This is a genomic window from Neorhizobium huautlense (assembly GCF_030811685.1).
GTDB classification, from domain to species: domain Bacteria; phylum Pseudomonadota; class Alphaproteobacteria; order Rhizobiales; family Rhizobiaceae; genus Neorhizobium; species Neorhizobium huautlense_A.
In genome coordinates, this window is sequence record NZ_JAUSRF010000010.1 from 169,810 (window position 1) to 225,600 (window position 55,791).

Consider the following 55,791-nt stretch of genomic DNA (forward strand, 5'->3'; position numbering starts at 1 on the left):
CCATGGCCATCGGCACGGCCGGTTATACGGCAGCCCTTTGCGTCGATGCTCTGGAAAAATGGGGCACGATCAGGCCGGGTGAAGGCGAGGTGCTTGTCACCGGTGCCGCCGGCGGCGTCGGTTCGGTGGCGATCGCGCTTCTGGCGGCTGCGGGTTACAACGTGACGGCCTCCACCGGCCGGCCTGAGACGCAGGATTACCTGCGTTCATTGGGGGCCCGCAACTTTATCGATCGTGCGGTGCTGCAGGAAAAGGGCGGACCGCTGCAAAAGGAGCGCTGGACGGGCGGCATCGATTCCGTCGGGTCAACGACGCTTGCCAATGCCCTGTCGCAAACGGTGCGGGGCGGTGCGATCGCCGCCTGCGGTCTTGCCGGCGGCGCCGATCTGCCGGGCACCGTCATCCCGCATATCCTGCGCTCGGTGGCGCTGATCGGCGTCGATTCGGTGATGGCGCCGCAGAGCCAGCGTCAATCGGCCTGGGCGCGTCTGGCGCGCGATCTCGACCTTGCCAAGCTCGACAGCATCACGCAGATGCAGCCCATGTCGAAACTGCCGGATCTGGCGGAAGACATTCTGGCCGGAAAGATCCGTGGCCGGGTCGTGATAGACGTCTCGAAGTGATTTTTTCCGATCAGGCGGTTCGGGTGCTCATCGAGGCGGCCGTGCCGTTGCGGCGGGGAAATACCTTGCGGATATAGGTCATGTAATAATTGCCGGGGGATGTGGCGGTCAGAAGGCCGCTGACGGTCTCGGTCGGAACCTCGGCCAGTTCGCGGACCACGCCATCCTGAAACGTCACGTCCAGGTGCTTCAGATCGGGATCATAGGCGATTTCGGCGATCAGGCGGGATGAAACGGCGATCCGGTGCATGGCAGCCTCCTTGTTCTTGGGAGGCAAGATGCCGGCTTGAAGTAAAATCGGTCCTCAGGCAATCATTCGCATTTTAGCGAATGCGTACAAAAACGGCACGGAGCTGCATTTTTAGAAACGTGAGCGGGTGCCGTCGCCGGTGATCATGTGAAATTTCGAGCCGTCGGTCTTGATGTCGGCGCAGTCCGTCTGCTTGTTCTCGAACCGGATGCAGATCTTGCCGGTCGAGATCTTGTAGCCGCGCTTGGAGCCCTTGCGATAGGTGTAGCCGCTGCGGTCGGTCGTGGTTTCCTGCGAGCCCTCGTTCAGATGCGCGCGGATTTCGGCTGCCGTCGCATTGCGGATCCGGCCCTTGGTCTCGGTTGAAAAGGCAGGCGTTGCACAGGCGATGAAGGAGGCGGTCAGGGCCAGGTTCCGCAGGGTTCGGTGCATGGGTCTTCCTCGTTTCGATCGGCGGTCAAGATACGCGGGCGATCCTTCGGGTCAATCCGTTTGCGTGTCAAAGGTCGGTTTTGTTCCAAATCGGGTCCGATCATTCGAGACGCATGATGACCGCTCACGATGTTGCATCACATGAAATATGATCTATCGTCATTTTCGGCATCTTGTCGGCCATGGATTGCGATCCACATAAACCGAACGGCTTTGAAATCTGCACCTTGTTGCGAAGGGGAGCAATGATGACCGCCAGAAACGATCTCGAAAACGGCCTGCGTGACGGAAAGGAAATCCTGCCCGAACCGGTCGATCTGCCGCCGTTGGAACCGCCGGCGCGTCCGCCCGTTCATTCTCACGGCGCGCACAAGACCGAAGCGGATATCGATGAAAGTCTGGAGGAAAGTTTTCCAGCCAGCGACCCACCGGCCTCCGGTTATTCGGACTGAAAACACGTCACAGAAATCTCCCGCAATCTGCAGGACATGATTGCCTGCGGATCAGAACCGAATGGATGAAATATCATGGACAATGCCAAATCCCGCCGTGAAGCGCCGTTGAAAACACCGAGTGGTATTGCGCAGGACGGTGTGCGCGATATTTCCGCCGGCATCACAAAGCTGCTCGCGGATGTTTTTGCCATCTACCTGAAGACCAAGAACTTCCATTGGCACATGTCGGGCGCGAATTTCCGCGATTACCACCTGCTGCTTGACGAACACGGCGACCAGCTGTTTGAAATGACCGACCCGCTGGCCGAACGCGCCCGCAAGATCGGCGGAGCCACGCTGCGCTCGATCGGCGAGATTTCCCGCCTGCAGCGCATCTCCGACAATGATGCCGATTTCGTGCACCCGCATGAAATGCTGGCCGAACTGCGTGATGATAATGCAGCCTTGGTCGCCAGCATGCGCGAACTGCATGATGTCTGCGACGAATACAACGATGTCGGCACCGCCAGCCTTTTGGAAAACTGGATCGATGAAGGCGAACGCCGCGTCTGGTTCCTGTTCGAGATCACCCGCAATACCAATCGCTGATCGCGAAAAAGGCGATCGGGCCGCCCTTTCCGGAGGGCGGCTTTTTGCTGTCCATCCGGTGCACAACACCCGCTTGTGCGACCCGACTGCGCGGGTGCATGATATGACCCGTGTTTCATCATTTCCCTTGGAGAGTTTCCCGTGAGCGCAACCAGACTGTTCTCGCCCGTCACGCTTGGTGAACTGACGCTCGACAACCGCATCGTCATTGCGCCGATGTGTACCTATTCGGCCGTGGACGGCAGCATGACCGACTGGCACATGATGCATCTCGGCATGCTGGCCACGTCCGGCGCCGGCATCCTGACGATCGAGGCGACGGCGGTTTCGCCCGAGGGCCGGATTTCCTATGCGGATGTCGGTCTTTATTCGGACGAAAACGAACAGGCCATGGGCCGCGTGCTGGAAGGTATAAGGCGCATGTCCGACATGCCGATCGCCATCCAGCTGGCCCATGCCGGCCGCAAGGCATCGACCGAGGTTCCGTGGAAGGGAGGCGCGCAGATTGCGCCGGATAGAGAGGGCGGGTGGAAGACGGTGGCCCCCAGCGCCGTGCCGTTCCAGCCGCATTATGATCATCCGATGGCGCTTGATCGCGAGGGTCTGATCCGTATTCGCGACGCCTTCGTTGAGGCGGCCCGCCGCTCGGCGCGGCTTGGTATCGATGCCGTGCAGATCCATGCGGCACATGGTTATCTTCTGCACCAGTTTTTGTCGCCGCTCTCCAACCAGCGTGCCGACGAATATGGCGGTTCTCTCGAAAACCGCATGCGTTTTCCGCTGGAAGTTTTTGATGCCGTGCGCGAAGTTTTTCCGAGCGAGCGACCGGTGACCACTCGCGTTTCGGCAACGGACTGGGCCGATGGCGGCTGGGATGTTGCGCAGACGGTCGCTTTCGCCAAGGAACTGGAAAAGCGCGGTTGCGGCGCCATCCACGTGTCGAGCGGCGGTCTGGCAGCACACCAGAACATCACGCTCGGGCCGAATTATCAGGTACCGTTCGCACGCGCGATCAAGGCCGAAACGACCATGCCGGTTATTGCCGTTGGTCTGATCACCGAATTCGAGCAGGCGGAAGCCATCCTGGTGACCGGTGATGCCGATATGGTGGCGATTGCCCGTGCGGCCCTTTACGATCCGCGCTGGCCCTGGCATGCAGCCGCCCATTTCGGCGAAAGCGTGCGCGCCGCGCCGCAGTATCTGCGTTGCCAGCCGCGTCAGTTCAAGACGCTGTTCAAATAAGCGGATGGGAGAGGGCCGGTGAGAGCCGGCCTTATTCGTCGCTCTTCGACTGGCCGTGCGAGGCCAGAAAGCCCCGATATTTTTCCCGCAGTTCGGCGATCTCGATATCGCCGGCGATCCATTCTTCGATCCAGCTGATGAACAGCGGATCATCCTCGATCGTCTGGCCGTTTTCACGGGCCTTATCAAAGATGCGTTCGACAAGTGCCCGCCGGGCTTCGGGTTTCATGGGGCGGTGGCTCCTTGCGGCATGAGCGGTATTGCGGTCCGGCGCGTTTTGCGAATCGCCGGAAAGAAATTGTGAGGGGTAATCAGAGAGAGATGTGGCAGGCATGGGGCAGAGCCGGCCGACAGGAAGAAACGGCCACGCCCTGCATATGGCGATGACGCATACAACTACCGGTCATGAATTCCCCCAAGGCGAAGCAAGGTCATAAACGACAGGGAGTCGGATTTGGTTCCATGCACGGAAAGAAAAATTTCTGATTTGCGAAATTTTGTCGGCGGTAATGTCAGCTACCGGACAGTATTCTCCGGATGCTTTCATTTGTCCGATGAAAGCTCTATTGCCGGCCCGCACTTCGAACCTATCTTCGTTGCGAGCATGGAGGACCAAGGCCTTGGAATATCGTTTTCTGATCGTCGAAGACAGCTTGCTGGTCGCGATGGATATCGAGGATGCCGTGCAGCGCAGCGGCCATCAGGTTGTCGGTATCGCACCGGACATGAAGGTGGCGTTGAACTATAGTCGGGACGCCGACATCGCCTTTGTCGACGTGCGCCTGGCAGATGGTGAGACCGGGCCGGAGATTGCCCGCATGCTGGCGGATTCCGGCATTGTGGTGATCATGGTCACCGGCAATCCTGGCGTGGTTGTTCAGGGTGTTCCGGGGGTTGTCGGCGTCATGGCTAAGCCGCTGACGGATCAGGCCTCGCGTGACCTGATCCAGTTTGCCGTAGACCGCAAGAGCGGCCGAACCGGCACGCCGCCAGCACGGCTGAAGCTTTTTGCCTGAGCCTGAGAACCGTCAGGCTTTCGACCATTTCAGGTAAATGGTCGAAAGTGGTGGCAGCGTCAGCGTTACAGATTGCGCGCGGCCATGCGATGGCTCCGCATTTGTCCAGGCCTCGACATTGCCGAGGTTGGAGCCGCCATAAACGCCGGCATCGGTGTTCAGCACTTCTTGCCAGCGGCCTTCGTGCGGCACGCCTATCCGGTAGTGGTGGCGCGGCAGCGGCGTCAGGTTCGACACCGCCAGAATAACGGACGATCCATCGCGCGACTTGCGCAGCATGGCGAGAACAGAGCTTTCCGCATCGTCCGACACCGCCCATTCGAACCCCGCCGGATCGAGATCACCGAATTGCAGGGCCGGTTCTGCCGAATAAAGCCGGTTGAGATCGCCGATCAGTTTCTGCATGCCGGCATGGTCGGGCTGGTCGATCAGATCCCAGACGACTGAGCCATCGTGGTTCCATTCGGACCCTTGCGCAATCTCGCCGCCCATGAACAGCAGTTTTTTGCCGGGATGCGCCCACATGAACCCGAAATAGGCGCGCAGGTTGGCGAGCTTCTGCCAATGGTCGCCCGGCATCTTGCCGTAAAGCGAGCCTTTGCCGTGCACCACTTCGTCATGGGAAAGCGGCAGCATGAAACGTTCGGAATAGGCATAGATCATGCCGAAGGTCAGCATGCCGTGATGATACTTTCGGTAGACCGGGTCGTCGGCCATGTAATGCAGCGTGTCGTGCATCCAGCCCATGTTCCATTTGAAATCGAAACCGAGCCCTCCGTCTTCCGGTGCCTTGGTCACTCCCGGCCATGCGGTCGATTCTTCCGCCACCGTGAAGGCGTGCGGGCAGCGGTCATGGATGATGCTGTTGAGGTGCTTGAAGAACTCGACGGCCTCCCAGTTTTCCCGGCCGCCATACTGGTTGGGGATCCATTCGCCTTCATTGCGGCTGTAATCGCGATAGAGCATCGAGGCGACGGCATCGACGCGCAGCGCATCGATATGAAAATGCTCCAGCCATTCCAGCGCCGATGCGATGAGAAAACCCTTCACCTCGTTGCGACCGAGATTGTAGATCAGCGTGTTCCAGTCCTTGTGAAAACCCTCGCGTGGGTCTTCGTGTTCGTAGAGTGCTGTGCCGTCGAACCGGGCCAGCCCCCAGACATCGGTCGGGAAATGCGCCGGAACCCAGTCGAGAATGACGCCGATGCCGCTCGCGTGGCAGCGATCGATGAAATAGGCAAAATCCTCCGGTGTGCCGTAACGCCCGGTCGGGGCGAACAGGCCAAGCGGTTGGTAACCCCAGGAACCGCCGAACGGATGCTCCATGATCGGCAACATCTCGATATGGGTGAAACCGAGGCTTTTGACATAAGGCACCAGCCGCTGGCTGAGTTCCACCCAGTCGAGCGAGCGATTGCCTTCCTCGGCGATCCGCAGCCATGAACCGAGATGCACTTCATAAACCGACACTGCGCCTTCACCCGCACGGGCGTCATGGCGCTGCATCCATTCGTGGTCGGTCCAGGGAAAGGATTTCGAGGATGCGACGACCGATGCGGTGGAAGGGGCGGCTTCCGAGGCGCGGGCGACCGGATCGGCCTTTTGGGGCAGGAGATTACCGTGGGCATCCAGAATTTCGAATTTATAGCGTTCGCCCTGTGTGAGGCGCGGCACAAAGATTTCCCAGATCCCGGCCTGCGGGCGTTGCCGCATCGGGTGGCGACGACCGTCCCATGCGTTGAAATCACCGACGACCGACACACGCCGCGCATTCGGCGCCCAGACGGCGAAACGGACACCGGAAATACCATCGACCTCCATCGGGATGGCGCCGAGCGTGCGGCCAAGATCGTAATGGGTGCCTTGCGCAATCAGGTGCAGGTCGAGATCGCCGAGCAGGGGGGCGAAGCAATAGGGATCTTCGGTTTCCTGCACCGCGTCCGTCCACTGGATGCGAAACAGATAGGGCGTCGTCGAACCCACCACGCCGGCGAACAAGCCGCCCGCGTGGATGTTGTCGAGGGTTGCCAGAATACGGCCGCTGTTACGCTCGACCACCTCCACGGAAACGGCGCCGGGCAGAAGCGCCCGCACCACGGTCAGTTCGCCATATTGGTGGCGGCCGAGAATGGAAAACGGATCGCCGTGCCGGCCGTCGGCCAAGGCGTTCAGCCCTTCCGTGACGGTGCCGATGATCAGGTCGGTGCGCTCGTATCTCATCGGTTCTTCTCCGCTCGGGATGTTTTGAGGAGACGATTGGCTATGGCCGAAAAGCCGGCCAGAGGCAGTGGCAACCAGTGCGGCCGGCTGCGGACTTCATAGGCGATTTCATAGGCCGCCTTTTCCAGAAGGAAGAGGTCGAGAATGTTTTCGCGCTGCGACTGGGGCATGCGCAGCAGTTCGCAGCCATCGGCCACTGTCAGGTAGGCGCGCAGGAAAGCCGGTTCCGCCAGTTTCATGAAACGATCCACCAGTTCGCCGTGGCGGGCATCGTCCACCTCGCTGACGATCTCGCGGTCGAGATCGGCGGAGGCGCCGAGATAGCTGAGTGAACGCAGGAAACCAGCAACGTCACGCAGCGGATTGCTCTTGGCGCGGCGTTCCTCCAGATCGCGCGTCGGTTCGCCCTCGAAGTCGATGATGTAAGCATCGCTTTCGGCAACGAGGATCTGGCCGAGATGGAAATCGCCGTGATTGCGGGTCATCAGCGTGCCGTCGATGGAGGCGGCAAGTTTTTTGGTCAGGTCCAGCAGTTCGTCGCGGTGCTTGAGAAGATCGGAGACTTCGGCGGCGATATGTTCCTCGAAATCGTCCCTGCCGGCTTCGAGGATGCCGAGACTGTCGCTGATTTGTTTGACCGTCGCATCACGCCAGCGGGTGGCATCCGCCTTGCCTGCCTCGACCGGTTTGAAATCCGGATCGTCGGTCGGCTGGGCCAGCGCCACATGCAATTCGCCAAGACGCTGGCCGACAGTGGCGACAAAATCCACCAGCGGCTGGAACTGGTCGTCGGCGGCATCGCCGTCCAGACCGGTGACAACGACCTGATCGATGACGCGGCGCAGGTTGGAGAGCATCCATGTCCACGCTTCGCCCTGGTTGCGGATGGCGCTCTGCACGATGATCAGCGTGAAACGGTTGCCGTCGGGGTCGATACGGGCGACCTCGCCGAGCAGTTGCGCCGTGTTGGCGTAACCGACCTTGGTGAGATAACGCGTCATTTCCACTTCCGGGTGGATGCCCGGAAAAACGTGGCGGATGAGTTTTATCATCGCCAGATCGCCAAGGATCAGCGAACTGTTCGATTGTTCCGCCGAAAGCCAGTGCACTGGCAGATCATCGGCAAAGGCCATGCAGTCGAGCTTGTCGGTGCCGACGAAGTCCAACGTGCCGGTACGGCCGGATATCGTGGTGCGTTCGCAGAGGCCTCGGATGACACCGCGCCCCAGCGCTTCGGCCGAAAAGCCATCGGTGAGGAAACCGACGCGGCGACCCTGACGGATGCGCGCCAAGGCGAGCTGATGCGCGAGCGCACTCGGCTGGGTATCATCCCAGGCGATGGACAGCGGCAGGAGATAGGTATCCTTGTGGCCGTCGAGATCGACCTCCAGCTCGCCGAGCACGACATTGTCGGCAAAGGCGACCGGCGTTGCGGTGACCAGTTGGGCCGAGTTGAGGACGGCACCCTTGGAGCCGAACCAGCGGCGTTTGCCGAGATAGGATGGCAGCACGTCGTTGGACAGAGCCGTCGCCAGACGCGGCTGGTCGATCAGTTCCTGCAGGTCGTTGCGCAGAACCATGGTGACCATGTCCTGCATCTGTTCGGGCGGTGCCGTGCGCCATGCCGGGCCTTCGGATTCCGGCGCCAGCTGGAACCAGAAGAAACCGTAGGGCGGCATGGTCAAGAGATAGGTCAGCTGGCCGATTGGTGGGAAAGGCGACATGCCGGAAAGCTCGATCGGCACGCGGCCGTTAAATTCGGACAGGTCGAGTTCGACCGCCTGCGGCAGGCGCGACAGGTTGAAAACGCAGAGCAGCGTCTCGCCTTCATATTCGCGCAGATAGGCCAAAATCTTGCGGTTGCCCGGTGTCAGGAAACGCTGCGAGCCACGGCCGAAAGCTGGATGCTTGTTGCGCAGCGCCAGCATGCGGCGCGTCCAGTTCAAAAGCGAATGCGCGTCGGCACCCTGCGCTTCGACATTCAGCGCCTCGTAACCGTAAAGTGGGTCCATGATCGGCGGCAGAACCAGCCGGGCCGGATCGGCCTTGGAAAACCCGCCATTGCGGTCGGGCGACCATTGCATCGGCGTGCGCACGCCGTCGCGGTCGCCCAGATAGATATTGTCGCCCATGCCGATCTCGTCGCCGTAATAAAGAACCGGCGTGCCGGGCATGGAGAGAAGCAGGCCGTTCATCAGCTCGACACGGCGGCGGTCACGCTCCATCAACGGTGCGAGACGCCGGCGGATGCCGAGATTGATGCGGGCGCGACGATCGGCGGCATAGGTGTTCCAGAGGTAATCACGCTCCTCGTCGGTCACCATTTCCAGTGTCAGTTCGTCGTGGTTGCGCAGAAAGATCGCCCATTGGCAGTTTTCCGGAATGTCCGGCGTCTGCCGCATGATGTCGGTGATCGGAAACCGGTCTTCCTTGGCAATCGCCATATACATGCGCGGCATCAGCGGGAAATGGAACGCCATGTTGCATTCGTCGCCATCGCCGAAATAGTCGCGCGTATCCTCCGGCCACTGGTTGGCCTCGGCCAGCAGCATTTTTCCCGGATGGCTTTCGTCGAGTGCGGCACGGATGCGCTTCAGGATATCGTGGGTTTCCGGCAGGTTTTCGTTGTTGGTGCCCTCCCGTTCGATGAGATAGGGAATGGCGTCGAGACGAAAACCGTCGATGCCTGTCTCCAGCCAGAACCGCATGATGACCAGCAGTTCCTTCATCACTTCGGGATTGTCGAAGTTGAGATCCGGCTGGTGGGAATAGAAGCGGTGCCAGTAGTAGGCGCCGGCCACCGGATCCCAGGTCCAGTTGGATTTTTCCGTGTCGATGAAGATGATCCGGGTTTCGGGAAATTTCTGGTCACTGTCTGACCAGACATAAAAGTCGCGCTCCGGCGAGCCTTCCGGGGCATTGCGGGCACGCTGGAACCATGGATGCTGGTCGGATGTGTGGTTGATGACCAGTTCGATGATCACCTTGATGCCGCGCTCATGGGCGGCATCCACAAAACTGCGAAAATCCTCCATCGTGCCGTAGTCTGGGCTGACACTGCTATAATCGGCAATGTCGTAACCGTCATCGCGGCGCGGCGAGGGGAAGAAGGGCAGGAGCCAGATGGCGGTCACGCCGAGCGAGGCGATATGGTCGAGCTTTTCGTGCAACCCGTGAAAATCGCCGATGCCGTCGCCATTGCCATCAAAGAAGGACTTGATGTGCAGCTGGTAGATGACGGCGTCCTTGTACCACAAGGGGTCCGTCGTCACGGCTTCGGCGTCCGGCTGTGCGTCGTTCTTCATCTTTGCCTGCGTGCGCGAAATATCCATTGTTTTTCTCCTCCCTTTTCCCTTCTCAGCGCATGCGCCAGATGGCGAACGGGCGGTCGGGTTCAAGCCGGATGTGCTGCCACTTGCCGGTCCAGCCGAAAGACTGGCCGGTGATCAGATCTTCCATGTCGAGCGTGCCGTGATCGGGCCGGCCAAAGGTCCAGAGCGGGATTTCGATATCGGCTTCCTGCGGCTGGTGCGGATCGAGGCTGATCGCCACGAGCACGACATTTTCATGCCCCGGGCTCGATTTTTCGAAGAAGAGGATGTTGTCGTTGTTCGCGCTTAGAAGCTGCAGGCCGAGATGCGAATGCAAAGCCGGGTTTTCCCGACGGATGCGGTTCAGCAACGTGATCTCGGGCTTGATGTTGCCGGGGCGATCATAATCCCAGGCGCGGATCTCGTATTTTTCCGAATCCGCATATTCCTTGCGCTTGGCATCCGGCCGGCCTTCGCAAAGTTCAAAACCGTTATAGACGCCCCAGAGGCCGGACAGTGTTGCCGCCAGTGCTGCACGGATCAGATAGGCCGGGCGTGGGGCGTTCTGCAGAAAGTCCGGGTTGATGTCGTGGGTGTTGACGAAGAAATGCGGCCGGAAGAAATCCTTTGGCGCTTCCGTGGTGATCTCGCGCATATAGTCTTCGAGTTCCCACTTGGCATTGCGCCAGGTGAAATAGGTGTAGGACTGCGAAAACCCGATCTTTGCCAGCCGGTACATGACCTTGGGCTTGGTAAAAGCTTCCGACAGGAACACCACATCCGGGTGGCGTGAGCGGATATCGGCAATCAGCCATTCCCAGAAGGGGAAGGGTTTGGTGTGCGGATTGTCGACGCGAAACAGTTTTACGCCGTGATCGACCCATTTCTGCACCACGTCGCGCAGTTCGATCCACAGCGACGGTACCGCTTCGCAGGCGTAGAAATCGACGTTGACGATGTCCTCGTATTTTTTCGGCGGGTTCTCGGCGTAACGGATCGTGCCGTCGGGCCGCCAGTCGAACCATCCAGGATGGTCTTTTAGCCACGGATGGTCAGGTGAGGCCTGGATGGCGAGGTCGAGTGCCAGTTCCAGACCTTGCTCGGCAGCCGCACCCACCAGCCGGTCGAAATCGTCGAATGTGCCAAGCTGCGGGTGGATGGCATCATGGCCACCGTCTGGCGAGCCGATAGCATATGGGCTGCCGGGATCATCGGGACCGGGAGTGAGCGTGTTGTTCTTGCCCTTGCGGTTGGTGGCGCCGATCGGGTGGATCGGCGGGAAATAAAGCACGTCGAAACCCATGGCGCGAATGGCCGGCAGGCGGGCGATCACGTCATCGAACGTGCCGTGGCGGTTCGGGTCACCGCTCTGCGAGCGCGGAAAGATCTGGTACCAGCTGGCGAAGGCAGCGGCCGTGCGTTCTGCATCGAGCGTGATGACGGTGGAGCGCACCTTGTGGGGACGTCGGTCGGCTTCCGCCATCAGGTCTGCCGTTTCGAGCGCCAAAAGGGTTTTGATCCGCTGCTCATCATTGGCTGCGGTCAGGATGTCGAACAGTACCTTCAGCTCGGTCTTGAGATTGCCAGAGGCGTTATCGAAGGCGTCGAGAACGAGATTGATGCCTTCCTGGATTTCCAGCCGCAGATCCAGCCGGGCCTCGTGTTTCTTGGTGAACTCGTAGCGAAAGATCTGGAACGGATTGCGCCAGCCTTCGACCAGAAATTCATGCCGGCCCATGCGCTTCAGCGGAAATTCGGCGCGCCAGCGGTCGTTCAGCACCAGCGTCATCGGCACCTCATTCCAGTCCTCGCTATCGGCTGTGCGCCAAAGCAAGGCGGCGGAGAGCGGATCGTGGCCATCGCCAAACACGTCGGCCTCGACAATGACGGTTTCGCCGACCACGCGCTTGACGACAAAACGCCCGTCATCGACCGCGGGTGTTACCTTTTCGATGGCGAGGCGAGGCGAGAGGGCAGCTTTTGCTGCAGGTTCAACCTTGGCCGTCGGCAGAATGGGATCGGAAACGCGACCCTCGAAAATCCGCAGTTCGCCGGGGAGAAGCCGCACATCTTCCGTCAGCGGTTCGCCGCGTGCCGAAACCTCGGTCAAAGGCAGGAAGGCCGAAGCCGCTTCGCTGATGGCGTGAAGTGGCGGCGCGGCGCTGCGGCGCAGGTCGCGGTTGAAGACGATCACCCGCACGCTGTCGGACATGCGCAGATCGCCTCGATCACCCTGCACGATGGCGGCGGCCGGCGAATGGCTGGAAGCGATCAGCCCGAGCGGCTGGCGCTCGAAATCGCCGGATTGTTTCAATGTCTCGTTGGCGGAGCGGATCGAGCCGGAAAGGTCGAATGTCGGACGGTCGCGCAGGACACGCAGGCCGCCACTATTGCCATAGGTCGGATCAAGCGGTGTGGCTGCGCCATATTCGAACCCCATCGGCACCATCAGGCCACCGCCCAGAGACGCCGCCAGTTTCAGGGCGCGTTCGGCACGGCGTTCCAGCACTTCGGCGCTGTCCGTTCCATGCGCCACACGTCTGGAAAACGGCGCTTCGGGAAAGGCGATCTCGCGACCGAAACCGCTTTGCGCCTCATGCTCCTCGGCAAACCAGCCCTCCTGAAAATTCCACCAGGCCAGAGACGAAAAGCTCGCATCGAAACCGACACCGCCAAGCGCGCGACGCGTTTCGAAAGCTGTGCCGGGTGTCCATGCCAGAAAGCTTAGCTCCGGTTTCTGGCGTTTCACGCCCGAGATGAGGGAGCGCCAGGCGTCAGGTGCCAGCGTTTGCAGTTCGAGGCAGCGAAAACCGGACAGGCCCAGTTCACCCAGCCGGATCAGCCGTTGCCGCCATTCGTCCGGTTCGGCGGAAATGTCGACCGGGCGGCTGCCGCGAAGGGAAGGGGATTTTCGGGGGTCCGTTGCGGCGATCGCAATACGGTCCGTATCGGCGGAACGGCCGGGCACGATATCCATCATCAGGGAAAGGCCGCTGTCTTTCGCCAGCCGCACCAGTTGGCCGACTGCATCCTCGATCCGGTCGCCAAGTTCGAGTTGCGGGTCCGCCTGTTCGTAGTCGTCGGATACGAACACGCTGGCACCTTCGGCACGGCGAAACAGCGGCGACGTGAGGATCATATCGAAATCAAGCGCACGCGCATGTTCGAACACTTCGCGCCATGCGGAAATTCCCCGCAGCATCAGCGGATGGACGTAATAGATGCGCGCCGGCTGCAGGGTGGACGCGGGTTCGGTGAAACGGGAATAGACGTTCATGGCAAATCCTGACGTGTCTACGGTGTTGGCGTAGCGCGTCGGCTCCATTCGGCCGGCGCTCATCGGCATGCGATATCGTCTGTTCGGGTCTTTTCGACCGCTTAGTGCAGTTGTGCTTCCTCGAGCGCCTCGGCAAACAGCGCCTTGGCGTCTTCCGGGTCGGCGCGTTCATCCAGTGCGGCGAGGCAGGCGAACCGGGCATTAACGAAACGCGGCCCCTTGTGGTTCGGCCAGTCGTGATCAAGGAATGTCAGAGCCTCGAAGGGCCCCGGAATCTGCACGGCGCCGATGGTCACGGCATTATTCCAAACGGGCTTCTGCATCGCATTTCTCCATCACGGCAACGGATTGTCGTTCCTGCACCGAGAGGGCGCAGGGCAAATCTTCACAGGACACAGTGTTGGGGGTCTAACGGGCGTCGATCGGATTTGTTTCAGCGAAAATTCGTTAAAATTGTACCGATCCCGGTTTCCCAAGGCTTTCCGTTCAACATTTGTGAAGGACTCGAGACGATTCTGGCGAAAGTTCCTGGGCGATTCGCCCGCGTCGCGTTGAGTGGAGACCGCATGACCCTCGTCCAATTTCCTGCCGACCGCCGCATGGCCGATATCCGCCGTTGCAGCGAAGCCCTGACCAATCTGCATGGAGAAGAAGCCAATCGCTTCTGGCGTCAGGAAATGGCAGGTTTTGCCGCTCGTCTGAAGGCGCAGGGTGTTGCCGACGTCGAGATTTCTCATCAGGCAGCGCTGTTCATGAATGCCGTGCAGATGGAATTGCAGGCGGCGTTTGCCGAACAGGAAGAAGCCGGCGCGCGCGCCTGATCGGGCGCTTCCGTCGAGCAGGACCGGTTTGAAAAGAAGGGCATCGATCAGGATGGCCTTTTCCTGTTGGGCAGCTCAAAGCTTGAATTGTTGAACGTTAACAATTACGGTTAATATTCATAAAATACGATCGATTGTCTGTCTGGAGCAACGCATGCGTGATCTCAGCAGAGCCAAGTCCGGGCGTCAGCCTGATGCCGATGGGACGAAGGCTGAAGATAACCGGCAATTGACCGAATTGCTTTTGCAGAACAGGGTCAGCGTCAGTCCGTTAGCGGCCGAGCAAATGGAAACGGTCGGCGCACGGTCATTCATGGCACCTGTGAAAACCATGCTGATCGTGTTTGTTGCTCTGCCGCTTTCCTTGCTGGCCTATTTTTCTTCGACAACAGCGGAAGACGATTTTTACGCCTGAGCGATTTTTGAAATCTGATTTGGGGGCGTTGCGCATCTTCGCGCACGTCATCTCTCGGTCTTGTCTGATTTTTCAATCGATAAAACGGAAGAGATGGCGGACAGGGTGGGATTCGAACCCACGGTACGCTTTCACGCACACACGCGTTCCAGGCGTGCGCCTTCAACCACTCGGCCACCTGTCCTTTTAGGAAAGGGCTGCTGGAGACGTTCTCCGAAGCAGCGGTCGGCGCGATATATACCAATGATTTTTTCAGGATCAACCGAAATCTGACGGTTGGATGACGGTTTGTAAAACTCATGTCCGTTGCCAAGCCGTCAGGCTGCCGTTACGCTTGCATATCAGCCTGTTTTCAAACCCGTGTCGCCCGCCATGTCCTTGATCTTTCATTTTTTCAGTCTGCTCGCTCTTGTCGCGGCAATTGCGGCGGGCACGGTGGATGCGATCCAGTCGGTCGCCTCCTCGTCGACCATGCTGGCAAGCCTTGGTGACCTGTGGATCGCGATCAGCCCGGGAACGCTGGTTGCGACGGAAGATCTGGTGGAGTTTTATATCCACCCGGAAGCATGGCAGCAGGGTGCCGCTTTCCTTCTGACGCAGCCGGCCTGCGCCGTCTTTCTGGTGCTGGCGCTGATCCTGTGGATTGCCGGTTACCGGCGCCCGAAGCCGTTCGGGCGTTTTGCCGCCTGATGCGAATCACGTGCGAAAAAATCCGCGATAATTCCGATATTTAAAAAACGTGTGTCAGATTTTGACCAGTTGAAAAATTTCCCGTGAAATTTCGATGCGGGCATGCAAGGATAAATGGCCGCAAGCCCAAGGAAAGGCGCCGGTGCCGCATTGTGTCCGCCAGACTTCCGGCTGGGCCTGCGGGGGGAACCAAAAAGTCAAATTTAAGAAAACAGGGCGCACGATGACGAAAACCCTTCTCACCCTTATTGCAACGGCCATGCTGTCGAGCACCGCCATCGCTGCCGAAATCAAGCCGGCGCTGGTCTATGGTACGGGCGGCAAGTTCGACAAATCCTTCAACGAAGCGGCCTATAACGGCGCTGAAATGTACAAGAAGGAAACCGGAACCGAATACCGCGATTTCGAACCGACCAGCGATACGCAGGGCGAGCAGGCGATCCGCAATTTTGCCAGCAAGGGCTTCAACCCGGTCATCGCCGTGTCCTTCGCCTGGACCTCGGCCATGGAAAAGGTCGCAGCCGAATATCCGGACACCAAGTTCGTGATCGTCGACTCCGTTGTCGAACTGCCGAACGTTCGCTCGGTCGTTTATAACGAAGCCGAAGGTTCCTACCTCGTTGGCCTTCTGGCCGGCATGGCATCCAAGACCGGCAAGGTCGGTTTCGTCGGCGGCATGGATATCCCGCTGATCCGCAAGTTCGGCTGTGGTTATGCGCAGGGTGCAAAGTCGGTAAAGTCCGACATGCAGGTCTTCCAGAACATGGTCGGCACGACCGGTGCCGCATGGAATGACCCGGTTCGCGCCGGTGAACTCACCAAGAACCAGATCGACCAGGGTGCCGACGTGATCTACGCGGCAGCCGGCGCATCCGGTCTCGGTGTTCTGCAGACCGCTGCCGACAACAAGAAATTCTCGATCGGCGTCGATTCGAACCAGAACCACGTTCATCCGGGTTCGGTTCTGACCTCGATGGTCAAGCGCGTCGATCTGGCCGTCTACAACGCCTACAAGGATCTGGCTGAAGACAAGTTCACCGCCGGCGTGCAGTCCAACGGCATCAAGGATGGTGGCGTTGTTTATGCTGTCGACGACAACAACAAGGCGCTGATCACGCCGGAAATGAAGGCTGCTGCCGACAAGGCGACCGCCGATATCATTGCCGGCACCGTCAAGGTTCACGATTACATGACGGACAACAAGTGCCCGCTGTAATCTGAATATCCGGGGCGCGTGGTGGAGACACCATGCGCCCTAGTCATATCTTGAATCCGCCCTGTGCGAAGGAGAGGCTGCGCTTGACCCCGCATCCCGCAATCGAACTGGCGGGCATCGACAAGAGTTTCGGTGCCGTTCACGCCAACAAGAATATCAATCTGACCGTCGCCAAGGGCTCGATCCACGGCATTATCGGTGAAAACGGGGCCGGAAAATCGACCCTGATGTCGATCCTTTACGGTTTCTATCAGGCCGATCGCGGCGAGATCCGTATCGACGGCAAGCCGATAACGATCCGTGACAGCCAGACGGCCATCGCCTCGGGCATCGGCATGGTGCACCAGCATTTCATGCTGGTCGAAAATTTCACCGTGCTGGAAAACGTCATGCTCGGCGCCGAAGGTGGGCAGCTGCTGGCCAAGGGCGTGGCCGGTGCGCGCAAGGAATTGAAGCGTCTTGAAGCCGAATACGGGCTCGACGTCGATCCTGATGCGATCATCGAGGAACTGCCGGTCGGCAAGCAGCAGCGCGTCGAAATCCTGAAGGCGCTGTATCGTGGTGCCGAAATCCTCATTCTCGACGAACCGACGGGTGTGCTGACGCCGGCCGAGGCCGATCACCTGTTCCGCATCCTCAAGGTGCTGCGCGACCAGGGCAAGACGATCCTGCTCATCACCCACAAGCTGCGTGAGATCATGGCGATCACCGATGAGGTTTCCGTCATGCGCCGCGGCGAAATGGTCGCCACCCGCAAGACGGCGGAAACGACGGTGGAGGAGCTGGCCGAACTGATGGTTGGCCGCCGCGTGCTTCTGCGCGTCGAAAAGGGCGAGGCGCAGCCGGGCAAGGTTCTGCTGTCGGTGAAAAACCTGACGGTGAAGGACAGCCGCGGCGTCACCATGGTCGATGACGTGTCCTTCGATGTGCGTGAAGGCGAGATCCTCGGCATTGCCGGTGTGGCCGGTAACGGCCAGTCGGAACTGCTCGAAGCCATTGCCGGCATCCGCAAGCCGACCTCTGGCGAAATCCTGATCGACGGTCAGCCGGTCGCCGGTCTCGATCCGGCCCGTCTGCGTGAATTAGGTCTCGCACACATTCCGGAAGACCGCCATCACATGGGCCTCGTCCTCAAGTTCGAGGAGTACGAGAACTCGGTGCTCGGTTATCACCGTGATCCGCGTTACGGCCGTGGCGCGCTTCTCGATCTCGATGCCATCCGCAAGGATGCCGAGGAAAAGATCGCCAAATACGATATTCGCCCGCCGAACCCACGGCTGAAGACCGCCAATTTTTCCGGCGGCAACCAGCAGAAGATCGTTGTTGCCCGTGAAATCGAGCGCGACCCGAAGATGTTGATCATCGGCCAGCCCACACGCGGCGTCGATATCGGCGCCATCGAATTCATTCATCGCCGTATCGTCGAGATGCGCGATGCGCAAAAGGCCGTGCTGCTGGTGTCGGTCGAACTTGACGAAATCCGGTCCCTGTCGGATCGCATCATTGTCATGTTCGCCGGCAAGGTGGTGGGAGAGGCGACGCCGGATGCCGGTGAACAGGCGCTCGGCATGATGATGGCCGGAGCGGTATGAGGATAATATGAGTACAGCCTCCGTCCCACTTCCCAATTGGATCAGCTACGGCGTTCTGCCGGTGCTGAACCTTCTGGTTGCCTTTTTCATTTCCGGCCTCGTGGTCTGGTCGATCGGCGAAAACCCGTTTCAGGCACTGAAACTGCTGATCGAAGGCGCGCTCGGTCGTGGTGAAGCGATCGGCTTCACCCTGTTCTACACGACGAGCTTCATCTTCACCGGCCTGTCCGTCGCCGTCGCGTTTCATGCCGGCCTGTTCAATATCGGTTCGGAAGGCCAGGCCTATGTCGGCGGTCTCGGTGCGGCACTCGTGGCGCTGGCGCTCGATCATTACGTGCCGTGGTATGTGACCATGCCGTTCGCCGTCATCGGCGCGGCGCTGTTCGGTGCCGCCTGGGCCTTCATTCCGGCATGGCTGCAGGCCAAGCGCGGCAGCCACGTGGTCATCACCACGATCATGTTCAACTTCATCGCCGCGGCGCTGATGGTGTACCTGCTGGTCAATGTCTTCATCGTTCCCGGCAAGATGGCACCGGAAACCCGCACTTTTCTGCCGGGTGGACAATTGCCGAAGCTCGACTGGCTGATGGCGCTGTTCGGCATGAAACTGGGACCTGCCCCGTTCAACGTCTCCTTCATCATCGCGCTGGTAATGTGTTACCTCGTCTGGCTGCTGATCTGGCGCAGCAAGCTCGGTTATGAAATGCGCACGCTCGGCATTTCGCCGTCGGCCGCCGTTTATGCCGGCATTCCCTATTCGCGTACGGTCATCATCGCCATGCTGATCTCCGGCGGTCTTGCCGGCATGATGGCGCTCAACCCGGTCATGGGGGCGTCCGCCCGTTTGCAGGTGGAGTTCGTGGCTGGTGCCGGTTTTGTCGGTATCGCGGTGTCGCTGATGGGCCGCAGCCATCCGCTCGGCATCGTTTTTGCGGCATTCCTGTTCGGCATCCTCTATCAGGGTGGTGCCGATCTTTCGTTTGAAATGCCCAATATCACCCGCGAAATGATCGTCGTCATCCAGGGTCTCGTCATCCTGTTTGCCGGTGCGCTCGAATATATGTTCCGCCCGGCCGTGGTGCGGATCTACCAGACGCTGAGTGGGAAGTGACCGCCATGGATTATTTCGACATCTTTGTCAGCATCCTCGGATCCACCATCCGGCTTTCGATCCCGCTGATCTTTACAGCACTTGCAGGCCTGTTCTCCGAACGCGCCGGCATTGTCGATATCGGCCTTGAGGGCAAGATGCTGGCTGCCGCCTTTGCGGCCGCCTGTCTTGCCTATGTCAGCGGCAGTGCCTGGATCGGCCTGCTCGGCGGCATCGGCATTTCGATCGGCTTTTCGATGATCCACGGTTTTGCCTCGATCACCAATCGCGGCAACCAGATCGTGTCCGGCGTGGCGCTGAACTTCATCGCTGCCGGCCTCACCATCGTGCTCGGGCAGGCCTGGTTCAGTCAGGGTGGCCGCACGCCGGGCCTGACGGGCGATGCGCGCTTCTCGCCGATTATCCTGCCGGGTGCGGATTTCATGCGTGACGTGCCGATCGTCGGCCCACTGTATGCGAACGTGATTTCCGGCAACAATATTCTTACCTATCTGGCCTTTGCGGCCGTGCCGTTGTCATGGTGGATTCTCTATCGCACGCGTTTCGGCCTGCGCCTGCGCGCGGTCGGTGAAAATCCGGCAGCGGTGGATACGGCCGGCATTTCGGTGTCCTGGCTGAGGTTCCGCGCGCTGATCGTGACCGGTATTCTCGGTGGTTTTGCCGGCGCCTATCTGGCGATCGCCCAGTCGGCGGCCTTCATCAACAACATGTCGGCCGGCAAGGGGTATATCGCGCTCGCAGCCCTCATCTTCGCCAAGTGGAAGCCGGTGCCTGTCATGCTCGCCTGCCTTCTGTTCGGTTTCCTCGATGCCGTGGCAAACTTCATGCAGGGCAAGTCCATCCCCATGATCGGCGAAGTGCCGGTGCAGATCTTCCAGGCGCTTCCTTACGTTCTCACCTGCATTCTGCTGGCCGGTTTCATCGGCATCGCTCACCCGCCCAAGGCCGGTGGCGTGCCTTATGTGAAGGAGCGTTGATATGGCGCATGATCTGTTCGAAGCCGCCCGCGAGGCCATGGCGAAGGCTTATGCGCCTTACTCAAAATTTCCTGTCGGTGCGGCCATCCGCGCCGAGGACGGCAAAGTCTATGTCGGCGCCAATATAGAGAACCTGTCCTTTCCCCAAGGCTGGTGCGCCGAACCGACGGCGATCGGCGCGATGATCATGGGCGGCGGCCGCCGCATCAAGGAAATCGCGGTGATTGCCGAAAAGCTGGCGCTCTGCCCGCCCTGTGGTGGTTGCCGCCAGAAGATTGCCGAGTTCGCCGGTCCCGATACCCGCGTCTATCTCTGCGATGAACAGGGCGTGCAGAAAACCATGACGATGGAAGAACTGCTGCCCTTTTCCTTCAAGACCGACGTTATCGGTTGAGGGGCAGAGCATGACCGAGGGTTTGAACAGCGTCATCGATCTTCTCGTCGAACGTCTGAACGGCCTCGTGCCGCGGCATGCGATCGTGCTCGGCTCGGGGCTTGGGCCGATCGTCAATGAAGTGACCGATCCGATCCGCATTCCTTACGGCGATCTCGCCGGTTTCCCCAAGGGCGGCGTCAGCGGCCATGCGGGCGAACTGGTGGCCGGTTATCTCGGCCGCGAGCCGGTGATCATGCTGTCGGGCCGCACCCATTATTACGAGCACGGCGATGCCAATGCCATGCGTGCGCCAATCGAAATTCTGGCAGGCTTGGGCGTACAGGCGCTGATCCTCACCAATTCCGCGGGCTCGGTGCGCGAGGACATGCCGCCGGGTTCGGTCATGCAGATCACCGATCACATCAACTATTCCGGCATGAACCCGCTGATCGGCGAGGCAAGCGACCGACGTTTCGTCGGCCTGACCAATGCCTATGATGTCGAACTCGCAGAGGCGATGCGCAACGCCGCCATCCGCCGCGGCGTGCCGCTGTTTTCCGGCGTTTACATGTGGTTTTCCGGGCCGAGCTTCGAAACGCCGGCGGAAATCCGCATGGCGCGGGTTCTGGGCGCGGATGCGGTCGGCATGTCCACCGTGCCGGAGGTCATCCTGGCGCGTTATTTCGGCTTGAAAGTAGCGGCGGCCTCCGTGGTCACCAATTTCGCGGCCGGCATGACGGGTGCTGAACTCAGCCATGACGAAACCAAGGATATGGCGCCGATCGGTGGTGCACGCCTTGCTTCGATCCTGTCGGAAATGTTTCTTCAGCCGGATTGATGTTCCCAATCATCGATTGATTTCAAATGGTTGGAAATGGATAGGCTCGCCGGGTTGCCAGCGGGTGATCGGGTGGTAAATATGGCTTCCCAACAGATTTCCGCCGTTTGCATTGCCATGCGTCATAAAGGACGCATCAACGGCGCTGTAAGACTTTAGAATCTGCCTATCCTGTCTTCCGAAATCGGTTTCGATTTTCGGACCCATGCATGAACTTCGGAGGTACTGACCATGGAGCTTAAAAGCCCTCGCGAGGCGGCGTCTTTTGCGCTTTCGCTTCTCGACCTCACCAACCTGCGCGACGATTGCGACAATGCCGCCATCGAAAACCTGTGCCTGCGCGCGCAGACGCCCTATGGCCACAGCGCGGCCATCTGCATCTGGCCACGTTTTGTGGCGCATGCTCGTGGCATTCTGGGCGAGGGGCATGTCGTGCGCATTGCCACCGTGGTGAACTTTCCGTCCGGCGATCTGACTGTCGCCGAGGTCGTGAAGGAAACCGAGCAGGCCGTGGCGGACGGTACCGATGAAATCGATCTGGTCATTCCCTATCGCGCCTTTATTGCCGGCGATGAAGCGGCCGTCACCACCATGGTCGAGGCCGTGCGAAGTGCCTGCCCGAATTCGTGCCTCAAGGTCATTATCGAGACCGGCGAACTGAAGGAACGTGCCCTTATCCGCCGGGCTTCGGAACTGGCCATCGAAGCCGGTGCGGATTTCATCAAGACCTCCACCGGCAAGGTTGCCGTCAACGCGACGCTGGAAGCCGCCGATATCATGCTGCAGGTGATCCGCGATTCGAAAAAGCGGGTCGGTTTCAAGCCTGCCGGTGGTGTCGGTACGGTTGCCGATGCCGATCTTTACCTGCGTTCCGCCGAAACCATCATGGGCGCCAACTGGATCATGCCGTCCACCTTCCGGTTTGGCGCATCCAGCCTGCTCGACGATATTCTGGCGGTTCTGTCGGGCAATGGCTCCGCCCGCGCATCCGGCGGTTATTGATCCGGCATGATCCCGCAGGAGATCATCCGCCGTAAACGCGATGGCGAGACGCTCGCGGCTGACGAGATCGCCGCCTTCATCCGCGCCATGAGCGAGGACCGAATCTCGGAAGGCCAGGTGGCGGCCTTCGCCATGGCGGTGTTCTTTCGCGGCATGTCGCGTGATGAAACCATCGCGTTGACACTTGCCATGCGTGACAGTGGCGATGTGCTTTCCTGGGGCGATATCGCCCGGCCGATTGCCGACAAACATTCCACCGGCGGTGTCGGCGACAATGTTTCGCTGATGCTTGCCCCCATTGTTGCCGCCTGCGGGTTGGCGGTGCCGATGATTTCCGGCCGTGGCCTTGGCCATACCGGCGGCACGCTGGACAAGCTGGAAGCCATTCCCGGTTACAGCATCATGCCGGAGGAAACACTGTTCCGCCGCACGGTGGATGAGGTCGGCTGCGCCATCATCGGCCAGACCGCCGATCTCGCACCGGCTGACCGGCGGCTTTACGCCATCCGTGATGTCACGGCGACGGTTGAATCTGTACCGCTGATCACGGCCTCCATTCTGTCCAAGAAGCTTGCTGCCGGTCTGCAGACGCTGGTCATGGACGTGAAAGTCGGCAATGGCGCCTTCATGAACAGTCTCGCTGATGCGGAAATTCTGGCCCGCTCGCTGGTGGATGTCGCCAATGGTGCGGGTGTCAAAACCTCTGCTCTGATCACCGATATGAACCAGCCGCTCGCCGATGCCGCCGGCAATGCGCTGGAAATCGTCAATTGCGTGGATTTTCTGCGGGGCGACAAGGCGGGCACACGGCTGGAAACGGTGGTTCTGGCTTTTGCCGCGGAAATGCTGGTTCAGTCCGGTACCGCCGGCAGCCTGTCCGACGGAGAGCAGGCCGCAAGGTCAGCGCTGGAAAGCGGCCGAGCAGCGGACGTTTTTGGCCGCATGGTGCATGCGCTGGGTGGGCCGTCGGATTTTCTGGAGCGTTCGCAGGATTATCTCCCCGCCGCGCCCGTGCAGTTTGCCGTGCCCGCAGTTCGGGATGGTTATCTTGCCCGGTACGACACGCGCGCGCTCGGCATGGCGGTGGTGGAACTTGGGGGAGGGCGTCGCCGTGCCGCCGATGCCATCGATCACCGTGTCGGCTTGAATGGCCTGATGCCGCTTGGCACCGAGATCGCGAAAGGTGAACCCATCGCGTTCGTTCATGCTGCAAATGAAAAGGATGCCGTACGCATCGTCGCCGACGTGGCGCAGTTTTTCACGATCGAGGACGATGCTCCGGCCCAGGCTTCGCCTGTCCTGAAGCGGATCGGCTGATCACTGCACCAGTGTCAGCCCGCCATCCTGCACTTGATAGGAGCGGAGTTTCGACAGAAAACTCATGCCGACCAGCGTGCCGCTCAAGGCCTTGTCACGCAGAACCATGGCTTCGACATTGCGCACCCGCACCGTGCCGATCTCGACGCGATCGAGGATGATCAGTGCTGCACCCGTCCGGCCATTGGCGGTATCGACACTGTAGCGGAAATCGAGCCCATTGCCGGTAAAGCCGAGACGGCGGGCCGTCGTTTCATTGATGGCGACCGTCGATGCGCCGGTATCGATCATCCCCTCGATTGCCCTGCCATTCATCTGGAAGGTGCCGAAAAAATGCCCGCGCCCATCCGCCTTGAGGCTGATGCGGCCCTGGGGCAGGGCGGCCTTCTGTATTTTGGGCGCTGCCGGTACCTGCTCGGTGACGACGTCGGTCTGGCGTTGTTGCATATGCTCGAAGAAGCGCGGAACCTGCGTGGCGGCCAAGACGGCGACGGAAGCAAAAATGGCGGTGCGCAGCAGCATGATCGTCTCTGGCGTGATGAAATCAGGCCGCACCATAATGCCTGCAATGATAAAAAAGCGGCCCGCGGAATGATCCACGAGCCGCCAATCTGGTAACGCGGTTAAGAAAATCTGACCGCTTACTTGGTGCCGTACATGCGGTCGCCGGCATCGCCGAGACCGGGCACGATATAGCCCTTTTCGTTCAGGTAGCTATCGACGGAGGCCGTGTAGATCTTGACGTCCGGATGGGCTTCCTGAAAGTTCTTGATGCCTTCGGGAGCGGCCAGAAGGCAAAGGAAGCGGATGTTCTTGGCGCCGCGTTCCTTCAGCTTCTGGATGGCCGCGATTGCCGAATTGCCGGTGGCCAGCATCGGATCGACGACAATGATCAGGCGCTCGTCGAGGCTGTCGGGTGCTTTGAAGTAATATTCGACCGGCTGCAGCGTATCGTGGTCGCGGTAAAGGCCGATATGCGAAACACGGGCAGACGGCACGAGTTCGAGCATGCCTTCGAGCAGGCCGTTGCCGGCGCGCAGGATCGAGACGAAAACCAGCTTCTTGCCTTCGACGATCGGCGCCTGCATCTCGGTGATCGGCGTTTCGATCGTCTCCAGCGTCAGCTCGAGATCACGCGTGACCTCGTAACACAGAAGCATGGAAATTTCGCGCAGCAACCGGCGGAAACCGGCCGTCGAGGTTTCCTTCTTGCGCATGATGGTGAGCTTGTGCTGGACGAGCGGATGGTCAATGACGGTGACGCCGTTCATGGGAATGCCTTCCGGGGATGTTGGAGTTTTCCTCTTCTGTCATGGAAGGCGCAGGAATCCAAGAGTTCAGGCGTCTTTCACATCCGCTTTCGCACTTGTTTGCACATATGCGTCAAAACGTTCCAGCAAGGCGCTACGGGTCGTCTCGTCGACAAAGGCCGCCTCCAGCGAGGTGCGCGTCATGGTGTCGATCTCCTGGCGATCAAAACCCATCTCCTCGGCAGCAATGCGGTATTCGCGCGAAAGCGAAGTGCCGAAAAAAGGCGGATCGTCGGAACTGATCGTCACGCGAACGCCGGCGTCCTTCAACCGGCGCAGAGGATGCGCCTGGAAATCGGGATAGACATCGAGCGCGATATTCGAGCCCGGGCAGACTTCCAGCACGGTGCCGGTTTCCGCCAGCCGTTCCACCAGACCCTCATCCTCGATGGCGCGCACCCCATGGCCGATCCGCGATGGCTGGATGATGTCGAGCGCATCCGCAACACTGAAGGCACCGCAGACCTCGCCGGCATGAATTGTCAGGCCCAGACCCGCGTCACGGGCGATATCGAAGGCGCGCGCATAATCTGCAACCCGCCCCATCCGTTCTTCGCCGGCCATGTTGAAACCGGTCACCAGCGGATTTTTCGCGCGCTTTGCGTATTCGGCAGCGCCGACCACCCGATCGACGCCAAAATGACGTTCGCCGGTGACGATGATACGCGCTTCGATCCCGGTCTTTTCCTTCGCGGCAAAAATGCCGTCGCAAATGCCGGCGATATAGGCGTCGGCGCCAAGACCGATGCGGTCGCCATGATCGGGCGAAACGATGATCTCGCTGTAGATCGTGTTTATGGACGCAAGTTCGCTCAGGTAGGTTTCGGTCAGCAGAGCATAATCCGCCTGCGTGCGAAACAGCGATGCCACCGCATCGTAGCAGATAATGAACTCGGCAAAATCCGACCAGACATATTGGCCGTCACGCAGAATAGTGCCGATATCGACCCCGTATTTCTGTGCCTGGCGCAAGCTCAGTTCCGGCGGTGCCGCACCCTCGATATGGCAGTGGATCTCCGCCTTCAGCATGCCTGCCGTTTCAAATGCCATTACAGAAAACTCCGTCCCTGCCGACCGGCAGCAATTCCAAGATGGGCGGCGATGGTTTCGCCGATATCGGCATAACTCTGGCGAATGCCGATGTCGCGGGCGCGGATGCCGGGGCCGAGCGCCATCACCGGCACGCGTTCACGCGTATGGTCGGTGCCGCGCCATGTCGGATCGCAGCCATGGTCGGCGGTCATGATCAGAAGATCGCCGGGTTTCATTTTCGCGTGCACTTCCGGCAGACGTCTGTCGAACTCTTCCAGCGCTGCTGCATAACCTGCAACATCGCGGCGATGCCCGTAGAGCATGTCGAAATCGACGAAATTGGTGAAGACTAGATTACCATGTTCGGCCCGGTCGATGGCTTCCAGCGTCCGGTCCATCAGCGCGGCATTGCCATTGGCCTTGATGACGTCGGTAACGCCGCGATGGGCGAAAATGTCGCCCACCTTGCCGACAGCCAGAACCTTGCGCTCGGCAGCGACGAGACGATCAAGCAGCGTGTCCTCCGGCGGTGGCACGGAAAAATCGCGGCGATTACCGGTGCGCTCGAAGGTCGATGGCGTTTCGCCGATGAAGGGGCGGGCGATGACACGGCCGATATTGAGCGGATCGAGCAATTTTCGCACCGTGTTGCTCAGTTCCAGCAAACGCTCCAGCCCAAAATGCCGTTCATGTGCGGCGATCTGGAAGACGGAATCGGTCGAAGTGTAGCAGATCGGCTTGCCGGTGCGGATATGCTCTTCGCCATGTTTCTGGATAATGTCGGTGCCGGAGGCATGGCAATTTCCCAGAATGCCCGAGACCTTGCCTTCCTCGCAGATCGCCTCCACCAGATCGGCGGAAAACGCATCGCCGTCGCTTGGAAAATAACCCCAGTCGAACATGACGGGCGTGCCGGCGATTTCCCAATGGCCGGACGGTGTATCCTTGCCGCGCGATACCTCGTTGGCCGCGCCGTGCAGGCCGAACACGCGCTCCGGCACCGGCATGCCGGCCGGAAATTCTCCGCTTGCCATTTTGGCGATATGCAGCAGGCCGAGCGATGAGAGGTTGGGAAGTTTCAGCGGTCCTTCCCGCAAGCCGTCGCGGTTCGCTGCACCGGCGGCGCAGAACTGCGCGATATGACCGAGCGTGTTTGCGCCTTCGTCATTATATTTCGCGGCGTCGCGGGCACCGCCAACGCCAAAGGAATCCAGAACGAAAAGAAAAGCGCGCGCCAATCGGCCCTCCGGCATGTAGCGACAGGTGCCGTGTGGGCACTCGGTCTCGATCAACGCTACATACAGCCTGCCGGCTGGCTTGGCAAAGGCATGGCGGCGACCTCAAGACGCCGGAAAGGTCAGCAATCCGTGCACTTGATTTCGTCGCCGGTCCGCTGCTGGTAGAAGATTTCGCGGTTCATGGTGATCGAGCGGCTCTCGGAAGACATGTTGGTCGGCAAAAACAGCATGAGAGGGTAGGACGCTGCCAGCTCCGTCCGGATCAGGAAGGAGTTTTTGACTTTCATTTCCGTCGGCACGTTCACAGTCGTGCCAACGGAATACGGTGTATTGCCCGTCCGCTGCCACGACCAAAGAACCTTCGCCGTACCGGTGTCATCGATCTTGACGCCGGTGATCTTGATGTTCAGCGGATTGTTTGCCTTCGTCGTCAGACCGTCCACATCGTAGGGCGCGAAAACGCTTTTCGCCGCGTTGGTCATCGTCGAAAGAAACGCCTTGGAGACGTTGTTGGATTGCTGGGCAACAAGGTCACCGACAGTGCCGGCAGCACGCGTTGCACGCTTGGCGAAGCTGAAGCCGATGGTCAGCTCGAAACAGGTCAGGTAGGCGGCAAGCAGGATCGGCGCAATGATTGCGAACTCGACACCGCCGACCCCGTCGCGGTTGCGCAGATAAGCTCTGAATATTAGGAAAATGCCACCCGAGGCAGGCAGTTTTTCATGTGACTGGGAGGAGGCCCGTACAGGCGCCAGCGGAGAAACGTCGCTCACGGGTAATCCTCGTTCTGGAATGTTGCGGTGGCGACGATCAGGAAGTCGCCGGTGCCGTCGGAAGATCGGACGGTGGTCAGCATCGGGCGCACCAGATCGGTGATGACCGGCCAGCGATAATAGGCGCGCAGCATGTTGATGCTTTTGGCGCCGCCGGGCGAATAACCGAAATCCGAAGTTTTCAGGTCCGCATATTTTTCCGTGCTCACGCGTGGAATCCCGGTCGGAATATCAGCAAAGCTCGAAAAGGAGCGCAGATCGAGATACAGACGCGTCGGTGTCGCTATTTCGGCCGCCGAGCAGGAGATCATGACGGAGATTTCCTGGCAGAAGGCCGTTCTGAAGGTTGTCTTGAACGTCGAGCTGTTGGCCGAAGTGGACTGGATCTCTCCCGTCCGCACCTTGCGTGCCATGACATCCACGCCGTTGGAAATCACCTGCTCGCCGATGAAGGCGATGAAGGTCTCGAGAATGGCAAAGACGATCAGGAAATAGGGAATGGCGAGGATCGCAAACTCGATTGCCGCCGCGCCATCATCGGAGCGCCTGAAACGGCGCAGGAGGTGACGTCCACGATCGGTTCGGTCCAGGCCTTTTATATCTGCATTACAATCGGTGCACATGTTCACACGCAGCATAGTTCGGATGCGCGTGATGGTAAGGTTCTTGTGTTGAAAATTGGTTGCTCAGGTGTCGACAGTTTGAATGATGTGTGCCGACGTGACTCGCGAGGCGTAGAATGCACCGTTCGGCGCAGATTTAGGGCGGATACCGATCCGCCTCATAAAGATACAGTGTCTGGTGCTGCAATCTTGCCTTTACAGGATCAGGGCGTGTCCTTGTCCGCCTTGATTTCGGCATGCTCTTCGCAATTGGGTGTGCAGGAGAGAATAGAGCGATCCGTCTGGCGGAAGACGCGAACCGTATTGCCTTCATCGATCGATACGAGAATGCGCTCATCGGCGATCGCGTTGCCGTCCTTGTCGAGAAGCACGAGATTGGTCGTGCCAAAACTGTGGCCGGTCAGCACGATCGTCATCGGGTCCGCCACGGTGGCATCGGCGACTGTGGAGTTGCCGACGATAACCTTGGCGACCGGCCGGTCAAGCTTGAGGACGCGTGCGTGATTCATGTGAACGCGCAGAAGGTCGCCGTCCTGGTCGGCATAAACAGGCGCCGTTGAGGCTAGAATGGAAGAAACGGAGAGTATAATGCTGACGATGCGCGACATTGTCTGGGCTGCCTTTACGCGTGCGATTTGGCGCAAGCATGGGCGCGAATGGTGAATGGCAGGTTAACCCTGGCCTGCTGGCCGGAAATAAGCAGCAACGAAAGCATAGTTTGAAATATTAGTGGCGTCCTTCCTGTGCGCCTCGGGAATTTAAGAACCTAATCGGGTGTCGGGATGGCGATGGTTTTCACAAATATAGAGAGGGAAACGATCTGCGGGATTTTCCGTATATTCTTTGCCTGTTGTTTACCAATCCTTCGGCATTCAGATGTTCATCTTTTGGTAACCGCCTTCGTTAAGCGGATTGAAATCGGCTCTCGCTAGATTGTGCTCAACCGAACAGCGGACAACAGTTGTCGGTAGTGCTGAAGAACAACGTAGAATTTAGGAGAGAAGAATGTCGAAGATTTTTGCTCGTTTCATGAAGGACGAATCTGGTGCGACCGCCATCGAATATGGCCTGATCGCAGCCCTGATTTCCGTCGCTCTGATCGCTGGTGCAACCACGCTCGGTGGCGCTCTGAACAACACGTTCAGCGGCATCTCCACCAAGATGAACGCTGCACAGCAGACCTACAAGTAAGCCACTCGCTTACTGGCCTTCGGGTCATATCTTTGCGAAGCCGCCTCCTCGGGGCGGCTTCGTTTGTTTAAGGAAGCTTTTTGATTGCCGGTTGGCGCAACTGGCGAGGAGGCCGGATGGCAAGTGTGGTTATAACTTATGCGGTTCTCCTGATCCTGCCTGCCGGTCTGGCGCTTGCCGCGATCAGTGATCTGACCCGAATGACCATTCCCAATGCCATCCCCGCGGTGGTGCTGCTGTCGTTTTTTGCATTGGCGCCTTTCGTCGGTCTAGGCTGGCCGGATATCGGCATGAGCCTTGTGGCCGGACTGGCGGTTTTCGCCGTCTGCTTTTCCTTGTTTGCCGCCAATGTCATGGGCGGAGGCGATGCCAAGCTGCTCACCGCTGCCGCCTGCTGGTTCGGCTTCAATCAGTCCCTGTTGATGTTCCTGGTCGCAACCGCCTTTCTCGGCGGCGTGCTCACCATCGCCATTCTTGTGATCCGCGCCCACTCGAACACTGTTCTGGCCATGGGCGTCGCTCTTCCGAAATCATTGACGACGGCCAACAAGATACCTTACGGCATCGGCATCGCTGTTGCAGGTTTCATGACTTATGAGCATGCACCGATCGTTGCATTGGCGATGCGCGCAGCCGGTTAACTTGAGTTTTACTTTCGAAACCAAGCGTTAACCGAAAATGTAAGCGCAGCATTAACCATAATTACACCATTGGCGGCCATTCTCCGGAAAGACTTAAGCAGTCCTTCAGGAAACCGCCATGAAACCCGCTCGCATCATCATCCTCACAGTTGCCGTTGTCGCGGCCGGCTTGGCCGGCCTCCTCGCAATGCAGCTGGGCGGGGGTACCGTACAACAGGCTCAGGAAATCATTCGGCCCGCAGCGACGGTCAACGTCCTCGTTTCTGCCGCCAATCTTCCGGTGGGCTCCAGACTGAATGACGAGTCGTTGCGTTGGGCACAGTGGCCTGTCAGCGGCGTCGTTCAGGGCCTGATCACCGAAAGCGATAGGCCGGACGCCCTGACCGAATTGAACGGCTTCGTCGTTCGCCTGCCTTTGTTCGAAGGCGAACCGGTTCGTGCCGAAAAGGTGGCGGATTCCTCCAGCCGCATCATGTCCTCGCTTCTGCCGGCCGGAAAACGTGCCGTTGCCACTGAAATCTCGGTCGCAACCGGCGCCGGCGGCTTCGTCCTGCCGAATGACCGCGTCGACGTGATCATGGTGCGCAAGGCCGATGATGGCGCGTTCCGCACCGAGGACATTCTCAGCAATATTCGCGTTCTGGCGATCGACCAGCAGATCCAGGAAAATCCGGATGGCTCCAAGGCCGTGGTCGGTACGACCGCGACGCTGGAACTCACGCCGGACCAGGCGAAGGTCATCACCGTCGCACAGCAGATGGCAAACCGCCTGACCCTGGCGCTGCGCTCGGTTGCCGACGCACAGGAGCCGGACACCGGGGCCCCGGATTATCTTCTCGCCGGCGGTGAAAAGGGCCAGGTCCAGGTCATCAAGTCGGGCAAGGTCGTCACGAATGCGCAGGCAGTACAACAATGAACAGGAACGCTCCGGTGGTTAGCTTCAAGAAAAAACTCCGTACCTCGGCTGTGGCGAGCCTGTCCTTCTGTGTCGCATTTTCGGGTTTTCCGATCGGCACGGGCATTCCGGGCTTTGGTCCCGTCGCAGCCCAGGCCGCAGGCGAGAGCATTGTTCGCATCAGCGAGGCGGGGGCTGGCATACGGCGGCGCCTGAAGCTTGGTCTGAACAAGGCGATCGTCGTGGATCTGCCCAAGGATGCCCATGACATTCTGGTGGCCGACCCCAGCATGGCGGATGCAGTAACCCGTACATCGCGGCGCATCTATCTCTTCGGCAAGGCGGTGGGACAGACGAATATCTTCGTGTTCGGGCAGAATGGCGAGGAGATCGTCAGCCTCGATCTGGAAATCGAACGCGATATCGCCGGCCTCGAGCAGAACCTGCGTCGTTTCCTGCCGGATTCCAATATCAAGGTCGAGATCATCTCCGACAACATCGTCCTGACCGGCAGTGTCCGCACACCGCAGGATTCGGCCAAGGCCGTGCAGCTTGCCGGCATCTTCCTCAAGGGTGGTGAAGCGACGACCCGGTCCGAGACCGTTCAGGGCACCAATGGCGGCGATGCGGCGATCTACGCCGAAAATCGCCAGACCTCGCAGATCCAGAACATGCTGACCGTCGAAGGCGAAGATCAGGTGATGCTGAAGATCACCGTTGCTGAAATTCGCCGCGAAGTGGTCAAGCAGCTCGGTTTCGATAATGCGTTCGCGCGCAATGCTTCCGCATCAGGTTCAAACCTGAATGTTCTTGAAGCAATAACCGATGCAGACGGAATACAGGCAACGGGTGTCGGTAATATCGGTAAGCTCAGCATAAGAATGGTCCTGAGCGCACTCGAGCAGGCGAACGCTATCAGAACGTTGGCGGAGCCGACGCTGACAGCGATTTCCGGGCAATCTGCCACGTTCAATTCCGGCGGTGAAATTCTTTACTCCACCGTCGGCCCAGATGGTGTCACGACTGTAACGCCTTACAAATACGGTATTGGTCTTGCGTTCACGCCGACTGTCCTGTCGTCCGGCCGTATCAGTCTGCGTATTCAGACCACTGTTTCCGAGCCGCTGGAAGACAGGTCAGGTGTAGGGGAATTTCGCAAGCGTGACGCCGAAACGGTTGTCGAATTGCCATCCGGTGGATCCATGACGCTTGCCGGCCTGATCCGAGATGATTCCCAGCAAACGATGAGCGGCACGCCGGGTGCATCCAAAATTCCGGTGCTCGGCGCGGCTTTTCGCAGAAAAACTTCGGACCGTAGAGAAACCGAACTGGTCATCATCGCCACGCCCTATCTGGTTCGGCCAACTGCCCGCAACGACCTGTCGCGCCCGGATGACAATTTCAATCCGGCCAGCGACGCGGCCAGCGTTTTCCTCGGTCACGTGAACAAGATCTATGGCCGTCGCGAGGCCGCGCCGCCGAGCGCGCCTTATCACGGCAATGTCGGGTTCATCTACAAATGACCAAAGAGCTTTTCACATCCATCATTCCGGCAGGCAGCGCACAGGAAAGACGCCGACCCATGAGCAAGGCAAAAACATTCGCCCCCGCAGTTTCTGCTGGTCGGCTTCCCGCAGTCGCCGCCGTGCTCGGCCTGGCAGTGCTCGTCACCGGCTGCGCCGACCGTGTCGTCACCGGCTCGGTTCCTGATGATTACCGCACCCGCCACCCGATCGTCGTCGCTGAAGGCCAGAAGACCATCGACATTCCGGTCGCTCATGGTGATCAGGGCCTGACGCGTGGACAGAGCGAAGTCATTGCCGGCTTCGTCGATGAATATCGCCGCGCTTCCACCGGCATCATCCAGATCATGACGCCGAAGGGCTCCATCAATGATGGCGCGGCCGCATCGGCGGTCGGTGATGTGCGCCGCCTCATGGTGCGCATGGGCGTTCCGAAGAACAGGATTCTTCATGTTCGTTACGCAGCGTCTCCCGATGAAGCGGCACCGTTGCGACTGGCCTTCAATGCCGTTACCGCACAGACCAGCGCTTGCGGCGAGTGGCCTGCCGACCTAACGCTGAACACGACCCAGAACGACAACTATTACAATTTCGGCTGCGCCAGCCAGCGCAACCTGGCGGCCCAGATCGCCAATCCGCATGATCTTCTCGGTCCGCGGCGCATGACGCCGCCGGATGCCGCGCAGCGCGGCCAAGTGATGGAGCGCTATCGTGGCGCCTATACCGAACTGAGAGACATGGACAATTGATCGGCGAGATCGTCGCGAAGGAGACACTATCATGATCGGGTCCGTGGAATATCGCGTCAACGCCTCCTCTTCGCAGGCGGAAGACGAAACCACGCGCGAGTCTGAGCTCGACAACATGCGGCCGCTGCCACGCATTTCCGTGCATGTCTTTTGCGAAAGCGATGGCCTGCACCGTGTGATGGAGCGTCTCGCCACTGACCGTCGCATGGCGAAGGTCAATCTGCGCATCACCAGCGGCAGCGTCGATGCCGCAGCCCAGATGTTCGGCTCCACTCCGACGCCGAACCTGATCGTTCTCGAGACGCAGGCGGAACCGCGCAATCTGCTGCAGGAACTGGCACCGCTGGCGCAGGTCTGCGACCCCTCCACCCGCGTTATCCTGATCGGCCGCTACAATGATATCGGCCTTTACCGCGATCTCATCCGTAACGGCATTTCCGAATATATGGTCGCGCCGGTATCGATGTCCGACCTGCTTGCGGCGATTTCGGCGATCTTCGTCGATCCCGACGCCGAGCCGCTCGGACGGTCCATCGCCTTCATCGGCGCCAAGGGTGGTTCCGGTTCGTCGACCATTGCCCATAACTGCGCCTTCGGCATTTCGTCGCTGTTTTCGACCGAAACCATTCTGGCCGATCTCGATCTGGCTTACGGTACGGCCAATATCGATTTCGATCAGGATCCGGCCCAGGGCATTGCCGAGGCCGTGTTCGCGCCGGAACGGCTGGACGAAGTGTTTCTCGATCGCCTGCTGACCAAGTGCTCGCAGCACCTGTCGCTGCTGTCGGCGCCGTCGCTTCTCGATCGTGCCTATGATTTCGATGGTGGCGCATTCCGCCCGGTCATGGAGGTCCTGCAGCGCAGCGCACCCGTTGCCGTGCTCGATGTGCCGCATGCCTGGTCTGAGTGGACGCGTTCGGTGCTGGCCGAGGCCGACGAGGTGGTTATCACGGCGGTGCCGGATCTTGCCAACCTGCGCAACACCAAGAACCTTCTGGATGCATTGAAAAAGCTGCGTCCGAACGACCGTCCGCCGCATCTGGTCCTCAACCAGGTCGGCATGCTCAAGCGGCCGGAAATCGCGCCGGCGGATTTCGTCGAGCCTTTGGAAATGCAGCCGATCGCGATCATTCCGTTCGATACGCAATTGTTCGGCAATGCCGCCAATAGCGGTCGCATGATCGCCGAGGTCGATCCGAAATCGGCGGCTGCGGAAACGTTTTCCCAGATCTCGCATATCGTCACCGGCAGGGCTGCGGTCAAACGCGCCAAGAAGGGTGGCCTCGGAAAAGTGCTTGGCCGCCTGCGCCGCGGCTGAGTTGCAACGTGTCGTAACGACTGGATCTTAGAATGTTTGGAAAACGCGGTAACGAAGGTTTTGGCAAGGCTGGCATCAGCCCGCCCCCGGTTGCGCCACCACCCGTGGTTCAGCCGGAGCCGGCTGCCGTGCGCCCGAGTGTTCCCGAAGTGCTCGTTGAAGGCCCCGGCAAGGCGGTGACGCACCAGCCACCGCCGCCCTCGGCCGCTGCCCGCAAGCGCCCCAGCCGCACCGAAGGTTATTACGATACCAAGAGCCAGGTGTTTTCGGCGCTGATCGATACGATCGACCTGTCGCAGCTGGCCAAGCTCGATGGGGAAAGCGCGCGCGAAGAAATCCGCGACATCGTCAACGACATCATCACCATCAAGAATTTCGCGATGTCGATCTCCGAGCAGGAAGAGCTGCTCGAGGATATCTGCAACGACGTTCTTGGTTACGGTCCGCTGGAGCCGTTGCTGGCGCGTGACGACATCGCCGATATCATGGTCAACGGTTCCGGCCAGACCTTTATCGAAGTCAGCGGCAAGACGATCGAATCCGACATCCGTTTCCGCGACAATCAGCAGCTCCTGTCGATCTGCCAGCGCATCGTCAGCCAGGTCGGCCGTCGCGTCGATGAAAGTTCGCCGATCTGCGACGCCCGTCTTCCGGACGGTTCGCGTGTCAACGTCATTGCGCCGCCACTTGCCATCGATGGTCCGGCGCTCACCATTCGTAAGTTCAAGAAGGACAAGCTCAAGCTCGATCAGCTGGTCAAGTTCGGCTCGATCAGTCCCGAGGGTGCGACGGTCCTGCAGATCATCGGTCGCGTGCGTTGCAACGTCGTCATTTCCGGCGGTACGGGTTCGGGTAAGACCACGCTTCTGAACTGCCTGACCGGCTTCATCGATACCGATGAACGCGTCATCACCTGCGAGGATACGGCCGAACTTCAGCTGCAGCAGCCGCATGTGGTGCGTCTGGAAACCCGCCCGCCCAATATCGAAGGCGAGGGCGAGGTTACCATGCGCGATCTCGTCAAGAACTGCCTGCGTATGCGCCCCGAACGCATCATCGTCGGTGAAGTGCGCGGACCGGAGGTTTTCGACCTGTTGCAGGCGATGAACACCGGTCACGACGGTTCCATGGGCACGATCCACGCCAATACCCCGCGCGAATGCCTCAGCCGTATGGAATCGATGATCGCCATGGGCGGTTTCACGCTGCCGGCCAAGACCGTGCGCGAAATCATCGCCGGCTCGATCGACGTCATCGTTCAGGCCGCACGTCTGCGTGACGGTTCGCGCCGCATCACCCACATCACCGAGGTGATCGGCATGGAAGGCGATGTCATCATCACCCAGGATCTGATGCGTTACGAGATCGAGGGCGAAGATGCCAATGGCCGCCTGATCGGTCGCCACAAGTCGACGGGCATCGTCAAGCCGCATTTCTGGGATCGCGCCCGTTATTTCAACGAGGATCGTCGTCTGGCCGCTGCGCTCGACGAGATGGAAAAGAAGTCGGATTGATATGTTCGGTCTGGATCCAATCGTATTGGGCGTTATTGCCCTCGCCGCCGTCTCGGCGGGAGCCGTGGCCTACGGTTTTCTGTTCACGCGCCTTGAGACGGAAAAGAAAACCGAAACCCGTCTCAACCGCGTCAAGGCGGCCGATAGCGATGTCGGCCGTGCCAAGGCCGCGCGCGACCGCGTTCAGGAAATGTCGAAACGCCGCAAGTCGGTGCAGGACAGCCTGAAGGAGCTGGAAAAGAAACAGCAGGAAGACTCCCGCAGGAAAGCCGACAAAAGCGTGAAGAGCCGGCTGGCGCAATCGGGAAAATCCTGGACCGTCACGCAATTCTACATGGTCAGCTTCGTACTCGGCCTGTTTCTGGGCGTGATACTTCTCGTCGTCGGTCTGCCGATCTATGCCGCCCTCGGCGCCGGTTTCGTGGCCGGTATCGGTTTGCCGCGCTGGGTGCTCGGCTTCATCGTCAAGCGCCGCCAGAACAAGTTTCTCGAAGAATTTCCCAATGCCCTCGACGTCATGGTCCGGTCGATCAAGTCCGGCCTGCCACTCAACGACGCCATGCGGCTGATCGCCAGCGATGGCCAGGAACCGGTGAAGGGCGAGTTTCGCCGCGTCATCGAATCGCAGCAGGTGGGCCTGAGCATTCCGGAAGCCTGCGCCCGCATGACACAGACCATGCCGCTGTCGGAGGTCAATTTCTTTTCCATCGTTATCGCCTTGCAGAGCCAGGCGGGCGGCAACCTGTCCGAGGCCATCGGTAACCTGTCGAAAGTGCTGCGTGAACGTCGCAAGATGAAGGCGAAGGTCAGCGCGCTATCGATGGAAGCCAAGGCCTCGGCCGCGATTATCGGTGCCCTGCCGTTCATCGTCGCGACGCTCGTTTCCATCACGTCACCGCATTACATGATGATCCTTTTCACCGATCCGCGTGGCCACCTGATCATGGTCGGCTCCGCAATCTGGATGTCGATCGGCATTTTCGTCATGCGCAACATGATCAACTTCGACATCTGAGGACAGGATAATGTCGGCGGACCTCGCAGCACAACTGACCGATCCCCAAACCCTGATGGCGCTGCTGGTAGCGGTGGCGGTGTTCGCGACATTCTATTCGCTGGCGGCCCCATATTTCGAAGGGGATAACCTCAACAAGCGCATGAAGGCGGTGTCGACCGAGCGCGAGCAGATCCGTGCTCGCGAACGTTCTCGCATGAATGCCGAACAGTCACGCGGCAGCCTGCGCGCCCAGAACAATCAGCCGGTTCGCCAGATCGTTGAACGTTTCAACCTGCGCAAGGCGCTGGTCGACGACAATACCATGAACCGCCTGAGGGCCGCGGGCCTTCGATCGCAGAACGCGCTGAACATGTTTCTCGTCGCGCGTTTCCTCCTGCCATTCCTGTTTCTGGCTCTCGCCGCTCTTTATATTTTCGGTCTGGGCAATATGGCGGATTACTCCGTCCCCATCAGGATGCTGACGGTCGTCGTGGTCGGTTATATCGGCTTTTATGCGCCCAACATCTATGTCAGCAACAGGATCGGCAAACGCCAGGCGTCGATCAAGCGAGCCTGGCCGGATGCGCTCGACCTGATGCTGATCTGCGTCGAATCCGGTACCTCGATCGAAGCGGGCATGCGTCGCGTGGCTGAGGAAATGGCGTCCCAGTCGCCGGAACTGGCCGAGGAAATGGTGCTGACGACCGCAGAACTGTCATTCCTGCCGGATCGCCGCGTCGCGCTCGAAAACCTCGGCATCCGTACGCAGCTCGATATCGTCAAGGCGGTGACCACGGCCCTCATTCAGGCCGAGCGTTATGGTACGCCGTTGTCGCAGGCTCTTCGCGTTCTGGCGCAGGAAGGCCGCGATGAGCGCATGAACGTTGCGGAAAAGAAGGCGGCAGCGCTGCCTCCGAAACTGACCGTGCCGATGATCCTGTTCTTCCTGCCGGTTCTGATCGCCGTCATTCTCGGTCCGGCCATGATCCAGGTCGCCGACCGCTTCTGATCGGTGGTGAGGCTGAAAAGTCATACGAAAAAGTCATACGAAAAAGCCCGGCTCCGTATTCGCGGAGCCGGGCTTTTTCGTATTGTGCTTGAAATTCGTGGATCAGTTCGTTTTCGACTTCGGCTTGCCATCCTTGTCGGCAAGCTTGGCCCAGGAATTCTGCTGGGAAAGCATGGAGCGCAGATAGGCGACATTGGCATCGGCCTGCGTCTGCGAAAGTTCCTTGCGGGCAATGTCTTCGGCTTCCGAAAAACGACCCTGCAGACCGACGACCAGTGCCAGGTTCTGGCGTACGCGGCTGTCGGCTGTCGGCTGGCCCGAGGCGTTGCGCAGATAGTTTTCGGCGGTCTTCAGGTCGCCGGAAAGAACATAGGACATGCCCATGTTGGACACCACGCTCGGTTCGTTCGGCTGGGTGCCGAGCGCCTGGCGATATTTTGCGCGTGCTTCTTCCGAACGGCCCATCTGGTCGAGGACTGCGCCCTCGGCGGAATAGAGACGCCAGTCAGGGCGGTCCGGGGTCTGGGCACGCGACAGAGTGGTCAGCGCCTGTTCCAGCTGGCCGGCGGCGGCCTGTGCCTTGCCATAGGCTGCCAGCACGTCGCGGTCGGACGGATTGGCGATCACCACCTGCTGCATGACCGCCAGCGACTGGCTGTTCTTGCCCGTCATGCGCAGGATGTTGGCATAGTTCAGTCCGGTATTGCGATCCTTCGGATTCTTTTCGTAAGCCGCGCCGATGCGCTGTTCTGCCGCGGAAAGCTGCGCTGCATTCATGCCGTCGAAGGATTCGGAACGCGCCGTGCTCTGGCTGGAGATGGAGCCGGTGGTCAGGCGGTCGGCATTGCGGCTTGTGCTGTTGCAGCCGGCAACGGAAAGCGTGACGAGAACCAGTGCAGCCGTGCGGGCGAGGCGGCTTTTATGGGCAGAAACGAACAGGCAAGCGGGCATGGCGATAATCTCTCGAGAACCGGCGCCCCTGCGACTGAAAGGGTTACGAACATGGGTGGCGCAATCTGCCTTCAAGCAATAGTCTGTTAACCCTAACAGACCGTTAAGCATCATCTGAAGGCAGTCATGTCCCCCTATCAATTTACCGATCGCTCCTCTCCCTTCGTTGCAAAAACAACCGCTTCCCGCCCCGTTTACGCGGTAACCCCGGCGGATCTGGAAGCCGGCTCGCTGCCGGCGGACGTGAGCAATTGGGCGAAGGCGGCAGGCTTCAAGGCCGAATCAGGTGCCTTCCTGCTGGTGCCGGGTCAATCCGGCGCGCTGGCCTCGGCGCTGTTCGGTCTCGGCAACGAACCGGCCGATACACCATTCGCGACAGGCAAGCTGGCTCGTTTGCTGCCGGCAGCGGAGTGGCATATCGAATCGAGCGCGCTTGGCGCCGAAAAGCTCGCCTTCGGTTTCGGTCTCGGGACCTATTCCTTCACCCGCTACCTGAAGGACAAGCCGCAGGATGCGAAACTCGCGCTCACCGACGGTGTCGATGCCGCCGATCTCGATCGCCAGCTTGCGGCGGTTTTCCTTGCGCGCGACCTGATCAACACGCCGACCAACGACATGGGGCCGGAAAATCTCGAGGCAGCTTTTCGCGCGCTCGGCATGCATTACGGTGCGGAGGTTTCATCCATCGTCGGCGAAGATCTGCTCACGCAGAATTTCCCGCTGATCCATACGGTCGGTCGTGCCAGCGCGCAGGCGCCGCGCCTTCTCGAAATGCGCTGGGGCCGCAAGGGCGCCAAAACCATTACACTGGTCGGCAAGGGCGTCTGCTTCGATACGGGTGGCCTCGATATCAAGCCGGCCGCTTCCATGCTGTTGATGAAAAAGGACATGGGAGGTGCTGCCAACGTTCTGGCGCTGGCGCTGATGATCATGGATGCCGGCCTCGATATCGATCTGCGCGTGCTGGTGCCGGCGGTCGAGAATTCCATCTCGGCAAGTGCCTTCCGACCGAGCGATATCTATCGCAGCCGCAAGGGCATTACCGTGCAGATCGACAATACCGATGCCGAAGGTCGTCTCGTTCTCGCCGATGCGCTGGCCTATGCCGACGAGGATGCGCCGGACCTGATGATCGACATGGCGACGCTGACGGGGGCTGCCCGCGTGGCGCTCGGTCCCGACCTGCCGCCCTTCTTCACCGACGACGAAGCCCTGGCCTCCGCTCTCTCCGAGGCAAGTGCGAAGGCCGACGATCCGATCTGGCGACTGCCGCTGTTCAAGGGCTATGAAAAGGATATCCGTTCGCGTGCAGCGGAAATCACCAATGCGCCGGGTGGCGGCATGGCCGGTGCGATCACGGCGGCTCTCTTCCTGAAGCGTTTTGTCTCGCAGGCCAAAAGCTGGGCGCATTTCGATATCTATGGCTGGTGCCCGGCGGAACGTCCGCATGCGCCCGTCGGCGGTGAAGCACAGGCCATTCGTGCGCTTTACGCCCACATCCGTGAAATCGCCACAAAGGCCTGATTCGGAAAGAGCAGGCGATACAGCATGTGGACGGGCGCGCTCTTGCGCCCGTTTTCCTCTGCGCGGAAAGTGGATGCCCTGAAGTCTGGAGTAGGCATGCCTGTAGAAATGACGGCCAGTGAGGCGCTGGGCCTGTGGCAGAACGTAACGCTCGAACAGGTGCGCCGCGACGAGCCGGACCTGACGCTGCGGCAACTGTCGATCCTGCTGCATGTCTATATGGTGCCGCCGCCGCATACGGTGCGCGGCCTTGCGGCGACCCTCGGCGTCACCAAGCCGGTCATTACCCGCGCACTCGATACGATGGGCGCGATGACGCTGATAGACCGCGTGCGTGATGACAGGGATCGTCGTAATGTGGTCATCAAGCGCACGCTGGCCGGCGCGCTATATCTGGAAAAATTCGGCGACCTCGTCATCGGTGAGGGACGCAAGCTCAATGTCTGAGGCAGCATGACCAATATTCTCGATCGTCGTCTCCACGCATTCCGCCCCGATCTTGCCGATCAAGCCCTGCAGGGGCAGGTCGAGGCAGACCGTTTCACCAAGGGTGAGCCGGCGCAGGTCACTGTACCGGTGGCGGCATTGCACCCGGTGCCCGATCTTGCCCGTGGCATCGATACCGAGCTGCTGATCGGCGAAACCGTTCGGGTTTTCGAGCGCGCCGACGGCTGGGCCTGGGTTCAGGCTGATGAGGACGATTATGTCGGTTATCTGCCCGAGACGCATATCGGGCCGGTGCGCGCCCCGACCCATCGCATCATCGTTCCGCGCAGTTTTCTTTATCCCGAGCCGGAACTGCGCAAGCCGCATGTCGCGGTACTTTCCATGGGCAGTCAATTGCAAATCGTCGGTGAGGCGGAAACCCGAGGCAACCACTATCATGTGCTCGCCGATGGTACGGCGGTCATGTCGAGCCATTGCCGGCCGGTTTCTGAGGATCTCGATGATTACGTGGCTGTCGCCACCCGTTTCATCGAAACGCCCTATCTCTGGGGTGGCCGTTCCGGCATCGGCATCGATTGTTCGGGCCTCACCCAGCTTGCCCTGATGATGGCGGGAAAGAAATTTCCGCGTGATACCGACATGCAGGCCAGGGTCGGCACCGAGATCACGCGTGAAGACCTGCGGCGGGGTGATCTGGTGTTCTGGAAAGGCCATGTCGGCATCATGGAGGATGCAGAAACGCTTTTGCATGCCAATGGCCATACGATGACGGTGGCGCGCGAAAATTTTGAAGCGGCGGTCAAACGCATCGGCTGGCTTTACGAGCAACCTACCGGTTATCGCCGCATTCTCTGACTGTCATACGGGGTAGCGATCACGCGAACGTGGCGCCAACACTCTGGCATGGATGGCCATCCATCCTTATCTGTAGGGTCGGATACGGAGACTGATCATGTTTAAAGGTGCCTGGATATTGCCGCTTGTGATGGTGCTGGTTTTATTGCCAGCGCTGGCGATGGCGCAGGATCGTGCGCCTGTTTTCAAGGATCTGCCGGGTGTGGTGCCGGAAAAGAGCCGTGTCACGGTGGATAACGGTCCCGACGAAAGCCCCCGTTGCGAATCCGGCACGGCCTATATGCGCCACCACGACAGTTTGCGCGGCGGCGCTTTCGGTCGTGGTTTCCCGACCCATGTCTATCGCTGCGAGAGCAAGGGCTTCACCTATACCGGCACCGATATGCCGCCCAACCGCCCCTGGGTGCCGGGTCTCAATCCGCAATTCTTGCCCGAAAACTGAAGAATGAGGTCTGTCTGATCTGCTCCTCCCAAATGAGGAGCCGGATCGGTCGGGAATCGCGCAATAATGCCGTCATAAACGGAACATAAGCCGTAGATGCCGAGCTTGAAGTGCGTTCGTTGAAGTCTGTCGAAAGTATCGGAAAATCGATTGAAAAGATCAGAGAGGCGCCGTCGGATCGGTGTTGACCGGTCCCGCGTCATATCGGCCAAGTGGCCGATAACTCTCTGATTTTCAATGGGAATGGTGCCCAGAAGAGGACTCGAACCTCCACATCCTTTCGGATACCAGCACCTGAAGCTGGCGCGTCTACCAATTCCGCCATCTGGGCGACGAGGAGCGATGTACGGGGGCAGGCGGGGGAAGTCAACAGGGTTTTTGAAGTTTCTGTGTCAGTTGCGAATTTTTTTGTGCGACGCATCAGGAGGGGGCGTTATCGGGTCGTTTTTCTTCAAGGTTTTCCACATTCGAAGCACGATCCGTATGACCGAGGTCGCGTTCCGGCCAGATCCGGTCCCGCAACCGCTGCTTCAGTTCCTTCGGTCCGGGAAAGCCGCCATCGCGTTTGCGCTCCCATATCAGGTCGTCGTTGCAGCGGATTTCGAAATGACCACCGGTGCCGGGAACGAGCGCCACTTCTCCGATATCCTGCCCAAAGGTCTGCAGCAGTTCCTGCGCCATCCATGCGGCACGCAGAAGCCAGTTGCACTGGGTGCAATAAAGAATGGTGATGCGTGGGCGGGTGGTTTGAGCCGGGACGGTGGTCGAATCGGTCATGTCAAAAATCCTTGGCCCTCAGATGTTCAGAACAGATTGCCCTGCTTGGGCGGCTCTAAGGGTTTTTCATCCGCTGCCGCAGGCTTGGGCGCGGATCGCTTCTTTTGCGGTGAACCACCCGTATCCGGTGGCCCGCCTTCACCGGTGACGGCGGCAATGCGGCCATCGGCAAATTCCACCGAGATCGCCTGGCCGGACGTTATGCCGGCGGCGCGCGTCAGCGGCTGGTCGTCTTCGCCGCGGATCACCGCGTAACCACGCTTCAGCACGTTCTTGTAGGAAAGCGATTGCAGCACCCGGTCCTGTGCGGAAATCGCTGAATGACGACGGACCATCGCGTGGGTCACGGCAGAGTCTGCCCGATGCGAAAGTGTCAGCACCCGCTGGCCTTCGCGCTGCAGCTGACCGCGCAGCTGGGCGGGAAGTGCTGCAAGCGATGCGGATGCCCGCTGGATGCGGCCATGCTCCTTGAGCAGGCGTCGTTCCAGCGTGTTGTCGGTGCGAAGAATCTGTTCGGCAATGTGCCGGCGCTGCGTGGCGATCCGGTTGGTCAGGATGTCGAGGCGCAGGCCCGCACTTGCCTGTTCGAATGTGCGGCGCTTGGCAATCGCCGTGCGCTCCAATCCGCGACCAAGCCCGCTTGCCGCCTCATCGAACCGGCGGCGCGGCAGGGCCAGCAACTGGTCGATCGAAGGCAGGGCGCGCATCAGCGAGCGCAGGAACTGGCGGCGATTGTCCATCTGGCGCGAGGCACTGCCGCGCAGGCGCGCGCCGAGCCCGGCGAGCTGCGCCTCCATGTCGGCCTTGACGGGCACGGCCATTTCGGCGGCACCCGTTGGTGTCGGTGCGCGAATATCGGCGGCGTAATCGATCAGCGTCCAGTCGGTTTCGTGGCCGACAGCCGAAATCAGCGGGATTCGGCTTTCAGCGGCGGCCCGCACCACCGCCTCGTCGTTGAAACTCCACAGGTCTTCCAGGCTGCCGCCGCCGCGTGCAACGATCAGCACGTCCGGCCGGCGCATCGGGCCATGCGGATCGATCGCGTTGAAGCCGCGAATGGCGTTGGCCACCTCATCGCCCGATCCTTCGCCTTGCACCTTTACCGGCCAGACGATCACGTGGACGGGAAACCGATCGGTGATGCGGTGCAGGATGTCGCGGATGACGGCGCCGGTCGGCGAGGTCACCACGCCTATCACCTGCGGCATGAAGGGCAGGGGGCGTTTTCGCGCCTGGTCGAACAGGCCTTCGGCACCGAGCTTGCGCTTGCGTTCTTCCAGAAGCGCCATCAGCGCACCGGCGCCGGCCGGTTCCATTGCCTCGATGACGATCTGGTATTTGGAGGAACCGGGAAAAGTGGTGATCTTGCCGGTGGCGATCACTTCCATGCCCTCTTCGGGCCGAAACTTGATGCGCGAGAACGAACCCTTCCAGATCACCGCATCGATACGGGCGCGGTCGTCCTTCAGCGAAAAATAGGCATGGCCGGAGGAATGCGGGCCGCGATAACCGGAAATCTCTCCGCGCACGCGCACGTGATCGAAAGCGTTCTCCACCGTCCGCTTGATCGAGCCGGACAGTTCGGAAACCGAAAACTCGGTGAGATTGGAAGGCGAATCGGTGCCGGACATTCTGTTCATCTGGCGAAATTAGTGGGTTTTTAGCGCAAATCAAATCACCGGGCTTCGGCCGGGCGCATGGTAGGTCAAATGCCGATGACCAAGTCTTATGCCCTTTGAAGGCGACTGCGTAGAAATTGAAACGAGCCGTTCAGCAATGATTAAACCTAGTTTCAATCGATGAGAAGTCGGACATTGTCTCGGTAATCTTTCTTAGCAAGTTCGTCCTACGCTTGCGGGCATAAAAAGAAAGTAACAGGAGAAAACCAGTGCTGTTCCTGACCGCTGTAAGCTTGGGCCTCTGTGCAGCCATGCTGCGTTCGGCCTTCTCCATGGCACTCGTTGCCGTCCTGATTGTTGCCGCTTTCGGCGCGGCGGCACTGACGGGCCCGGTGTCCTTCATCGATCTCGCCATTGTACTCGGTGGTTACAATATCGGCATATTCGGGCTGGTGGCCGGCATGCTGGTGTTTTCCCGCCGCAGCATCGAGGCCTGATCGCCGCGTAAAGGCGGCCTCACACGTTTCAAGAATGCGCAAAGACCCGGAAACCTCTATCGGCTTCCGGGTCTTTGTGTTTGCAGATCACTGGCCGGTGAAGCGGAAGAACCTGAAGCCGTCGGGTTCGGGCGATGGCAAAGGTTCGAGATAGGCGGGGATATTGCCTGCAGCAATCGCCGCATAAAGCCCGTCCGGTTTCATATCGATCAGGTTCTTCGTCTGCGGATCGGTTTGGCAGAAGGCAAGAATGGAAACGCCGGCGCCACGGAAAAACGCTTCCGCCTCGGCAGGCGTGGCAAGGCCGATATGCAGTTCCGTCAGCATGCCGCCCTGATTGCGGTGATAAGGCGCCGATATGGCCCGGTGATGGGTGAAGCGCAGGATCTCCGCGCCGCTATTGGACGGTGAAACGACAAGGCCTGGCGGTTGTGCGGCCAGCGTCTGCCATTCGTCCGGCTTGCCGCATTCTCCCGCCTCCGTGCCCGGAGCGCCGGCGCTTGAAATGGCCGTCAGGTTGAACGAATTGCGCACGCCCTCCTGCGCTACCATGCCGGCGACACCCCAGACCACCGGCACCGAAGCCAGAACGCCGACAATATAGGCCAGGCCCACATTCATGTTTTCCGGCTCCTTGCCGGCATGGCGCCGCAGACCGGTAATCATCACCGCAAGCGGAAGAATGCTGAGTGCGTTGGAAAAGAATGAAGAGCGAAGCTGGATCAGTGCCACGCCCCACGCCGTTCCGATCAGGCCGAGCATGATCAGGTGAAATTCGGTGCGTTCGCCGCGCATGATCTCGAAGCCACACACGGCAATCGCCAGCAATCCGACGGCATAAAATACGCCGACCATATAGGGGTCCTGGCGTATCTCCGCGAGAATGGACTGCGCTTCCCCGACATGGTTGAGCCATAGCTTGACCAGCATCGGATCGAGATTGGCAAGCGGGCTGCCGAGGCATTCCGGTGCAATGAGCTTTGTCGCGACCAGAACCACCACGCCGAGCATAAGCATGGCGCCGATGCGCATGCCGCGACCGGCGCTGGCCGGCAGAAGCGTGCAGAGAAACAGGCCGGTGCCGCCAAGCGCCGTCGGCGCCTGGAAACCGATCGACAGGTTATCGCAGGTCACTGTGGAATAAAGCGCTGCAGGCGTGGTGGCGAAGAAGGCAAGGGTCACGGAAACGGCAAGCGACAGGCCGAAAGCCTGCGCCGCCCGGCGAAATGCATGGCCGTGCCACACCCATTGCAGCGTCACGCACAGGCAGGCAATGGCCACCATCGGCACGGTTTCGGCACCGATAGCGATGGCAAGAGCCGCAGCAACGCCGGCAAACACATAGCTGCGTGCCCGGTATAGCGGATCGACCAGCATGGCGGCCATCGTCATGATCAGCACCATCTGCACATTGTGATGGTCGATGGAGCCGGGGTGGAAGCGAATGGATGTGTAGACAAAAATTGCGGCAAGCCCGAGCGCGATATGGATGGTGGCACCGTCACCGATGCGGCGCGCGGCGATGCCGGTCGCGGTCAGGAACAGCACAGCCATGAAGACCGGCCAGATCGCCAATGCGATCATCTCGGCCTGCTGGTTTTCCACGAACAGGGAAAAGAAACGGATCATTGCGCCGATCGGCAGGTCGACGAAACGCGACCAGTGCATCAGCGTGCCGCCATCCAGCCCCAGCCGGTATTGATGCGTATCGAACCATGCCTGGCCGCCCAGCCAGTCGCGCACCACGACAAGCCGCATGATGTCGTCATTGTCTGCGCCGACGTAATCGGTGGCATTCGGCAGGCTCGACGCCAGAATGGCAATGGCGGTGACGAGGCAATAGAGGAAGAGGATGTGCAGCAGTTTCCTGGGCGCCGGTTGGCTTTGAAACTCGCCGCCGCTTTTACCTGCCATTGAAGTCGTCATGGTCGTCCCGCATGTTTTTCACTTGGCGAAACCTAGATTTAACCTTCTCAAGAAATAGTAAAATCTTCGCAGTCGGAGCGTCTTTCCGATGATTTACCGAGTATCGAGTGGAAATCATGGACGAAGCCATCAGCAGTGACCTAGAGATCGCTGTCCTCTTGCCGTGCTACAATGAAGCAACCACGATCGCATCGGTCGTCCGCGGTTTCCGCGAGACGCTGCCGACGGCGAGGATCTACGTCTACGACAACAATTCCACCGATGGTACGGCCCTGCAGGCCATGCTGGCCGGCGCCCATGTCATGCGCGAGCGTCGCCAGGGCAAGGGTTATGTCGTGCGCCGCATGTTCGCCGACATCGAGGCCGATATCTACATCATGGCCGATGGTGACGGCACCTATGCGCCATCCGATGCCGAAGAGCTGATCCGCACCATGCTGACCGAACGCGCCGACATGGTGGTCGGCACGCGCCGCGGCGTGCATGACGATGCCGGTCGCCAGGGCCATGCCGCCGGCAACCGCCTGTTCAATATTCTCTACCGTTCGATGTTCGGTCGCGATTTCACCGATATCTTTTCCGGTTACCGCGTTTTCTCGCGCCGTTTCGTGAAAAGTTTCCCGGCCGTCTCCGGCGGGTTCGAGATCGAGACGGAAATGTCCGTCCATGCTTCGCGCCTGAAACTGCCGGTCACCGAACTGGAGCTGGATTACGGCCGCCGCCCGGAAGGGTCGCATTCGAAACTCTCCACCTATCGCGATGGCGCAAAGATCCTCTGGATGTTTGCCATGCTGATGAAGGAAACCCGGCCCTTTGCCTTTTTCGGTCTCATCGGCGCCGCCATCCTTGGCCTCAGCCTCGGTTCCATGGCGCCGGTTCTGGCCGAATATTTCGAAACGGGTCTCGTCACCCGCATGCCCACATGGATGCTCTCCATGTCGCTGCTGATGGTGTCGTTTCTGGTGTTTACGGTCGGCCTGATCCTCGATTCCGTCTCGCGCGGTCGTGCCGAACAGCTGCGCATCCACTATATGGGCCTCCATGCCCGCCCGCCGCGTTTCTATCGCGATGCGCCTTCCTTCGTGAAAGTGCCGGATGAGGCGGTCAAGCCGGAACCGAAGCGGCGCGGCCGCTCGGGTGCTTCGGCGGCATGAAGCGTTTCCTGCGTTTCATGGTAGTTGGCGGCATCGGATTTGTTGTCGATGCCGGCGTCACTCTCGGCCTTCTGGCAACGGGTCTTTTCGGCCCGTTTTCGGCGCGCGCCATTGCCATCGCGCTGGCGCTGTTGTGCACCTGGTTTTGCAATCGCAATTTTACCTTCGGCAAATCCGGCCATCATGTGGTGCGTGAAGGCGTGCTTTACGGTTCGGTCGGCATCACCTCGGCGCTGCTCAACTACGCCATCTATTCGGGCCTGCTTCTGAGCATGCCGATGCTGCGGCCGATCCTTGCGCTCATTCTCGCCTCGGCTTCCGCCACGCTCTACAGTTATTTTGGTTACGCCCGGTTTGTCTTCCGTCGCCGCCATTAGGCGACGGTTCAGACCGTTTCCCAGCCGTCCCTGTCGCTGGCGCGGTAGACGGCGTCGATGAAACGCTGGTTGCCGAGAGAATTTTCCAGCGTCACCACCTCGACCTTCTCCCCCAATGCCGCGCGGGCAAACGTTTCGGCCTGGCGACGGTATTGGCGGCTGTCCTGAAAACGAAAGACCTGCGAAACCGTGTGTTTCTGGTTGGTCAGTTCGATTTCCTCCGCGCCCCAGCGATCGGCATTGAAGGGTGATTTCACCTCGATGAAACCTTCCGTGCCGTGAAACACCATGACCTGTCGGTTGGCCATCTGGGTGGCGATGTAGAAGGACATGTCGAACGAACCGAAATCCGCCTTCACGCTGGAATAGATGTCGGTGCCGAATTCCGGGTCACGTTCGGTCGTCGCCTGAACCCTCACCGGTTCCTTGCCCGTCACCATCCGCGTTGCCATGGCCGGGTAGACGCCGATATCCGGCAATCCGCCACCGCCGAGTTCGGGAATGTTGCGCATGTTGCCGGCATCGCGGTTGAAATAGGTGAAGGCGCCCTGCACATGCTTCAGCGTGCCGATCGCGCCTTCGCCCAAAAGTTCGCGCACCTTATGCCAGACCGGTGCATAGGCGATCATGAAGGCCTCGCAGATCAGCACCCCGTTGGCATCGCGCGCCGCGATCAACCGCTCGATCTCTTCGGCCTTCAATGCGATCGGCTTTTCGCACAGGACATGTTTGCCGGCCTCAGCTGCCTTGATCGTCCATTCCACATGCTGGCTGGTCGGAAGCGGAATATAGACGGCATCGATCACGTCGGATGCCAGCAGCTCCTCGTAGGACCCGAAGGCATGCGGCACCGAAAAACGGTCGGCCATCTGGCGGGCACGTGAAAGATCGCGGCTGGCAATGGCGGTGACAACGCAGTTTTCCGCATCCTGAATGGCAGGCACCACGGCATCGCGGCCGATCTTGGCGGTGGACAGGATCCCGAAACGCAGCATGTTTTCCTCCTAATGACGTATCGTCATGAAGCTATCCAGCCCATGGCGTTCATGCAACCGCACGCATGAGATCGCGAATCCGTGACATCGCCGGACGGCTGATTGTTTGACTGCTGCGTCAGTCGGCCTAAGTTCAGGTTCTCGGCATTCGCCGGATCCTTTCACGTTACCGATATTGGAGACCATCATGGACAACCGCTCGCTCGGCCGCACCGGACTTTCCATCTCGCCCGTTGTTTTCGGCGGCAACGTGTTCGGCTGGACGGCTGATGAAAAGACCTCTTTCGAACTGCTCGACAGGTTTTTCGATGCCGGTTTCAACACCATCGATACCGCCGATTGTTATTCCGGCTGGGTGCCGGGCAATCAAGGCGGAGAGTCGGAAACCATCATCGGCAAGTGGCTGAAACAGTCCGGCCGGTCGCGTGACAAGGCGGTGATCATCACCAAGGTCGGCTCTACGCCGCAAGGTGCCGCCATGGAAGGCGGGCTTGGCAAGGCGCGGATAATCGAAAAGGTGGAAGAATCGCTGCGCCGTCTGCAGACCGATCATATCGATCTCTATCTCTCCCATTGGCCTGATCCGAAAACCCCGCATGAGGAAACGCTCTCCGCCTTCGCCACACTGAAGGAGCAGGGAAAGATCCGCGCCATCGGATGCTCGAATTATGATGCCGCGCAGTTGCAGGCCTCTTTCGATGCCGTCGAAAAGGCCGGTCTGCCGCGTTATGACGTGCTGGAGCCGGAATACAATCTTTATGATCGTACCGGTTTCGATGGCGCTCTCGCCGATCTCTGCACCGTGAAGGATATCGGCGTCATCACCTATTTCAGCCTCGCTTCCGGCTTTTTGACCGGGAAATACAAAAGCAAGGCCGAGGCGGAAGCCAACCCGAACCGCGGCGGCATGGTCGCAAAATATTTCGACGAGCGCGGTATCCGTATCCTCTCGGCATTGGATGAAGTGGCGGCCGAAACCCATTCGCAGCCGGCTTCCGTGGCGCTTGCCTGGATCGCCCAGCGCCCCGGTGTCACCGCACCGATCGCCAGCGCCACCAGTGCCCGCCAGCTGGATACGATGATTGCCGCCGGCAATCTGAAGCTGTCGGAAGACCAGATGAAGCAGTTGAACGACGCCAGCGCCTGATCACGACAAACGATTTTGGGCGGGCTGCCGGCAGCCCGCTTCCTGCCTCGTTCAAGGAGAACACCCATGCACACGCGCAAACTCGGAAAAGACCTCACCGTTTCGGCCATCGGCCTCGGCTGCATGGGCATGAGCCACGCCTATGGCGGGCAGGACGAAGCGACGTCCATCAAGACCCTGCATCGCGCCGTAGACCTTGGCGTCAATTTCTTCGATACGGCGGAGGTTTATGGACCTTTCGTCAACGAGGAGCTGGTCGGCAAGGCGCTGAAACCGCATCGTGACAAGGCGGTCATCGCCACCAAATTCGGTTTCAAGATCGATCTCGAAAAGCGCGATGCCAGCGCCATGTCGGGCCTCGACAGCCGCCCCGAACATGTCCGCGAAGTGGCGGAAGCCTCGCTGAAACGTCTCGGTATCGAGGTCATCGACCTGTTCTACCAGCATCGGGTCGATCCGAACGTGCCGATCGAGGAGACGGTTGGCGCCATGGCGGATCTGGTGAAGGAGGGCAAGGTGCGCGCGCTTGGTCTTTCCGAAGCCGGTGCCGATATCATTCGTCGTGCCCATGCCGTTCATCCGATCTCGGCATTGCAGAGCGAATATTCGCTCTGGACCCGTGACCCTGAAGGCGAGATTTTGGATACATGCCGCGAACTCGGCATCGGTTTTGTGCCTTTCAGCCCGCTCGGTCGCGGTTTTCTGACCGGCAAGATCAAGAGCACGGCGGATATGTCCGAAGGTGACATGCGCCTTGGCCTGCCGCGTTTTGAAGCGGAAAACATGGAGGCCAATCTGGCGCTGGTGCGGCTGGTCGAAGCAATGGCGGAGACAAAGGGCATCACCGCCGCGCAACTGGCGCTCGCCTGGGTTCTCGCCAAGGGCGATTTCATCGTGCCGATCCCCGGTGCCCGCAAAATCCCCAATCTGGAGCAGAATGCGGCTGCCGCAGATGTCGTGCTGACGGTGGATGAGGTGCAGAAACTCGACGACATGCTGGCCCCGGACAAAATTGCCGGTGCCCGTTACGCGGCGCAGGCCATGGCCTGGACGCCGAAGAAGTAGTTACCGCCCCAGCTTCGGAAAACCTTCATACCATTCGGAATGGTCACCCTCGTGATTGGCCATTCCGGCTTTGGTTAAAACGCCGCGTGGGCTGACATAACTCATGATCCGCCGCACCGGTCGTTCGTGCCACTGGATATTGAAAGCCCATAGTTTCGGGAAAAAGCACAGCGAGGCATAGGGCAGGTGGTCGTGGATCCACCATGCCATTTTCTGCCAGTCGCCCTCAACATCATGATTATCGATCAGCCATGGCACGACGATACAGGCCGTGGCGCCGATAAAACCGTCAGTATCGCGCCGGTCCCAGATGTGGTCGGCGGCGGTTGCGGCATTGGTGGAACAGTTGAGATTGTTGCGGTTGCCGAATTCGTTGACCTCGGCCGAGCGATAGCCGGAACGGATATGCAGCCGCCCGAACGTATCTTGCAGCGGCTCCAGCAGTTCCTCGCAGAGATGTTTGCCGGCTTCGATGGCAAGGTCGGGATCATCGGGGATATTCGGGATGCGGTAGAACTCGGCGATCTCGGAATGCAGAAAATCGCGCAGAAAGAAGTTTCTGGAGAGCCGCACCCGGCCGAGATCCTCCAGCCCCTTCATCGAATTCGGCTTGCGCATGATGGCCTCCCCTCGAGCTTGGGCGCCAGCGTAAGTCTGTTGTCCGCAATAGAAAAGGCCCGGAGCGCGATGCGTCCGGGCCTTTGTCGTGTTCAGCGAAGAGAGTTCAAAGCTTGCCGTTGCGCTGCTGGATCATCATGAACGTGTCATAGCTGTATTCGGCGATCTGCGCCCAGAGGTAACCGTCGCGCTTGAAGGCCTGCTGGCTGTCAAAGATCTTCTTGAAGGCCGGGTTCTTGGCGGAGATTTCCGCATAGGTATCCTGCGCCGCCTTGTAGCTGGCATCAAGAATATCCTGGCTGAACGGTTTCAGCACCGCACCTTCGGCGACGAGCTGCTTCAGGGCCTTGGCATTGTGTGCGTCGTATTTCGCCAGCATGTTCATGTTGGCATTGGCGCAGGCATCTTTGAGCATGCGTTGATAGGCCTTTGGCAGGCCGTTGAACTTGGCAAGGTTGAAGAAGGCGTGAACCGTCGGGCCGCCTTCCCACCATGCCGGGTAATAATAAAATTTGGCGACCTTCACGAAGCCGAGCTTCTGGTCGTCATAGGGGCCAACGAATTCGGTGGCGTCGATCGTGCCCTTTTCCAGCGCTGCATAAACATCGCCGCCGGCGATCTGCTGAGGCGTGACGCCGAGCTTGCTCATCACCTGGCCGGTCAGGCCGGCAATACGCATCTTCAGACCCTTGAGGTCGTCGATCGTCTTGATTTCCTTGCGGAACCAGCCGCCCATCTGGGCACCGGTATTGCCGGCCGGCAGCGCGTAAAGGCCGTGGCCGGACAGGAATTCATTCAGAAGATCATTGCCGCCGCCGACCGCGAACCAGGAATTGGTCAGCCGCGCATTGAGGCCGAACGGGATGGCCGTGCCGAGCGCAAAGGTCGGGTCCTTGCCGACGTAATAATAGGAGCAGGTATGCGCCATTTCGACCGTGCCGGCGGCCACCGCATCGGCAGCCTGCAGGGCGGGCACGATTTCACCGGCCGCATAACTCTCAATCTTGAACTTGCCGTCAGACGCCTCGTTGACGCTGGTCGCGATCTCGGTCGCCGCGCTGTAGATGATGTCGAGGCTTTTCGGGAAGGATGAGGTCAGGCGCCACGTGACCTGCGGGCTTTCCTGCGCGATCGCGGGCGCAGCAAGCGTTACCGCGGCGGCCGCGCCGGCGCCGGCGGCACCAGCCTTGCGGAAAAAACCACGGCGATTCAGGGTCTGGTTTTCGGTCGAGTTGGTCATGGTTTTCGCATATCCTCCAGATGCTAATTCGCGCATTAAGGGTTTGTTGCGCCGCATGCAAGTTTGCCTTTTGAGAACTTTCGCAAAGGCTGAAGTTTTGTTTTCGAAAGTTGCGCCAAAGCCGCTTTTTCCGTTTCGTTTCACTGGTTACCGGAAGATGGTTGCTTTTTGATTTCATCAGTTTAGAATTAGAATAATTCTAAATATGGTGTCTCGATGTTCGACCTGATGTCCTTCTCGCGCAAGCGCAGTTTCAATTCCCTGAGCGAGGAGGAAATCCTCGCGCTTGCCATCGCCTCGGAAGAGGAAGATGCGCGCATCTACCTCGCTTATGCCGATGGTCTCAAGGAACATGCGCCAGCATCGGCAAAAGTATTCGAAGACATGGCGGAGGTCGAGCAGAGCCACCGCGACATGCTGATTTCACAGTTCCGCCAACGTTTTGGCGAGCGCATTCCACTGATCCGGCGCGAACATGTCAGCGGCTTTTACGAACGCAAGCCGGACTGGCTCGTGAAAAATTTGCCGCTGGAAAAGATCAGGGCGCAGGCCGAGGCCATGGAGGCGCAGGCTTTTCGTTTCTACACCGAAGCCACCAAACGCGTTACCGATGCCTCCACCCGGCAATTGTTGGGTGATCTCGCCCTAGCCGAGCAGGGCCACAGCGATATCGCCGCCATGCTGGAGGAAAAGCATGCGCCGGCGGATGTGAAATCGACCGAGGATGAAAACGCCCACCGGCAGTTCGTGTTGACCTATGTTCAGCCGGGTCTTGCCGGCCTGATGGATGGTTCTGTATCCACCTTGGCGCCGATCTTCGCCGCCGCCTTCGCCACGGGTGATACCTGGTCCACCTTCCTGATCGGCCTTTCGGCCTCGGTCGGCGCCGGCATTTCCATGGGGTTTACCGAGGCAGCGCATGATGACGGCAAGATTTCCGGGCGCGGTTCGCCGATCAAGCGTGGTCTGGCTTCCGGCATCATGACAGCTGTCGGCGGTTTGGGCCATGCGCTGCCCTACCTCATTCCGGATTTCTGGACGGCCACCGCCATTGCCGCCATCGTCGTTTTCATCGAACTCTGGGCCATCGCCTTCATCCAGAACCGTTACATGGAAACGCCTTTCCTGCGCGCCGTGTTTCAGGTCGTGCTGGGTGGTTCGCTGGTGCTTGCTGCCGGTATTCTGATCGGTAATGGGTGAGCGTTATAGAAACTGAGAATTGCGCTGCCCCGACAATGCCTCTTGAATACGGGTCGTGATTCCGCCGTGAGCGGGGTGGATCCGTATAGGGAGGAGGAATGGATGGCAAAAATTCTCGGCTATATCGCAACAAGCCTGGATGGTTTTATCGCCACCGAGGACGACAATCTGGGCTGGTTGTTCAAGTATGACACCATGGATCTCGGTGAGCATGATTACCGGACCTTCATCAAGCGGATTCGCACGGTGGTGATGGGGCGCGGCACCTATGATTTCATCGCCAATGAGTCCTCGCCGTGGGCCTATGGCGAGCAGCGGGTTCTGGTCGTCACCTCCCGTCCGATAGAAGAGCCGAAAGGTGCTTTGGAAATTCGC

The 55,791-nt window shown here is 59.7% G+C and carries 58 protein-coding genes and 2 tRNA genes (2 of these 60 cut by a window edge); 36 read left to right on the top strand and 24 right to left on the bottom strand.

Going from position 1 to position 55,791, the window contains the following annotated elements:
• Positions 1-623: the 3' portion of an MDR family oxidoreductase gene (locus J2T09_RS16205; protein WP_306836478.1), read on the top strand. 373 nt of this gene lie to the left of the window's left edge; 623 of the gene's 996 nt are visible here — the last part of the coding sequence; its start codon lies beyond the left edge, outside the window; it ends in the stop codon at positions 621-623.
• Positions 624-633: 10 nt separating this feature from the next.
• Here J2T09_RS16205 and J2T09_RS16210 read toward each other — a convergent pair whose 3' ends face one another.
• Positions 634-873, bottom strand: a complete 240-nt coding sequence (locus tag J2T09_RS16210) for a KTSC domain-containing protein (protein ID WP_306836480.1) — start codon at positions 871-873, stop codon at positions 634-636.
• Positions 874-984: 111 nt separating this feature from the next.
• Positions 985-1,305, bottom strand: coding sequence for a hypothetical protein (locus J2T09_RS16215; protein WP_306836483.1), 321 nt, complete (start codon positions 1,303-1,305; stop codon positions 985-987).
• A gap of 248 nt (positions 1,306-1,553) precedes the next feature.
• Here J2T09_RS16215 and J2T09_RS16220 point away from each other — a divergent pair, with 248 nt between their 5' ends.
• The 3 genes from J2T09_RS16220 (at position 1,554) to J2T09_RS16230 (ending at position 3,590) form a co-directional block, all read left to right on the top strand.
• Positions 1,554-1,757 carry a hypothetical protein gene (locus J2T09_RS16220; RefSeq protein ID WP_306836484.1) on the top strand — a complete coding sequence of 68 codons (204 nt, stop codon included), beginning with the start codon at positions 1,554-1,556 and terminating at the stop codon, positions 1,755-1,757.
• A gap of 75 nt (positions 1,758-1,832) precedes the next feature.
• A complete protein-coding gene (locus J2T09_RS16225; RefSeq protein ID WP_306836486.1) occupies positions 1,833-2,348 on the top strand; it encodes a Dps family protein in 516 nt (171 codons plus the stop codon).
• A 141-nt stretch (positions 2,349-2,489) separates the two neighbouring features.
• A complete protein-coding gene (locus J2T09_RS16230; protein ID WP_306836488.1) occupies positions 2,490-3,590 on the top strand; it encodes an NADH:flavin oxidoreductase/NADH oxidase in 1,101 nt (366 codons plus the stop codon).
• 31 nt (positions 3,591-3,621) lie between these two features.
• Here J2T09_RS16230 and J2T09_RS16235 read toward each other — a convergent pair whose 3' ends face one another.
• On the bottom strand, positions 3,622-3,819 hold the full coding sequence (locus tag J2T09_RS16235) for a hypothetical protein (protein ID WP_306836490.1): 198 nt from the start codon (positions 3,817-3,819) through the stop codon (positions 3,622-3,624).
• A 391-nt stretch (positions 3,820-4,210) separates the two neighbouring features.
• Between J2T09_RS16235 and J2T09_RS16240 the strand changes: the two genes are divergently transcribed.
• Complete coding sequence (locus tag J2T09_RS16240; RefSeq protein WP_306836492.1) at positions 4,211-4,606, top strand: response regulator; 396 nt, start codon at positions 4,211-4,213, stop codon at positions 4,604-4,606.
• Between the two features lie 12 nt (positions 4,607-4,618).
• On the opposite strand, the gene glgB is transcribed toward J2T09_RS16240, so the two are convergent.
• The 4 genes from glgB to J2T09_RS16260 form a co-directional block, all read right to left on the bottom strand.
• Entirely contained in the window at positions 4,619-6,826 is a 2,208-nt protein-coding gene (glgB, locus tag J2T09_RS16245) for a 1,4-alpha-glucan branching protein GlgB (protein ID WP_306836494.1), read from the bottom strand.
• A complete protein-coding gene (treS, locus tag J2T09_RS16250) occupies positions 6,823-10,131 on the bottom strand; it encodes a maltose alpha-D-glucosyltransferase (protein WP_306836619.1) in 3,309 nt (1,102 codons plus the stop codon). The genes glgB and treS overlap by 4 nt, the downstream gene beginning before the upstream one ends.
• Before the next feature lie 52 nt (positions 10,132-10,183).
• Positions 10,184-13,414 carry an alpha-1,4-glucan--maltose-1-phosphate maltosyltransferase gene (locus J2T09_RS16255; protein WP_306836496.1) on the bottom strand — a complete coding sequence of 1,077 codons (3,231 nt, stop codon included), beginning with the start codon at positions 13,412-13,414 and terminating at the stop codon, positions 10,184-10,186.
• 101 nt (positions 13,415-13,515) lie between these two features.
• Positions 13,516-13,737, bottom strand: a complete 222-nt coding sequence (locus J2T09_RS16260) for a DUF982 domain-containing protein (RefSeq protein WP_306836497.1) — start codon at positions 13,735-13,737, stop codon at positions 13,516-13,518.
• A 243-nt stretch (positions 13,738-13,980) separates the two neighbouring features.
• Between J2T09_RS16260 and J2T09_RS16265 the strand changes: the two genes are divergently transcribed.
• The gene (locus tag J2T09_RS16265) at positions 13,981-14,235 is read left to right on the top strand and encodes a DUF6074 family protein (protein ID WP_306836499.1); all 255 of its coding nucleotides are present in this window, start codon (positions 13,981-13,983) and stop codon (positions 14,233-14,235) included.
• Between the two features lie 154 nt (positions 14,236-14,389).
• On the top strand, positions 14,390-14,650 hold the full coding sequence (locus tag J2T09_RS16270) for a hypothetical protein (RefSeq protein WP_306836501.1): 261 nt from the start codon (positions 14,390-14,392) through the stop codon (positions 14,648-14,650).
• A 94-nt stretch (positions 14,651-14,744) separates the two neighbouring features.
• Here J2T09_RS16270 and J2T09_RS16275 read toward each other — a convergent pair.
• Positions 14,745-14,834, bottom strand: a tRNA-Ser gene (locus J2T09_RS16275).
• Between the two features lie 188 nt (positions 14,835-15,022).
• On the opposite strand from J2T09_RS16275, the gene J2T09_RS16280 reads away from it, so the two are divergent.
• From J2T09_RS16280 to J2T09_RS16310, 7 genes are all read left to right on the top strand, one after another.
• A complete protein-coding gene (locus J2T09_RS16280; protein ID WP_306836505.1) occupies positions 15,023-15,340 on the top strand; it encodes a hypothetical protein in 318 nt (105 codons plus the stop codon).
• 223 nt (positions 15,341-15,563) lie between these two features.
• Positions 15,564-16,556 (top strand): BMP family lipoprotein, encoded by a 993-nt coding sequence (locus J2T09_RS16285; RefSeq protein ID WP_306836507.1) that lies wholly within the window; start codon positions 15,564-15,566, stop codon positions 16,554-16,556.
• An 83-nt stretch (positions 16,557-16,639) separates the two neighbouring features.
• Positions 16,640-18,148, top strand: a complete 1,509-nt coding sequence (locus J2T09_RS16290; protein ID WP_306836509.1) for an ABC transporter ATP-binding protein — start codon at positions 16,640-16,642, stop codon at positions 18,146-18,148.
• A 7-nt stretch (positions 18,149-18,155) separates the two neighbouring features.
• Complete coding sequence (locus J2T09_RS16295; RefSeq protein WP_306836510.1) at positions 18,156-19,259, top strand: ABC transporter permease; 1,104 nt, start codon at positions 18,156-18,158, stop codon at positions 19,257-19,259.
• A gap of 5 nt (positions 19,260-19,264) precedes the next feature.
• Positions 19,265-20,236 (top strand): ABC transporter permease, encoded by a 972-nt coding sequence (locus J2T09_RS16300; RefSeq protein ID WP_306836514.1) that lies wholly within the window; start codon positions 19,265-19,267, stop codon positions 20,234-20,236.
• A gap of 1 nt (position 20,237) precedes the next feature.
• Complete coding sequence (locus tag J2T09_RS16305; RefSeq protein WP_306836516.1) at positions 20,238-20,630, top strand: cytidine deaminase; 393 nt, start codon at positions 20,238-20,240, stop codon at positions 20,628-20,630.
• 10 nt (positions 20,631-20,640) lie between these two features.
• Positions 20,641-21,450, top strand: a complete 810-nt coding sequence (locus J2T09_RS16310; protein WP_306836518.1) for a purine-nucleoside phosphorylase — start codon at positions 20,641-20,643, stop codon at positions 21,448-21,450.
• A gap of 9 nt (positions 21,451-21,459) precedes the next feature.
• On the opposite strand, the gene J2T09_RS16315 is transcribed toward J2T09_RS16310, so the two are convergent.
• Positions 21,460-21,657, bottom strand: coding sequence for a hypothetical protein (locus J2T09_RS16315; RefSeq protein WP_306836520.1), 198 nt, complete (start codon positions 21,655-21,657; stop codon positions 21,460-21,462).
• A gap of 24 nt (positions 21,658-21,681) precedes the next feature.
• Between J2T09_RS16315 and deoC the strand changes: the two genes are divergently transcribed.
• Together deoC and deoA are read left to right on the top strand one after the other, a co-directional pair.
• Entirely contained in the window at positions 21,682-22,452 is a 771-nt protein-coding gene (gene deoC, locus J2T09_RS16320) for a deoxyribose-phosphate aldolase (protein WP_306836522.1), read from the top strand.
• Positions 22,453-22,458: 6 nt separating this feature from the next.
• Complete coding sequence (deoA, locus tag J2T09_RS16325) at positions 22,459-23,769, top strand: thymidine phosphorylase (RefSeq protein WP_306836524.1); 1,311 nt, start codon at positions 22,459-22,461, stop codon at positions 23,767-23,769.
• Here deoA and J2T09_RS16330 read toward each other — a convergent pair whose 3' ends face one another.
• The 7 genes from J2T09_RS16330 to J2T09_RS16360 all read right to left on the bottom strand — a co-directional run bounded on the left by J2T09_RS16330 (position 23,770) and on the right by J2T09_RS16360 (position 29,353).
• The gene (locus J2T09_RS16330; protein WP_306836527.1) at positions 23,770-24,291 is read right to left on the bottom strand and encodes a TIGR02281 family clan AA aspartic protease; all 522 of its coding nucleotides are present in this window, start codon (positions 24,289-24,291) and stop codon (positions 23,770-23,772) included. It lies immediately after the preceding gene.
• Between the two features lie 119 nt (positions 24,292-24,410).
• Positions 24,411-25,040, bottom strand: a complete 630-nt coding sequence (gene upp / locus J2T09_RS16335) for a uracil phosphoribosyltransferase (protein WP_306836530.1) — start codon at positions 25,038-25,040, stop codon at positions 24,411-24,413.
• Positions 25,041-25,106: 66 nt separating this feature from the next.
• Positions 25,107-26,129 carry an adenosine deaminase gene (locus tag J2T09_RS16340; RefSeq protein WP_306836532.1) on the bottom strand — a complete coding sequence of 341 codons (1,023 nt, stop codon included), beginning with the start codon at positions 26,127-26,129 and terminating at the stop codon, positions 25,107-25,109.
• The gene (locus J2T09_RS16345; RefSeq protein ID WP_306836534.1) at positions 26,129-27,349 is read right to left on the bottom strand and encodes a phosphopentomutase; all 1,221 of its coding nucleotides are present in this window, start codon (positions 27,347-27,349) and stop codon (positions 26,129-26,131) included. Before J2T09_RS16345 ends, J2T09_RS16340 begins: the two co-directional genes overlap by 1 nt.
• A gap of 119 nt (positions 27,350-27,468) precedes the next feature.
• On the bottom strand, positions 27,469-28,122 hold the full coding sequence (locus J2T09_RS16350) for a TadE/TadG family type IV pilus assembly protein (RefSeq protein WP_373458487.1): 654 nt from the start codon (positions 28,120-28,122) through the stop codon (positions 27,469-27,471).
• The gene (locus tag J2T09_RS16355) at positions 28,119-28,745 is read right to left on the bottom strand and encodes a TadE/TadG family type IV pilus assembly protein (protein WP_373458490.1); all 627 of its coding nucleotides are present in this window, start codon (positions 28,743-28,745) and stop codon (positions 28,119-28,121) included. The genes J2T09_RS16350 and J2T09_RS16355 overlap by 4 nt, the downstream gene beginning before the upstream one ends.
• Positions 28,746-28,948: 203 nt before the next feature.
• Entirely contained in the window at positions 28,949-29,353 is a 405-nt protein-coding gene (locus J2T09_RS16360) for a pilus assembly protein N-terminal domain-containing protein (RefSeq protein ID WP_306836538.1), read from the bottom strand.
• Between the two features lie 397 nt (positions 29,354-29,750).
• Between J2T09_RS16360 and J2T09_RS16365 the strand changes: the two genes are divergently transcribed.
• From J2T09_RS16365 to J2T09_RS16405, 9 genes are all read left to right on the top strand, one after another.
• Entirely contained in the window at positions 29,751-29,936 is a 186-nt protein-coding gene (locus tag J2T09_RS16365; protein ID WP_306836540.1) for a Flp family type IVb pilin, read from the top strand.
• Positions 29,937-30,052: 116 nt separating this feature from the next.
• On the top strand, positions 30,053-30,577 hold the full coding sequence (locus tag J2T09_RS16370; protein WP_306836543.1) for an A24 family peptidase: 525 nt from the start codon (positions 30,053-30,055) through the stop codon (positions 30,575-30,577).
• Between the two features lie 118 nt (positions 30,578-30,695).
• Complete coding sequence (cpaB, locus tag J2T09_RS16375; RefSeq protein WP_306836544.1) at positions 30,696-31,493, top strand: Flp pilus assembly protein CpaB; 798 nt, start codon at positions 30,696-30,698, stop codon at positions 31,491-31,493.
• A complete protein-coding gene (locus J2T09_RS16380; RefSeq protein ID WP_306836546.1) occupies positions 31,490-32,995 on the top strand; it encodes a type II and III secretion system protein family protein in 1,506 nt (501 codons plus the stop codon). Before cpaB ends, J2T09_RS16380 begins: the two co-directional genes overlap by 4 nt.
• A gap of 59 nt (positions 32,996-33,054) precedes the next feature.
• Positions 33,055-33,744, top strand: coding sequence for a CpaD family pilus assembly protein (locus J2T09_RS16385; protein ID WP_306836548.1), 690 nt, complete (start codon positions 33,055-33,057; stop codon positions 33,742-33,744).
• 43 nt (positions 33,745-33,787) lie between these two features.
• Positions 33,788-35,062 carry an AAA family ATPase gene (locus J2T09_RS16390; protein ID WP_373458491.1) on the top strand — a complete coding sequence of 425 codons (1,275 nt, stop codon included), beginning with the start codon at positions 33,788-33,790 and terminating at the stop codon, positions 35,060-35,062.
• Between the two features lie 32 nt (positions 35,063-35,094).
• Positions 35,095-36,576, top strand: coding sequence for a CpaF family protein (locus J2T09_RS16395; RefSeq protein ID WP_306836550.1), 1,482 nt, complete (start codon positions 35,095-35,097; stop codon positions 36,574-36,576).
• A gap of 1 nt (position 36,577) precedes the next feature.
• Complete coding sequence (locus J2T09_RS16400; protein ID WP_306836552.1) at positions 36,578-37,591, top strand: type II secretion system F family protein; 1,014 nt, start codon at positions 36,578-36,580, stop codon at positions 37,589-37,591.
• 10 nt (positions 37,592-37,601) lie between these two features.
• Positions 37,602-38,582 carry a type II secretion system F family protein gene (locus tag J2T09_RS16405; RefSeq protein WP_306836554.1) on the top strand — a complete coding sequence of 327 codons (981 nt, stop codon included), beginning with the start codon at positions 37,602-37,604 and terminating at the stop codon, positions 38,580-38,582.
• Positions 38,583-38,684: 102 nt separating this feature from the next.
• On the opposite strand, the gene J2T09_RS16410 is transcribed toward J2T09_RS16405, so the two are convergent.
• Positions 38,685-39,533 carry a tetratricopeptide repeat protein gene (locus tag J2T09_RS16410; protein ID WP_306836556.1) on the bottom strand — a complete coding sequence of 283 codons (849 nt, stop codon included), beginning with the start codon at positions 39,531-39,533 and terminating at the stop codon, positions 38,685-38,687.
• A 126-nt stretch (positions 39,534-39,659) separates the two neighbouring features.
• Between J2T09_RS16410 and J2T09_RS16415 the strand changes: the two genes are divergently transcribed.
• The 4 genes from J2T09_RS16415 to J2T09_RS16430 all read left to right on the top strand — a co-directional run bounded on the left by J2T09_RS16415 (position 39,660) and on the right by J2T09_RS16430 (position 42,801).
• Positions 39,660-41,057 (top strand): leucyl aminopeptidase family protein, encoded by a 1,398-nt coding sequence (locus tag J2T09_RS16415; protein ID WP_306836558.1) that lies wholly within the window; start codon positions 39,660-39,662, stop codon positions 41,055-41,057.
• A gap of 96 nt (positions 41,058-41,153) precedes the next feature.
• The gene (locus tag J2T09_RS16420; RefSeq protein WP_153352385.1) at positions 41,154-41,504 is read left to right on the top strand and encodes a MarR family transcriptional regulator; all 351 of its coding nucleotides are present in this window, start codon (positions 41,154-41,156) and stop codon (positions 41,502-41,504) included.
• A 6-nt stretch (positions 41,505-41,510) separates the two neighbouring features.
• Entirely contained in the window at positions 41,511-42,359 is an 849-nt protein-coding gene (locus J2T09_RS16425; RefSeq protein ID WP_306836561.1) for a C40 family peptidase, read from the top strand.
• Positions 42,360-42,456: 97 nt separating this feature from the next.
• Complete coding sequence (locus J2T09_RS16430) at positions 42,457-42,801, top strand: hypothetical protein (protein WP_306836563.1); 345 nt, start codon at positions 42,457-42,459, stop codon at positions 42,799-42,801.
• 244 nt (positions 42,802-43,045) lie between these two features.
• On the opposite strand, the gene J2T09_RS16435 is transcribed toward J2T09_RS16430, so the two are convergent.
• The 3 genes from J2T09_RS16435 to xseA form a co-directional block, all read right to left on the bottom strand.
• Positions 43,046-43,132 (bottom strand) — tRNA-Leu (locus J2T09_RS16435).
• 89 nt (positions 43,133-43,221) lie between these two features.
• The gene (locus tag J2T09_RS16440; protein WP_306836565.1) at positions 43,222-43,578 is read right to left on the bottom strand and encodes a SelT/SelW/SelH family protein; all 357 of its coding nucleotides are present in this window, start codon (positions 43,576-43,578) and stop codon (positions 43,222-43,224) included.
• A 26-nt stretch (positions 43,579-43,604) separates the two neighbouring features.
• Positions 43,605-45,218 (bottom strand): exodeoxyribonuclease VII large subunit, encoded by a 1,614-nt coding sequence (gene xseA, locus J2T09_RS16445; RefSeq protein ID WP_306836567.1) that lies wholly within the window; start codon positions 45,216-45,218, stop codon positions 43,605-43,607.
• A 248-nt stretch (positions 45,219-45,466) separates the two neighbouring features.
• Between xseA and J2T09_RS16450 the strand changes: the two genes are divergently transcribed.
• A complete protein-coding gene (locus J2T09_RS16450; protein WP_306836569.1) occupies positions 45,467-45,694 on the top strand; it encodes a hypothetical protein in 228 nt (75 codons plus the stop codon).
• 87 nt (positions 45,695-45,781) lie between these two features.
• Here J2T09_RS16450 and J2T09_RS16455 read toward each other — a convergent pair whose 3' ends face one another.
• Positions 45,782-47,608: a hypothetical protein gene (locus J2T09_RS16455; protein ID WP_306836571.1), complete on the bottom strand. Its 1,827-nt coding sequence runs from the start codon at positions 47,606-47,608 to the stop codon at positions 45,782-45,784.
• Positions 47,609-47,736: 128 nt separating this feature from the next.
• Between J2T09_RS16455 and J2T09_RS16460 the strand changes: the two genes are divergently transcribed.
• Together J2T09_RS16460 and J2T09_RS16465 are read left to right on the top strand one after the other, a co-directional pair.
• Positions 47,737-48,774, top strand: coding sequence for a glycosyltransferase (locus J2T09_RS16460; protein WP_306836573.1), 1,038 nt, complete (start codon positions 47,737-47,739; stop codon positions 48,772-48,774).
• A complete protein-coding gene (locus tag J2T09_RS16465) occupies positions 48,771-49,151 on the top strand; it encodes a GtrA family protein (RefSeq protein WP_306836575.1) in 381 nt (126 codons plus the stop codon). The genes J2T09_RS16460 and J2T09_RS16465 overlap by 4 nt, the downstream gene beginning before the upstream one ends.
• 8 nt (positions 49,152-49,159) lie before the next feature.
• Here the strand turns inward: J2T09_RS16465 and J2T09_RS16470 are convergent, their stop codons facing one another.
• Positions 49,160-50,146, bottom strand: coding sequence for a Gfo/Idh/MocA family protein (locus J2T09_RS16470; protein ID WP_306836577.1), 987 nt, complete (start codon positions 50,144-50,146; stop codon positions 49,160-49,162).
• A 187-nt stretch (positions 50,147-50,333) separates the two neighbouring features.
• On the opposite strand from J2T09_RS16470, the gene J2T09_RS16475 reads away from it, so the two are divergent.
• Together J2T09_RS16475 and J2T09_RS16480 are read left to right on the top strand one after the other, a co-directional pair.
• The gene (locus J2T09_RS16475; RefSeq protein WP_306836578.1) at positions 50,334-51,293 is read left to right on the top strand and encodes an aldo/keto reductase; all 960 of its coding nucleotides are present in this window, start codon (positions 50,334-50,336) and stop codon (positions 51,291-51,293) included.
• A gap of 66 nt (positions 51,294-51,359) precedes the next feature.
• The gene (locus tag J2T09_RS16480; RefSeq protein WP_306836580.1) at positions 51,360-52,358 is read left to right on the top strand and encodes an aldo/keto reductase; all 999 of its coding nucleotides are present in this window, start codon (positions 51,360-51,362) and stop codon (positions 52,356-52,358) included.
• Here J2T09_RS16480 and J2T09_RS16485 read toward each other — a convergent pair whose 3' ends face one another.
• A complete protein-coding gene (locus tag J2T09_RS16485; protein WP_306836582.1) occupies positions 52,359-52,976 on the bottom strand; it encodes a hypothetical protein in 618 nt (205 codons plus the stop codon).
• 106 nt (positions 52,977-53,082) lie between these two features.
• Positions 53,083-54,189 carry a TRAP transporter substrate-binding protein gene (locus tag J2T09_RS16490; RefSeq protein ID WP_306836626.1) on the bottom strand — a complete coding sequence of 369 codons (1,107 nt, stop codon included), beginning with the start codon at positions 54,187-54,189 and terminating at the stop codon, positions 53,083-53,085.
• Between the two features lie 243 nt (positions 54,190-54,432).
• Between J2T09_RS16490 and mbfA the strand changes: the two genes are divergently transcribed.
• Positions 54,433-55,416, top strand: a complete 984-nt coding sequence (gene mbfA / locus J2T09_RS16495) for an iron exporter MbfA (protein ID WP_306836584.1) — start codon at positions 54,433-54,435, stop codon at positions 55,414-55,416.
• A gap of 102 nt (positions 55,417-55,518) precedes the next feature.
• On the top strand, positions 55,519-55,791 hold the 5' portion of the coding sequence (locus J2T09_RS16500) for a dihydrofolate reductase family protein (protein ID WP_306836586.1). The gene runs 264 nt beyond the window's last position; 273 of the gene's 537 nt are visible here — the first part of the coding sequence; the start codon lies at positions 55,519-55,521; its stop codon lies off the right edge, out of view.

Excerpts from the sequence above, each read along its gene's own strand:
- J2T09_RS16210 (WP_306836480.1), bottom strand. The coding sequence starts at position 873 with ATGCACCGGATCGCCGTTTCATCCCGCCTGATCGCCGAAATCGCCTAT.
- J2T09_RS16215 (WP_306836483.1), bottom strand. The coding sequence starts at position 1,305 with ATGCACCGAACCCTGCGGAACCTGGCCCTGACCGCCTCCTTCATCGCC.
- J2T09_RS16220 (WP_306836484.1), top strand. The coding sequence starts at position 1,554 with ATGACCGCCAGAAACGATCTCGAAAACGGCCTGCGTGACGGAAAGGAA.
- J2T09_RS16225 (WP_306836486.1), top strand. The coding sequence starts at position 1,833 with ATGGACAATGCCAAATCCCGCCGTGAAGCGCCGTTGAAAACACCGAGT.
- J2T09_RS16235 (WP_306836490.1), bottom strand. The coding sequence starts at position 3,819 with ATGAAACCCGAAGCCCGGCGGGCACTTGTCGAACGCATCTTTGATAAG.
- glgB (WP_306836494.1), bottom strand. The coding sequence starts at position 6,826 with ATGAGATACGAGCGCACCGACCTGATCATCGGCACCGTCACGGAAGGG.
- treS (WP_306836619.1), bottom strand. The coding sequence starts at position 10,131 with ATGAAGAACGACGCACAGCCGGACGCCGAAGCCGTGACGACGGACCCC.
- J2T09_RS16255 (WP_306836496.1), bottom strand. The coding sequence starts at position 13,414 with ATGAACGTCTATTCCCGTTTCACCGAACCCGCGTCCACCCTGCAGCCG.
- J2T09_RS16260 (WP_306836497.1), bottom strand. The coding sequence starts at position 13,737 with ATGCAGAAGCCCGTTTGGAATAATGCCGTGACCATCGGCGCCGTGCAG.
- J2T09_RS16265 (WP_306836499.1), top strand. The coding sequence starts at position 13,981 with ATGACCCTCGTCCAATTTCCTGCCGACCGCCGCATGGCCGATATCCGC.
- J2T09_RS16270 (WP_306836501.1), top strand. The coding sequence starts at position 14,390 with ATGCGTGATCTCAGCAGAGCCAAGTCCGGGCGTCAGCCTGATGCCGAT.
- J2T09_RS16280 (WP_306836505.1), top strand. The coding sequence starts at position 15,023 with ATGTCCTTGATCTTTCATTTTTTCAGTCTGCTCGCTCTTGTCGCGGCA.
- J2T09_RS16285 (WP_306836507.1), top strand. The coding sequence starts at position 15,564 with ATGACGAAAACCCTTCTCACCCTTATTGCAACGGCCATGCTGTCGAGC.
- J2T09_RS16295 (WP_306836510.1), top strand. The coding sequence starts at position 18,156 with ATGAGTACAGCCTCCGTCCCACTTCCCAATTGGATCAGCTACGGCGTT.
- J2T09_RS16300 (WP_306836514.1), top strand. The coding sequence starts at position 19,265 with ATGGATTATTTCGACATCTTTGTCAGCATCCTCGGATCCACCATCCGG.
- J2T09_RS16305 (WP_306836516.1), top strand. The coding sequence starts at position 20,238 with ATGGCGCATGATCTGTTCGAAGCCGCCCGCGAGGCCATGGCGAAGGCT.
- J2T09_RS16310 (WP_306836518.1), top strand. The coding sequence starts at position 20,641 with ATGACCGAGGGTTTGAACAGCGTCATCGATCTTCTCGTCGAACGTCTG.
- J2T09_RS16315 (WP_306836520.1), bottom strand. The coding sequence starts at position 21,657 with ATGGGTCCGAAAATCGAAACCGATTTCGGAAGACAGGATAGGCAGATT.
- deoC (WP_306836522.1), top strand. The coding sequence starts at position 21,682 with ATGGAGCTTAAAAGCCCTCGCGAGGCGGCGTCTTTTGCGCTTTCGCTT.
- deoA (WP_306836524.1), top strand. The coding sequence starts at position 22,459 with ATGATCCCGCAGGAGATCATCCGCCGTAAACGCGATGGCGAGACGCTC.
- J2T09_RS16330 (WP_306836527.1), bottom strand. The coding sequence starts at position 24,291 with ATGCTGCTGCGCACCGCCATTTTTGCTTCCGTCGCCGTCTTGGCCGCC.
- upp (WP_306836530.1), bottom strand. The coding sequence starts at position 25,040 with ATGAACGGCGTCACCGTCATTGACCATCCGCTCGTCCAGCACAAGCTC.
- J2T09_RS16340 (WP_306836532.1), bottom strand. The coding sequence starts at position 26,129 with ATGGCATTTGAAACGGCAGGCATGCTGAAGGCGGAGATCCACTGCCAT.
- J2T09_RS16355 (WP_373458490.1), bottom strand. The coding sequence starts at position 28,745 with ATGTGCACCGATTGTAATGCAGATATAAAAGGCCTGGACCGAACCGAT.
- J2T09_RS16360 (WP_306836538.1), bottom strand. The coding sequence starts at position 29,353 with ATGTCGCGCATCGTCAGCATTATACTCTCCGTTTCTTCCATTCTAGCC.
- J2T09_RS16365 (WP_306836540.1), top strand. The coding sequence starts at position 29,751 with ATGTCGAAGATTTTTGCTCGTTTCATGAAGGACGAATCTGGTGCGACC.
- J2T09_RS16370 (WP_306836543.1), top strand. The coding sequence starts at position 30,053 with ATGGCAAGTGTGGTTATAACTTATGCGGTTCTCCTGATCCTGCCTGCC.
- cpaB (WP_306836544.1), top strand. The coding sequence starts at position 30,696 with ATGAAACCCGCTCGCATCATCATCCTCACAGTTGCCGTTGTCGCGGCC.
- J2T09_RS16380 (WP_306836546.1), top strand. The coding sequence starts at position 31,490 with ATGAACAGGAACGCTCCGGTGGTTAGCTTCAAGAAAAAACTCCGTACC.
- J2T09_RS16385 (WP_306836548.1), top strand. The coding sequence starts at position 33,055 with ATGAGCAAGGCAAAAACATTCGCCCCCGCAGTTTCTGCTGGTCGGCTT.
- J2T09_RS16395 (WP_306836550.1), top strand. The coding sequence starts at position 35,095 with ATGTTTGGAAAACGCGGTAACGAAGGTTTTGGCAAGGCTGGCATCAGC.
- J2T09_RS16400 (WP_306836552.1), top strand. The coding sequence starts at position 36,578 with ATGTTCGGTCTGGATCCAATCGTATTGGGCGTTATTGCCCTCGCCGCC.
- J2T09_RS16405 (WP_306836554.1), top strand. The coding sequence starts at position 37,602 with ATGTCGGCGGACCTCGCAGCACAACTGACCGATCCCCAAACCCTGATG.
- J2T09_RS16410 (WP_306836556.1), bottom strand. The coding sequence starts at position 39,533 with ATGCCCGCTTGCCTGTTCGTTTCTGCCCATAAAAGCCGCCTCGCCCGC.
- J2T09_RS16415 (WP_306836558.1), top strand. The coding sequence starts at position 39,660 with ATGTCCCCCTATCAATTTACCGATCGCTCCTCTCCCTTCGTTGCAAAA.
- J2T09_RS16420 (WP_153352385.1), top strand. The coding sequence starts at position 41,154 with ATGCCTGTAGAAATGACGGCCAGTGAGGCGCTGGGCCTGTGGCAGAAC.
- J2T09_RS16425 (WP_306836561.1), top strand. The coding sequence starts at position 41,511 with ATGACCAATATTCTCGATCGTCGTCTCCACGCATTCCGCCCCGATCTT.
- J2T09_RS16430 (WP_306836563.1), top strand. The coding sequence starts at position 42,457 with ATGTTTAAAGGTGCCTGGATATTGCCGCTTGTGATGGTGCTGGTTTTA.
- J2T09_RS16440 (WP_306836565.1), bottom strand. The coding sequence starts at position 43,578 with ATGACCGATTCGACCACCGTCCCGGCTCAAACCACCCGCCCACGCATC.
- xseA (WP_306836567.1), bottom strand. The coding sequence starts at position 45,218 with ATGAACAGAATGTCCGGCACCGATTCGCCTTCCAATCTCACCGAGTTT.
- J2T09_RS16455 (WP_306836571.1), bottom strand. The coding sequence starts at position 47,608 with ATGGCAGGTAAAAGCGGCGGCGAGTTTCAAAGCCAACCGGCGCCCAGG.
- J2T09_RS16460 (WP_306836573.1), top strand. The coding sequence starts at position 47,737 with ATGGACGAAGCCATCAGCAGTGACCTAGAGATCGCTGTCCTCTTGCCG.
- J2T09_RS16465 (WP_306836575.1), top strand. The coding sequence starts at position 48,771 with ATGAAGCGTTTCCTGCGTTTCATGGTAGTTGGCGGCATCGGATTTGTT.
- J2T09_RS16470 (WP_306836577.1), bottom strand. The coding sequence starts at position 50,146 with ATGCTGCGTTTCGGGATCCTGTCCACCGCCAAGATCGGCCGCGATGCC.
- J2T09_RS16475 (WP_306836578.1), top strand. The coding sequence starts at position 50,334 with ATGGACAACCGCTCGCTCGGCCGCACCGGACTTTCCATCTCGCCCGTT.
- J2T09_RS16480 (WP_306836580.1), top strand. The coding sequence starts at position 51,360 with ATGCACACGCGCAAACTCGGAAAAGACCTCACCGTTTCGGCCATCGGC.
- J2T09_RS16485 (WP_306836582.1), bottom strand. The coding sequence starts at position 52,976 with ATGCGCAAGCCGAATTCGATGAAGGGGCTGGAGGATCTCGGCCGGGTG.
- mbfA (WP_306836584.1), top strand. The coding sequence starts at position 54,433 with ATGTTCGACCTGATGTCCTTCTCGCGCAAGCGCAGTTTCAATTCCCTG.